At 71.5% G+C, this 48,298-nt stretch carries 34 protein-coding genes and 3 pseudogenes (1 of these 37 running past the window's edge); 13 read left to right on the top strand and 24 right to left on the bottom strand.

The window, feature by feature from the left end:
* The 19 genes and pseudogenes from ACFZDA_RS14505 to ACFZDA_RS14595 all read right to left on the bottom strand — a co-directional run.
* Window positions 1–412 carry the 5' end (the start) of an alkaline phosphatase family protein gene (locus tag ACFZDA_RS14505; RefSeq protein ID WP_391079995.1) on the bottom strand. Its footprint begins 1,007 nt before the window's first position, so the window shows 412 of its 1,419 coding nt (coding positions 1–412); it begins with the start codon at window positions 410–412; its stop codon lies beyond the left edge, outside the window.
* Entirely contained in the window at window positions 409–1,578 is a 1,170-nt protein-coding gene (eboE, locus tag ACFZDA_RS14510) for a metabolite traffic protein EboE (RefSeq protein WP_391079997.1), read from the bottom strand. The genes ACFZDA_RS14505 and eboE overlap by 4 nt, the downstream gene beginning before the upstream one ends.
* Window positions 1,579–1,581: 3 nt before the next feature.
* Window positions 1,582–2,502: a TatD family hydrolase gene (locus ACFZDA_RS14515; protein WP_391079999.1), complete on the bottom strand. Its 921-nt coding sequence runs from the start codon at window positions 2,500–2,502 to the stop codon at window positions 1,582–1,584.
* Window positions 2,502–3,275: an EboA domain-containing protein gene (locus tag ACFZDA_RS14520; RefSeq protein WP_391080002.1), complete on the bottom strand. Its 774-nt coding sequence runs from the start codon at window positions 3,273–3,275 to the stop codon at window positions 2,502–2,504. Before ACFZDA_RS14520 ends, ACFZDA_RS14515 begins: the two co-directional genes overlap by 1 nt.
* Entirely contained in the window at window positions 3,272–4,267 is a 996-nt protein-coding gene (locus ACFZDA_RS14525) for a TIM barrel protein (protein WP_391080005.1), read from the bottom strand. Before ACFZDA_RS14525 ends, ACFZDA_RS14520 begins: the two co-directional genes overlap by 4 nt.
* Window positions 4,264–5,184 (bottom strand): SCO3242 family prenyltransferase, encoded by a 921-nt coding sequence (locus ACFZDA_RS14530; protein ID WP_391080178.1) that lies wholly within the window; start codon window positions 5,182–5,184, stop codon window positions 4,264–4,266. Before ACFZDA_RS14530 ends, ACFZDA_RS14525 begins: the two co-directional genes overlap by 4 nt.
* Window positions 5,185–5,330: 146 nt before the next feature.
* Entirely contained in the window at window positions 5,331–6,581 is a 1,251-nt protein-coding gene (locus ACFZDA_RS14535) for an inositol-3-phosphate synthase (RefSeq protein WP_391080008.1), read from the bottom strand.
* An 85-nt stretch (window positions 6,582–6,666) separates the two neighbouring features.
* Complete coding sequence (locus tag ACFZDA_RS14540; RefSeq protein WP_391080011.1) at window positions 6,667–10,389, bottom strand: ThuA domain-containing protein; 3,723 nt, start codon at window positions 10,387–10,389, stop codon at window positions 6,667–6,669.
* A 263-nt stretch (window positions 10,390–10,652) separates the two neighbouring features.
* Window positions 10,653–11,651, bottom strand: a complete 999-nt coding sequence (locus ACFZDA_RS14545) for a TIM barrel protein (RefSeq protein ID WP_391080014.1) — start codon at window positions 11,649–11,651, stop codon at window positions 10,653–10,655.
* Window positions 11,652–11,665: 14 nt separating this feature from the next.
* A complete protein-coding gene (locus ACFZDA_RS14550; protein WP_391080016.1) occupies window positions 11,666–12,877 on the bottom strand; it encodes a Gfo/Idh/MocA family oxidoreductase in 1,212 nt (403 codons plus the stop codon).
* A 58-nt stretch (window positions 12,878–12,935) separates the two neighbouring features.
* Window positions 12,936–13,982 (bottom strand): substrate-binding domain-containing protein, encoded by a 1,047-nt coding sequence (locus ACFZDA_RS14555; RefSeq protein ID WP_391080019.1) that lies wholly within the window; start codon window positions 13,980–13,982, stop codon window positions 12,936–12,938.
* Between the two features lie 17 nt (window positions 13,983–13,999).
* Window positions 14,000–15,019: an ABC transporter permease gene (locus ACFZDA_RS14560; RefSeq protein WP_391080022.1), complete on the bottom strand. Its 1,020-nt coding sequence runs from the start codon at window positions 15,017–15,019 to the stop codon at window positions 14,000–14,002.
* Entirely contained in the window at window positions 15,016–16,533 is a 1,518-nt protein-coding gene (locus tag ACFZDA_RS14565) for an ATP-binding cassette domain-containing protein (RefSeq protein ID WP_391080025.1), read from the bottom strand. Before ACFZDA_RS14565 ends, ACFZDA_RS14560 begins: the two co-directional genes overlap by 4 nt.
* An 86-nt stretch (window positions 16,534–16,619) precedes the next feature.
* Window positions 16,620–17,801: an ROK family protein gene (locus ACFZDA_RS14570; protein WP_391080028.1), complete on the bottom strand. Its 1,182-nt coding sequence runs from the start codon at window positions 17,799–17,801 to the stop codon at window positions 16,620–16,622.
* 430 nt (window positions 17,802–18,231) lie between these two features.
* Window positions 18,232–18,411 (bottom strand): annotated as a pseudogene (locus ACFZDA_RS14575) (transposase); the annotation flags it as partial.
* A gap of 396 nt (window positions 18,412–18,807) precedes the next feature.
* On the bottom strand, window positions 18,808–19,485 hold the full coding sequence (locus ACFZDA_RS14580) for a GntR family transcriptional regulator (protein ID WP_086563329.1): 678 nt from the start codon (window positions 19,483–19,485) through the stop codon (window positions 18,808–18,810).
* Between the two features lie 148 nt (window positions 19,486–19,633).
* The gene (locus ACFZDA_RS14585) at window positions 19,634–20,572 is read right to left on the bottom strand and encodes a beta-ketoacyl-ACP synthase 3 (protein ID WP_391080031.1); all 939 of its coding nucleotides are present in this window, start codon (window positions 20,570–20,572) and stop codon (window positions 19,634–19,636) included.
* A 155-nt stretch (window positions 20,573–20,727) separates the two neighbouring features.
* Complete coding sequence (locus tag ACFZDA_RS14590) at window positions 20,728–20,868, bottom strand: hypothetical protein (protein WP_391080035.1); 141 nt, start codon at window positions 20,866–20,868, stop codon at window positions 20,728–20,730.
* Complete coding sequence (locus ACFZDA_RS14595) at window positions 20,837–22,168, bottom strand: MFS transporter (RefSeq protein WP_391080038.1); 1,332 nt, start codon at window positions 22,166–22,168, stop codon at window positions 20,837–20,839. The genes ACFZDA_RS14590 and ACFZDA_RS14595 overlap by 32 nt, the downstream gene beginning before the upstream one ends.
* 230 nt (window positions 22,169–22,398) lie before the next feature.
* Here ACFZDA_RS14595 and ACFZDA_RS14600 point away from each other — a divergent pair, with 230 nt between their 5' ends.
* The 5 genes from ACFZDA_RS14600 to fdhD are packed head-to-tail and all read left to right on the top strand — an operon-like array spanning window position 22,399 to window position 28,835.
* On the top strand, window positions 22,399–23,370 hold the full coding sequence (locus ACFZDA_RS14600; protein ID WP_391080041.1) for a 2-dehydropantoate 2-reductase: 972 nt from the start codon (window positions 22,399–22,401) through the stop codon (window positions 23,368–23,370).
* Complete coding sequence (locus ACFZDA_RS14605) at window positions 23,367–25,292, top strand: molybdopterin-dependent oxidoreductase (RefSeq protein ID WP_391080044.1); 1,926 nt, start codon at window positions 23,367–23,369, stop codon at window positions 25,290–25,292. Before ACFZDA_RS14600 ends, ACFZDA_RS14605 begins: the two co-directional genes overlap by 4 nt.
* Window positions 25,293–25,298: 6 nt before the next feature.
* Window positions 25,299–27,122 carry an NAD(P)H-dependent oxidoreductase subunit E gene (locus tag ACFZDA_RS14610; RefSeq protein WP_391080047.1) on the top strand — a complete coding sequence of 608 codons (1,824 nt, stop codon included), beginning with the start codon at window positions 25,299–25,301 and terminating at the stop codon, window positions 27,120–27,122.
* Window positions 27,119–27,979: a 2Fe-2S iron-sulfur cluster-binding protein gene (locus tag ACFZDA_RS14615; protein WP_391080050.1), complete on the top strand. Its 861-nt coding sequence runs from the start codon at window positions 27,119–27,121 to the stop codon at window positions 27,977–27,979. Before ACFZDA_RS14610 ends, ACFZDA_RS14615 begins: the two co-directional genes overlap by 4 nt.
* 7 nt (window positions 27,980–27,986) lie before the next feature.
* Window positions 27,987–28,835: a formate dehydrogenase accessory sulfurtransferase FdhD gene (gene fdhD, locus ACFZDA_RS14620; RefSeq protein ID WP_391080053.1), complete on the top strand. Its 849-nt coding sequence runs from the start codon at window positions 27,987–27,989 to the stop codon at window positions 28,833–28,835.
* A 100-nt stretch (window positions 28,836–28,935) separates the two neighbouring features.
* Here the strand turns inward: fdhD and ACFZDA_RS14625 are convergent, their stop codons facing one another.
* Complete coding sequence (locus ACFZDA_RS14625; protein WP_391080181.1) at window positions 28,936–29,352, bottom strand: MarR family transcriptional regulator; 417 nt, start codon at window positions 29,350–29,352, stop codon at window positions 28,936–28,938.
* Here ACFZDA_RS14625 and ACFZDA_RS14630 point away from each other — a divergent pair.
* From ACFZDA_RS14630 to ACFZDA_RS14640, 3 genes and pseudogenes are all read left to right on the top strand, one after another.
* Window positions 29,341–30,145: pseudogene (locus ACFZDA_RS14630) on the top strand (zinc-binding alcohol dehydrogenase family protein). The gene ACFZDA_RS14625 and the pseudogene ACFZDA_RS14630 overlap by 12 nt on opposite strands.
* Window positions 30,146–30,312: 167 nt before the next feature.
* Window positions 30,313–32,184, top strand: a complete 1,872-nt coding sequence (locus ACFZDA_RS14635; protein WP_391080056.1) for an exo-alpha-sialidase — start codon at window positions 30,313–30,315, stop codon at window positions 32,182–32,184.
* An 11-nt stretch (window positions 32,185–32,195) separates the two neighbouring features.
* The gene (locus tag ACFZDA_RS14640) at window positions 32,196–33,434 is read left to right on the top strand and encodes a DUF4185 domain-containing protein (protein ID WP_391080059.1); all 1,239 of its coding nucleotides are present in this window, start codon (window positions 32,196–32,198) and stop codon (window positions 33,432–33,434) included.
* On the opposite strand, the gene ACFZDA_RS14645 is transcribed toward ACFZDA_RS14640, so the two are convergent.
* The gene (locus tag ACFZDA_RS14645) at window positions 33,370–34,383 is read right to left on the bottom strand and encodes a bile acid:sodium symporter (RefSeq protein ID WP_391080184.1); all 1,014 of its coding nucleotides are present in this window, start codon (window positions 34,381–34,383) and stop codon (window positions 33,370–33,372) included. The genes ACFZDA_RS14640 and ACFZDA_RS14645 overlap by 65 nt on opposite strands.
* 173 nt (window positions 34,384–34,556) lie before the next feature.
* On the opposite strand from ACFZDA_RS14645, the gene ACFZDA_RS14650 reads away from it, so the two are divergent.
* From ACFZDA_RS14650 to ACFZDA_RS14660, 3 genes are all read left to right on the top strand, one after another.
* The gene (locus tag ACFZDA_RS14650; RefSeq protein WP_391080062.1) at window positions 34,557–35,489 is read left to right on the top strand and encodes a LysR substrate-binding domain-containing protein; all 933 of its coding nucleotides are present in this window, start codon (window positions 34,557–34,559) and stop codon (window positions 35,487–35,489) included.
* Between the two features lie 239 nt (window positions 35,490–35,728).
* Complete coding sequence (locus tag ACFZDA_RS14655) at window positions 35,729–37,555, top strand: AMP-binding protein (protein ID WP_391080064.1); 1,827 nt, start codon at window positions 35,729–35,731, stop codon at window positions 37,553–37,555.
* Window positions 37,556–37,629: 74 nt separating this feature from the next.
* Window positions 37,630–38,505: an aldo/keto reductase gene (locus ACFZDA_RS14660; RefSeq protein WP_391080067.1), complete on the top strand. Its 876-nt coding sequence runs from the start codon at window positions 37,630–37,632 to the stop codon at window positions 38,503–38,505.
* Between the two features lie 90 nt (window positions 38,506–38,595).
* On the opposite strand, the gene ACFZDA_RS14665 is transcribed toward ACFZDA_RS14660, so the two are convergent.
* Window positions 38,596–39,525, bottom strand: a complete 930-nt coding sequence (locus ACFZDA_RS14665; protein WP_391080069.1) for a methyltransferase — start codon at window positions 39,523–39,525, stop codon at window positions 38,596–38,598.
* Window positions 39,526–39,665: 140 nt separating this feature from the next.
* A complete protein-coding gene (locus ACFZDA_RS14670) occupies window positions 39,666–41,387 on the bottom strand; it encodes a glycoside hydrolase family 6 protein (RefSeq protein ID WP_391080074.1) in 1,722 nt (573 codons plus the stop codon).
* Between the two features lie 401 nt (window positions 41,388–41,788).
* Between ACFZDA_RS14670 and ACFZDA_RS14675 the strand changes: the two genes are divergently transcribed.
* Window positions 41,789–44,707 (top strand): glycoside hydrolase family 48 protein, encoded by a 2,919-nt coding sequence (locus tag ACFZDA_RS14675; protein ID WP_391080077.1) that lies wholly within the window; start codon window positions 41,789–41,791, stop codon window positions 44,705–44,707.
* A 205-nt stretch (window positions 44,708–44,912) separates the two neighbouring features.
* Window positions 44,913–47,561: a cellulose binding domain-containing protein gene (locus ACFZDA_RS14680; protein WP_391080080.1), complete on the top strand. Its 2,649-nt coding sequence runs from the start codon at window positions 44,913–44,915 to the stop codon at window positions 47,559–47,561.
* Window positions 47,562–47,611: 50 nt separating this feature from the next.
* Here the strand turns inward: ACFZDA_RS14680 and ACFZDA_RS14685 are convergent.
* Window positions 47,612–48,298: pseudogene (locus tag ACFZDA_RS14685) on the bottom strand (rhamnogalacturonan lyase); the annotation flags it as partial.

Here is a 48,298-nt window from a genome sequence, read left to right on the forward strand (position 1 = left end):
GGGGGGTGACGGTGATGTCGGTGTCGGCGCCCATGGCGTACCACCAGCAGATGTTCGCGACGGTGTAGCCGGGGTGGGCGCGGCGGGCGGCGTCCCAGAGTTTGTCACCGGCCACGAGGCCGTTGTGCTGGCGCCACAGGAGGACGTCGCCGAGTTCGCGGAAGTACCAGCCGTTGCCGACGATGCCGTGCTCCGAGGGCATGGTGCCGGTGAGGAACGTGGACTGGGCGGCGCAGGTGACGGCGGGCAGGACGGTGCCCAGCGGGGCGCGGGAGCCGGACCGGCCGAGCGCCTTGAGGTGGGGCATGTGGTCGAGGAGGCGGGGGGTGAGTCCGACGACGTCGAGGACCAGGAGGGGGGTGGGGCGGTCCGCAGCGGCCGGGTCGGGGCGCTCATGGGTGCCGTGGCTCATGGCAGCTCCTTCAGGCCGAGGTCTGTCAACAGGTCGCGGGCGAGGGCGAGTTCGGCGGCGATGCCCTCGGCGAGCTGGCTGCGGCCGCGGGGGCGCAGCTCGGGCGGGAGGGCCTGCCAGGTGTAGGTCTCGACCTCCAGGTGGCGGGTGAGCGGGGCCGGGCCGCCGACGAGCCGGGTGAGTGCGGTCTTCAGGACCGGGAGTGTGGAGGTGAGGGGTGCGGCGGGGGCCGCGTGCAGGGGGACGTGGAAGTGGGAGCGCCAGGGTGCGCCGTCGGGCAGGGCGTGGCCGGCGACGGCCTCGTCGAGGTCGTCGGTGGCGCGCAGGCCGGCGGCGGTGGCCGTGCGGGTCTGGTGCAGGAAGCGTGGTTCGGCGAAGGCGGCGAGGGCCTCGCGGACCTCGGGCAGATGGGGGTGTTCGGCGTGCAGGGCGGCGGAGAGCTGGGATTTGACGACGGGGACGCGGGCCTCGGTGAGGGCGTCCAGGGCGGTGTGCGGGTCTTCGAAGGAGGTGGCGAGGTGGCAGGTGTCGACACAGATGCCGATGCGGTCGTGGGCGATCGCGGTGAGCGGGGCGATGGCGTCGTGGGTGGTCTCGACGACGCAGCCGGGTTCCGGTTCCAGCCCGACGCGGATGGAGCGGCCGGTCAGCTCCTCGATGGCGTCGAGGCGTTCGGCGAGGGTGAGCAGGGCGCCGCGGGCGGTCTTCGCGCGTTCGTCGTCGTACGCGGTGCGCCAGGCGAGGGGGAGGGTGGAGATGGTGCCGTCGCGGACGTCGTCGGGCAGGAGCCCGGCGAGGAGGCGGGCCAGGGCGGTGGTGTGGTCGAGGCGTTCCGGATCGGCCCAGTCCGGCTTGTAGACGCGGTACTTGACCTCTTCGGCGCCGAAGCCCTCGTACGGGAAGCCGTTGAGGGTGACGACCTCCAGGCCGCGCCGGTCGAGTTCGGTGCGCAGGCCGCGCAGTGCGGACGGGTCGGTGTCGAGGGCGTGGGCGGCGCCCCTGGCGAGCCAGAGCCCGATGCCGAGCCGGTCGCGGCCCAGGCGGCGGCGGACGGGTTCGCAGTGGTCGCGGAGCTGCGCGAGGACACCGTCGAGGGTCTCGGCGGGGTGGACGTTGGTGCAGTAGGCGAGGTGGACGGTGGAGCCGTCGGGGTGGCGGAAGCGCATGGGTCACGCTCCCGCGGCGGGGACGCGGGCCGGCTCGTCGCCGTCTCCTGGGCCGGGGTCCGGGTCCCCCGGGTCCTTCGGGACGCCGCGGAGGATGGAGTTGCCCTCGTGGGTGGCCTCCGTGCCGGTGACGTCGAGGTTCAGGCGGCCGCTGAGCCCGTAGAAGGCGACGGGGTTGCGCCACAGCACCTGGTCGACGTCGTCCTCGCCGAAGCCCTCGGCCAGCATCAGGTCGCCGACCTTGCGGGTCTTCAGGGGGTCGCTCTTCCCCCAGTCCGCGGCGGAGTTGACCAGGACCTGCTCGGTGCCGTGGGCGCGCAGGATCGCGATCATCCGCTCCTCGTCCATCTTGGTGTCCGGATAGACGGAGAAGCCCAGCCAGCAGCCGCTGTCCTTGGCCTCCTTGACGGTGGTCTCGTTGAGGTGGTCGACCAGGACGCGTTCGGGGGGCAGCGCGGACTCCCGGACGACGTCGAGGGTGCGGCGCAGACCGGCGAGCTTGTCGCGGTGCGGGGTGTGCACGAGGGCGGGCAGCCCGTGGTCGGCGGCGAGCTGGAGCTGGGCGGCGAGGGCGGCGTCCTCGGCGGGAGTCATGGAGTCGTAGCCGATCTCGCCGACGGCCACGACGTTGTCCTTGACGAGATACCGGGGCAGTGCGTCGAGGACGGGCACACAGCGCGGGTCGTTCGCCTCCTTGGGGTTGAGCGCCAGCGTGCAGTGGTGGGCGATGCCGTACTGGGCGGCGCGGAACGGCTCCCAGCCGAGGAGGGAGTCGAAGTAGTCGAGGAAGGAGGCGGGCGAGGTGCGGGGCTGGCCGAGCCAGAAGGAGGGCTCGACGACGGCGCGGACACCGGCGGCGTACATGGCCTCGTAGTCGTCCGTGGTGCGGGACGTCATGTGGATGTGGGGGTCGAAGATGCGCATCAGGACTCCTTGCCGTGGGGGTGGTCCGTGCCGGGGGCCGGGGTCACGGACTCGGTCAGGTCCAGGACGCGGTACAGGTCCTCGGGGACGGTGCGGCCGGCGGCGGTGCGTTCGGCCGCGTAGTCGCCCAGCATGCGGGCGAGTTCACCGTCGCCCCGGGCACGCCGGGTCAGGTCGGCCACGTGGTCGAGGGGGACGCCGGTGAACAGGCACTTCAGCACGGCGTGCCGCCAGTCGTGCGGGGCCAGGTGCCGGGCGGCGTACGGGCCGACGGCGGCGGCGAGGAGCCGTGTGTCGTTGGTGCGCAGGGCGTCCTCGACGAGCGGGAGGGCGCCGGGGCCGTCGACGAGGTGGGGCAGGGCGTGCAGGACGGCGCGGCGTTCGTCGGCGGTGCCCTGGAAGTACACCCGGGTCAGGGCGTCGGTGTCGGCACGGGCCGCGTCGAGGACGAGGACGCGTGCGGCGTCGGCATACGCGGCACCGCAGCGCCGCCCGGCCTCGGCGAGGCGCAGTTCCCACGCGGAGATGGGCCCGTGGGTGCCGGGGTGGGCGGCGGCCTCGTCGAGGGCGTGCTCGAGCCAGGCGCGGGCGGCGGGGTCGAGGTGGGCGGTGAGGTGGCGGCGGAGGTCGTCCAGGGAGGGGGTGAGGGCCGTGTCGAGGGTGGGGCGGGGGGTGTGGGTGCTGTGGGTCTGGGTGTCCTGGGTGTTTCCGGTGTCCTGGGCGTCCTGGAAGCCGTCGGTTCTCGCCGCTGGTGGGGTGCGGGGGTGGGTCATGGGGTGCTGCTCCCTTCAGGGGCGGTGGAGGGAGCGCCGTGGGGTGGCGCGGCCTGCTGGTGGGCCGGGGCGGGGTGCGGCGGGGCTGTGGCCGCGGTCCGCTCGGCGTGGCGGAGGAACGGGAGGGAGTGTCCGGCGTAGTGCGGGCCGGCGTGGGAGTGGCGGGGCAGTTCGACGACGGTCAGGCCCTGGTAGCCGCTGGCGGCGAGGGCCGCCAGGACCGGCGGGAAGTCGATCTCCCCGTCCCCGAAGGGGAGGTGCTCGTGGACACCGCGCCGCATGTCCTCGATCTGGACGTGCCGCAGCCACGGGGCGGCGGCGCGCACGCAGTCGGCGGGAGAGAGGGGTTCGAGGCACTGGCAGTGGCCGATGTCGAGGGTGAGGCCGAGAGGTTGGGGGTCGCCGAGGATGCGGCGGAGGTGGTGGAAGTCGGACAGGGTGGCGAGGAGGTGCCCCGGTTCGGGCTCGACGGCGAGCGGGACGCCGGTGGACGCGGCGGCGTCCAGGACGGGCGTGAGGCTCTCGGCCAGGCGCTTCCACGCGGTGTCCGTGTCGGTGCCCTCCGGGACGATCCCGCTGAAGCAGTGGACCGCGTGGGCACCGAGGTCGGCCGCCACCCGCACGGCCCGCAGGAGGAGGCCGACGCGGCGGGCCCGGTCGCCGGGATCCGGGTCCAGCAGGGACGGGCCGTGTTTGCGGCGCGGGTCGAGCACATAGCGGGCGCCCGTCTCCACGGTGACACCCAGTCCGAGCGCGTCCAGCCGGTGCGCGACCCGGCGGGTGCGGGCGGCGAGGCCGGGGGCGAGCGGGTCGAGGTGCATGTGGTCGAGGGTCAGCCCGACGCCGTCGTATCCGAGGTCGGCGAGAAGGCGGAGTGCGTCGTCCAGCCGGAGATCGGCGAGGCCGTTGGTGCCGTAGCCGAAGCGGAGGGAAGGGAGGGCCGGCCCCGTGAGGGTGGCTTGGCTGCCTGAGGATCGGGCGTCGGAGCTCATGTGACGCTCACCTTCTTCGCGAATCTCGCTCCGAGCGGGGTGAGGGCCGCGATGAGGAGGGCGGTGGACGTGCCCCGGGAGCGGGCGGTCAGGGTGGCCTGGAGGGGGATCGTGGCGCGGATGCCGGCGCCGACTGCTCGCTGGGTGAGAGGAGGTGAGGGATTGAGGGCGGCGTGGAAGTAGGGGCGGGCGGCGGTCGCGGCGTAGGCGGCCGCGAGGGCGGTGGTGAGGTGTGCCGCGGGCTGCCGGCCCGGTTCAGGGCGTCGGGGACGGGAGGACGGCAGGCCCGACAGGCCCGGCGGGCCCGGCAGGACTGGGGCGGCTGCTTCCCGGCGGCCTTCCGGGAGACGTCCGGGGCGGTGTGTCACCAGGCGGGTCAGCAGGGCCGTCGTCGCGAGCGCCGCCAGGGGAGCCAGAGGTGAGCCGCCGCGGGCCTCCTGGCGGGAGACCGTCGTGACGGCCAGGGTGTGGGTGCCGAGGAGGGCGGCGGAGGGCAGGGCCTGGCGGGTATGGCCGGTGGTGGCCGCGGCTCCCAGGAGCAGGTCGAGTCCGCGGGCCGCGCCCATGGCCACGGGACCGGCGGGGGTGTGCTTCAGGGTCAGGTCGTACGCCCAGACGGTCGCCGCCAGGGGCGCGGCGACGGCCAGGGCCGGGCGGCCGGCGCGGGCGGCCAGGGCCAGTCCGGCTCCGGTGAGGGCGCAGGCCGCGGTGAGCGCGGCGGCGGGGCGGATGCGGCCGGAGGGCAGGGGGCGGTGGGGGCGTTCGACGGCGTCCACCTCGCGGTCCGCCCAGTCGTTGAGGGCCATGCCGGCCTCGTACAGACAGAGGGAGGAGCCGATGGCGAGCAGGGTGCGGGCGTTGGGCGGTGCGCCTGCGGCGGCCGTGCCGGCGAGTGCGTCGCCGGGCACGCTGAACAGGGCCGGGAGACGGAGGAGTTCAGCCCAGGCTCGTGCGCGGGCCGGGCGGCCGGTGCCGCCCGTGCATCCCGTGCCGCCGGCGTGCCCTCCGGAAGGCGTGTCCCCCGTACTGCCCGAGCCGCCACGCGGACGTCGGCGCCGCCGCGTCACCGGAGGCCCTCCGTCCCGTTGGTCCGCTCTGCCGGACCGGGTTCGCCAGCCTCTCCGGCGCCCTGAAGGAGCCTCGCGCCCTCCCCCGGCCCCGCCGGCCGCGGTGTCCCCGGTCCCGTCGCCCCCGCTCCCCGAAGCCTCCCGGCGAAGCCGATCAGTGCCTCGTACTGCTCGGCCAGGCCCGACGGCGCGTCCCCCACCGGGTCCTTGAAGTAGAAGGCGAGGGCGTCCAGCGGGCCGGACAGGCCCGCCTCGTGGGCCCGGGCGGCCAGGCGGGCGAGGTCGAGGACGAGGGGAGCCGCCAGGGCGGAGTCGCAGCCCTGCCAGGTGGTCTGGAGGACCATGCGTGTGCCGAGGAAGCCGTCGAAGGCGATGTGGTCCCAGGCGGTCTTCCAGTCGCCGAGGGCGGGGACGTCGTCGATGTGGGTCTCGCCCTGGGGGGTGGTGCCGAGGGTGTCGGCGAGGACGCGTTCCTTGCCGGCGTTCTTGGCCGCCGCGGCGGCCGGGTCGGCCAGTGCGGCGCCGTCACCGCCGCCGAGCAGGTTCGTACCGGACCAGGCGCGGACGGTCAGGGCCCGCTGGGCGAACATCGGGCCGAGAACGGAGCGCAGCAGGGTCTGGCCGGTCTTGCCGTCGCGACCGGCGTACGGCATGCCGCTCTCTTCGGCCTCGCGGGCGGCGACGGGGTGGTGCATGCCCTCGGAGGGGGTGAAGTTGACGTAGGGGCAGCCGGCGCGCAGGGCGGCCAGCGCGTACAGGGTGCTGGCCGGCAGCGGGGCGTCGGCCCCCTGGCAGGCGGGTTCGGTGGAGGCGACGTTCACCACCACGGCCCGCTCCAGTTCATGGCGGTGAAGGAAGTCGCGGATGTCGTCGGCGAAGGCCGTGATCAGTTGGGCCTCGCTCCTGGTGTCCCCCGCAGTAGGGCCTCCGGGCCTGATCTCCCGGTCGGCGGCGGCGAGTTCGGCGGCGACCGCGGTGGCGAGGCCCGGGGGGAGGACGCCGCCGGTGGTCAGGGTCTCGGCGCGTTTGGGCAGGGGGCAGTCGACGGTGTCGTGGCCGCCGAAGACGAGGTCGGACAGCGCGGGCAGACCGCTGTCGGTGAACGCCGGTGTTTCGGTCACCATGCCGGTGGGCGGGTGCAGCCCCGCGGCGACGGCGGTGCACCCCGTGACGACGGTGGTGGCGACGGAGCCACGGGCTCCGATCAGCCACACCCCCACACGCGGTCGGGAGAGGGACGCGGACATGGGCAGCCTCCTGATCGTGCGAACCCGAGGGGGGGAGGGAGGGAAGACGGCGGGCGGGGGTCCGGCGTCCCCCGCCCGCCGCCGTTCAGTCGCCCGTGACGGGCAGTTCCTTCAACTGGATGTTGCGGAAGGAGACCTGATCGTCGGCGCCATGGTTCTGCAGGCCGATGTAGCCGTCGGTCAGGCTCCGCTGGGGGTCCTTGTTGGTGAAGTCGTTGATCTTGACTCCGTTGAGGAACACCTGGAGGCGTTCGCCCTGGACCTTGATCTCGTAGGAGTTCCACTGGCCCGGCGGCCGCAGGACCTGGTCACGGGCCTTGATGTTCGCCGACTTGAAGGAGTACACGGAGCCCGTGGTGCGGTCGGGTGTGTCCGTGGCGTCGATCTGGATCTCGTAGCCCTTGTTCACCGCGGACCACGGGTCGTCGGAGGCGGGGAAGCCCACGAAGATCCCGGAGTTGTCGTCGCCCCGCATCTTCCAGTCGAGCTTGAGGGAGTACGACTTCAGCTCCTTGGCCTGGTACCAGAGCAGGCCCATGCCGCCCTCGGACTCCAGGGTGCCGTCCTTGACGTTGAACGTGCCGGGGCCGGCCTGCTTCCAGCCGTCCAGGGTCTGGCCGTTGAAGATCTTCCGGTAGTCCTTGCCCGGCTTGCAGTCCGCCTTCACCTGGCCGGTGGCGTACTGCAGGCCGCCGAGCAGATGGGCGCGGAAGGCCTCGTCGGCGTAGGACTCCTTGGTGTGGCCGCCGCCGGTGTAGAAGGACCGGCCTCCGCCGTAGCTCTGGCACCAGGCGATCGGGTGGTCGCCCTTCATGGTGCCGCCCTGGTACGTGGTCTCGTCGAGGGTGGCGAGGACCTTGGCCTTCCCACGCGGGTTGGTGCGGTAGTTGTACCACTCGTCGGTGCGCTCCCAGGCGTCGCCCAGGTGCGCGGTCGACGGATGGTCGTGGTCCTCGACGCGGACGGTGGCCTTCTGGATGGCCGGGTGCGAGTCGAAGTACGCGCCGACGAGGCCGCCGTAGAACTCCCAGTCGTACTCGGTGTCGGCGGCGGCGTGGATGCCCATGTAGCCGCCGCCGTTCTTGACGTAGTTCTCGAACGCCTGCTGCTGCTCGGCGTCGAGGATGTCGCCCGTGGTGGACAGGAAGGCCACCGCGTCGTACTTGGCGAGGTTGGTGGTGGTGAACTGCTTGGCCTCCTCGGTGGCGTCCACCGTGATGCCGGCCGGGCCGCCCAGCTCCTTGAGGGCGGCGATGCCGGCCGGGATGGAGTCGTGGCGGAAGCCGGCGGTCTTGGAGAACACCAGGACCTTCTTGCCGCCCTTGAACGGCTCCTTGGAGAACTCGAAGTCGTCCAGGTCGAACAGCGCGCCCTCGCCGCCCTTGAAGACCAGGTAGATGTCCGTGGTCTTCTTGGGCAGCGACCGCAGCGGCACGTCGACGTTCTGGAAGGTCTCCCAGCCACCGGTCGGCGGGATGTACGCCGAACCGTGCAGCGGACCGTCGGGCGAGCCGGTGCGCAGCTCGACGAAGCCGCCGGCGCCGCCGGAGGAGGCCCGCACGGTCAGCTTCTTCTGCCCGTCGAACCGGTAGGGGGTGAAGGAGATCCAGTCGCCGTCGTGGATGTCGCCGACGGTCTTGCCGCCGTTGGCCCCGGTCTTCTCGACCACCGACACGCCCGACTGGGTGGTGAAGTGCTCGCCCTGGCGGTGCGGCGGCTGGAGCACGGTGCGGGCGGTGCCGGTCAGGTCCTCCTGGCCGTTCGCCCCGCCGTCGGTGTAACTGGCGCCGACGACGCCGTAGATGTCGCCGTTGGGGTCGTGGCCGCCGTCACCGGCGGGCGGCTTCAGAGTGCCCTCGCAACCCATCTCGCTGGTCAGCTCGTGGGCATGGGAGTCGTGGCCGAGGCTGTAGACGACCTTGACCTTGGAGCAGTCGATCGTCTCCTCGGGGTCGGTGACGGTCACCTTGAACGGGACGGGCTTGCCGAATTCGGCCAGGGTGCCGTTGCCGGGGACGTCGATCCTCACCTTGGGCTCGGTGTTGCCGACCACGATCCGGACGCTGGCGTTGCCGGTGTTGCCCTCGGGGTCCTTGGCGGTGAAGGTGGCGCTGTAGGTGCCGGCCTTCTTGTACCTGTGGGTCGGGTTGAGGCCCTCGCCCTTGGTGCCGTCGCCGAAGTCCCAGCTGTAGGTGAGGTCCGGGGAGTCGGCGTCCTTGGCGGAGCCGGTGAACCTGACCTTCAGGCCGGCCGCGCCGGACGTCTTGTCGGCGGTCGCCTCGGCGATCGGCGAGAAGCCGTCCTCGGCGTTCTCGATCCGGTACAGCGCGGAGTTCTCGTCGCCCTGGAACCAGGAGACGCCGTAGTCGAGGACGTAGAGCGCGCCGTCGGGGCCGAACTCCATGTCCATGATCTGGGTGCCGGTCCAGGGGAAGTCGTTGATCTTCGCGACGGAGCCGTCGTCGTTCTGCTCGATCCGCTTGATCCAGCGGCGGCCGAACTCACCGGCGAAGAAGTCGCCGTCGTACGCCTCGGGGAACTTCACGCTGGAGTCGAGCTCGGGATCGTAGCGGTAGACCGGGCCGGCCATCGGGGACTCGGAGCCGGTGCCGAACTCGGGCAGGGAGCCGTCGTCGTAGGGGATCCAGGCGGCCTGCGCGGGCGGCAGGTCGACCAATCCCGTGTTGTGCGGCGAGGTGTTCTTCGGAGCGTCGCAGTCGAACTTCTCGCCGGACTCCTTGGTGGCGAAGTCGTAGTCGACGTAGGCGTCGTTGTCACCGGTGCAGAAGGGCCAGCCGAAGTTGGCCGCCTTGGTCACCTTGGCGAACTCGACCTGTCCTGCCGGGCCGCGCTTGGGGTCGGCGGCGCCCGCGTCGGGGCCGTAGTCGCCGACGTACACGATGCCGGTCTTGTCGTCGACGCTCATCCGGAACGGGTTGCGGAAGCCCATCGCGTAGATCTCGGGACGGGTCTTCTCCGTGCCCGGGGCGAAGAGGTTGCCCTCCGGGATCGTGTACGAGCCGTCCTCGGCGACCTTGATGCGGAGGAGCTTGCCGCGCAGGTCGTTGGTGTTGGCGGCGCTGCGGCGGGCGTCGAAGGCGGGGTTGCGGCCCTCACGGTCGTCGATGGGCGTGTAGCCGTCGGAGGAGAAGGGGTTGGTGTCGTCTCCGGTCGACAGGTAGAGGTTGCCGTCCGCGTCGAAGTCGATGTCGCCGCCGACGTGGCAGCAGATGCCCCGGGAGGTGGCGACGTCCAGGACCTTCTTCTCGCTGGCCATGTTGAGCGTGCCGTTGGCGTTGAGGACGAAGCGGGAGAGGCGGTTGACGCCGTCGAACTTCTTGAAGTCGTCGGCGGTGCCGTTCTCCGGGGCATCGCCCACGGGGGTGTCGAGCGGCGGGGCGTAGTAGAGGTAGATCGCCCGGTTGTTCTTGAAGTCCGGGTCGATGCCGACGCCCTGGAGGCCTTCCTCGTCGTGGCTGTAGACGGGGATCCTGCCGGCGATCTTGGTGACGCCGCCCTGGTCGGTGAGGCGCAGCGTGCCGTCGCGCGCGGTGTGCAGGACGCTGCGGTCCGGGAGCACGGCGAGCGACATCGGCTCGCCCGTCTCGTGTGCGCCCTTGGCGAGCGGCACCTGCTGGAACTGGCCTTCCGCCGCTACGGGTTCGTCCTGTTCCGCTTGGCCGGGCTGGGCGCCGGCGACGGTGGCGGGGGTGCCCACGGCCAGCAGCAGGCCGGTGAACAGGGCGGCGGCGGTGCGAAGCCTGGGACGCCTGGGGGTGCGGGCGCTTGTCTGTCTGGTTCTGTGCACGAAGTCCCTCCGGGAACGGGATGGGCCGTACGGAACGGGTGCGAAGACGTGCGGTGCGGGCGCCGGGGTGCGCCGTCACCCCGGACATACGTGTGTCTTGAACACTTCAAGGACGGTAACCGCGTCCGTCCGGGGCGAACACCCCTTGGATCAGGATGAGTTGACCTTTTTCCAAGCACCGGACAAAGCAGGATCCGGGCAGGTCGGAGGGGGGACCGGCGGTGGAACCGGCCCCCGTCGCCGACCAGCGCCCCGTGCGTGGTTCAGCTGTTGAACGCGGCGTCGAAGGACGCGCTGGGCGGCTCGAAGTCGAACGCCTTGAGGCGGTTCAGCGCCTCGGGCGCGCCCTGGAGCCGGTCCATGCCGGCGTCCTCCCACTCGACCGAGACCGGGCCCTGGTAGCCGATGGAGCGCAGCATCCGGAAGACGTCCTCCCACGGGACGTCGCCGTGCCCGGCGGAGACGAAGTCCCAGCCGCGCCTGGGGTCGCCCCAGGGCAGGTGCGAGCCGAGCCGGCCGTTGCGTCCATCGAGGCGCTTGCGGGCCTCCTTGCAGTCGACGTGGTAGATGCGGTCGCGGAAGTCCCAGAGGAAGCCGACCGGGTCGAGGTCCTGCCACACGAAGTGCGAGGGGTCGAAGTTCAGGCCGAACGCGGGGCGGTTCCCGACGGCCTCCAGGGCCCGCTGGGTGGTCCAGTAGTCATAGGCGATCTCGCTGGGGTGGACCTCGTGGGCGAACCGCACGCCCTCCGCGTCGAAGACGTCCAGGATCGGGTTCCATCGGTCGGCGAAGTCCTGGTAGCCGCGCTCGATCATCGCCTCGGGGGCGGGCGGGAACATGGCGACCAGGTGCCAGATGGCGGAGCCGGTGAAGCCGATGACGGTGTCGACGCCGAAGGCCGCAGCGGCACGCGCGGTGTCCTTCATACGGTCCGCGGCCCGCTGCCGGACCCCTTCCGGGTCCCCGTCGCCCCACACCTCACCCGGCAGGATCGCCTGGTGGCGTTCGTCGATGATGGCGTCGCAGACGGCCTGGCCGGCCAGGTGGTTGGAGATGGCCCAGCACTTGAGGCCGTACTTGTCGAGCAAGGCCCGGCGGCCGTCGAGGTACCCAGGGTCGGAGAGTGCCTTGTCGACCTCGAAGTGGTCGCCCCAGCAGGCGAGTTCGAGGCCGTCGTAGCCGAAGTCGCGGGCGAGGCGGCAGACCTCCTCCAGCGGCAGGTCGGCCCACTGACCGGTGAACAGCGTGAACGTACGCGGCATGCGCGTCAGCCTCCTCAGACCGCGATCGGCGTGTAGACGGAGTTCTTCTCTGCGCTCTCCTCCACGGCGGCGAGCACGCGCTGCACCTGGAGCCCGTCGGCGAAGGAGGGTTCGGGGCTGCGGCCCTCGGCGATGGCGTGGACGAGGTCGCGGGCCTGGTGGACGAAGGTGTGCTCGTAGCCGAGGCCGTGGCCCGGCGGCCACCAGGCGTCCAGGTAGGGGTGGTCGGGTTCGGTGACGAGGATGCGGCGGAAGCCGGCCTCCGCACCGGGTTCGGTGCCGTCGTGGAAGGACAGCTCGTTGAGCCGCTCCAGGTCGAAGGCGAGCGAGCCGCGCTCCCCGTTGAGTTCGATGCGCAGGGCGTTCTTGCGGCCGGTGGCGTAGCGGGTGGCCTCGAAGGAGGCGAGGGCGCCGGAGGGGAAACGAGCCGTGAACAGGGCGGCGTCGTCCACGGTGACCTCCCCGGTGCCGGCGGACGAGACGGCGGACAGGCCGCTCGTGGCGCCGGTGGGCAGGGGCCGCTGCCGTACGAAGGTCTCCGTCAGCGCGGAGACGCCCGCCAGCCGCTCCCCCACGAGGTACTGCGCGAGGTCGATGATGTGCGCGCCCAGGTCGCCGAGCGAGCCGGATCCGGCCTGCTCCCTGCGCAGCCGCCAGGTCAGCGGGAACTGCGGGTCGACCAGCCAGTCCTGGAGGTACGTCACGCGCACGTGCCGCAGTGCGCCCAGGCGGCCCTCGGCGACCATGCGGCGGGCCAGGGCGGTGGCCGGTACCCGGCGGTAGTTGAAGCCGACCATGGCCACCTGCCCGCGCCGGTGGGCCTCTTCGGCGGCCCGCACCATCGCGGTGGCTTCCTCGACGGTGTTGGCGAGGGGCTTCTCGCACAGGACGTGCTTGCCGGCCGCGAGGGCGGCCAGGGCGATCTCGGCGTGGCTGTCGCCGGGGGTGCAGATGTCGACGAGGTCGATGTCGTCGCGTTCGACGAGGGCACGCCAGTCGGTCTCGGTGGACGCCCAGCCGTGGCGGTCGGCCGCCGCCCGTACGGCGGTGGTGTCCCGGCCGCAGATCACGGCCTGGACGGGGTTCAGCGGCAGGTCGAAGACACGGCCGGCGGTGCGCCAGCCCTGGGAGTGGGCGGCGCCCATGAAGGCGTAGCCCACCATCCCCACGCGCAGGGGTGGCTTGCCTGCCTCGGTCCCATCTGACTGCGCTTGCGGCTGTCCCATACGGGTGTCCTCCTCGTCCTGGTCGGGTGGCGCACGTGGGGGGTGCGGGCGGAGCCTGTCACCGGAAGCCGGTGGGCATGTACTGGTCGACGTTGGTCTTGTCGACGACGGCCGAGTAGAGCGTGATCGACGACGGGATCTCGAACTCGGCCAGGCCGCCGATGCCCTTGCCCTGGCCGAGGGCGCGGGCGAGGTCGATCGCGGAGGCGGCCATGGTCGGCGGGTAGAGGACGGTCGCCTTCAGCACGCCGTCGTCCTGCTTGATGGCCTGGAAGGCGGACAGGGCGCCCGCGCCGCCGACCATCAGGAAGTCGTCGCGCCCGGCCTGCTCGATGGCGCGCAGCGCGCCCACGCCCTGGTCGTCGTCGTGGTTCCACAGGGCGTCGAACGTCGACTGGGCCTGGAGCAGCTGGGCCATCTTGGCCTGCCCGGACTCGACGGTGAACTCGGCGGCCTGGCGGGCGACCTTCTTGATGTTGGGGTAGTTCTTGAGGGCGTCGTCGAAGCCCTGGGTGCGCTGCTTGGTCAGCTCCAGGTTGTCCAGGCCGGCCAGCTCGATGACGCGGGCGCCCGACTTCCCCTTGAGCTTCTCGCCGATGTAGTGGCCGGCGTTGAGACCCATGCCGTAGTTGTCGCCGCCGATCCAGCAGCGGTAGGCCTGCGGGGTGTTGAAGATGCGGTCGAGGTTGACGACCGGGATGCCCGCGCGCATCGCCTTCAGCCCGACCTGGGTGAGGGCCTTGCCGTCGGCGGGCAGCACGACCAGCACGTCGACCTTCTTGTTGATGAGGGTCTCGATCTGGCCGATCTGCTGGGCGGTGTCGTTGGAGCCCTCGGTGATCTCCAGGGTGACGTCGGAGTACTTCTCGGCGCGGCTCTTGGCGTTGTCGTTGATGGCGTTGAGCCAGCCGTGGTCGGCCTGCGGTCCGGCGAAGCCGATGGTGACCTGCTTGCCGGGCTTGTCGTCGGCGGCCGGCTGGTCGTTCCCGGCCGGCTCCTCCTTGGAGTCGGAGGGCTCGTTGCTCGTGCAGCCCGTGAGGAGGGCACCGGCGGAGACGGCGGCGGCCCCGAAGAGCAGTCCTCTGCGGCTCGTGATCTCGGTCATGGCGGTGAACCCTTTCCTCAGGTCGTGCTCGCGGTACGGCGCTGGACCAGCACGGCGGCGACGATGATCGCGCCCTTGGCGATCTGCTGGACGTCGCTCTGCAGGTTGTTCAGGGCGAAGATGTTGGTGATCGTGGTGAAGATCAGGACGCCCAGCACGGAGCCGGTGATGGTGCCCCGGCCGCCGGTGAGCAGGGTGCCGCCGATGATGGCGGCGGCGATGGCATCGAGTTCGTAGAGGTTGCCGTTGGTGTTCTGGCCGGAGCCGGACAGGACGATCAGCAGGAAGGCGGCGATGCCGCAGCACAGCCCGGACAGCAGGTAGAGGTAGAGCCGCTGGCGGCGGACGTCGATGCCGGCGAGCCGGGCGGCCTCCGGGTTGCCGCCGACGGCGACCGTGCGACGGCCGAAGGTGGTGCGGTTGAGCACCAGCCAGCCGATGACCGTCACGACGGCGAAGACCAGCACCAGGGGCGGGACGCCGAGGACGTAGGCGTCGCGTTCGCCCAGGTCGAGGACGGAGGGCACGGTGACGATCTGCGTCTTGCCGTCGGTGATCTGCAGGGCGAGGCCGCGGGCGGAGGCCAGCATGGCGAGGGTGGCGATGAACGGCACCATCGCGCCGTAGGCGATGAGCACCCCGTTGACCAGGCCGCAGCCGACTCCGACGACGACCGCCGTGAAGAGGATGCCGGCGAAGCCGTACTCCTGGGTGGCCACCGTGGTCGCCCATACGGAGGCGAGGGCGACGATGGCGCCGACGGACAGGTCGATGCCGCCGGAGACGATGACGAAGGTCATGCCGACGGTGACGACGCCGATCACGGACGCCTGGGTGAGGACGAGTTGCAGGTTGCGGGTGTCGAGGAACTCGTCGGGCTTGGTGATGCCGCCGATGAGGACCAGCGCGGCGAGCACGCCGAGCAGGGAGAGGGTGCGGACGTCGGTGCGGGCCAGCAGGCCGCGCCAGGCCGTGGGCCGGGCCTGGGGCACCTTGTCGGTGGTGCTGTCCCGCGGCGGGGAGACGGGCTGCGTCATGACGCCGGACTTCCTTCCATGACCAGGTCGAGTACGCGGTGTTCGTCGAGTTCGCGCGCGGGCGCCGTGTGGACGACACGGCCCTCGCGCAGCACCAGGACGCGGTCGGCGAGGCCGAGCACCTCGGGCACCTCGCTGGAGACCAGCAGCACGGCCAGGCCTTCGTCGGCCAGCCGGCGGACGACCGCGTAGAGCTCGGCGCGGGCGCCGACGTCGACGCCGCGGGTGGGTTCGTCGAGCAGCAGCACCTTGCAGCCGCGCAGCAGCCAGCGGGCCAGGACGGCCTTCTGCTGGTTGCCGCCGGACAGGGTGCGCACCGGCACGGACGGGTTGTCGGGCCGCAGCGACAGCTCGCGGGTCGCGGCCCGGGCGGCACCGAGTTCGGCTCCCCGGTCGATCCAGCCGCCGCGCGAGAAGCGGGACATGGAGGAGACCGACACATTGCGGGTGACGGACTCCAGCATCAGCAGGGCCTGCGCCTTGCGTTCCTCGGGCGCGAGCCCGAGCCCGGCCCGGACGGCGGCCCGGACGCTGCCCGGCCTCAAGGGCCGCCCTCCCACCAGCACCTGACCGGACGTCGGCTTCCTGGCGCCGTAGACGGTCTCCAGGATCTCGGAGCGGCCCGAGCCGACGAGTCCGGCGAGGCCGACGATCTCGCCCGGCCGTACCTCCAGGTCGAGGGGCTCGAACTCGCCGGCCCGGGACAGGCCCCGGACGGTGAGCACCGGTTCGCCGGGCGGCGGGGAGGCGGGCCGGTCGGGAAAGACGTACTCGACGTTGCGGCCCGTCATCAGCGCGACGACCTCACGGGTCGGGGTCGTCTTCGCCGGCAGTCCGTTCGCCACGGCCCGCCCGTCCTTCAGCACCGTCACCCGGTCGCCGATGCGCCGGATCTCCTCCAGGCGGTGCGAGATGTAGACGACGGCGACACCGGCGGCGGTGAGGGCACCGACGATACGGAACAGGTTGTCGACCTCGTCCGGGTCGAGGGCGGCGGACGGTTCGTCCATCACGATGAGCCGCACGTCGTGGGAGAGCGCCCGCGCCATGGACACGATCTGCTGTTGTGCCGCCGACAACTCCCCGACAAGCCGGGCCGGGTCGATCTCGGCGTGTCCAAGTCGCTTGAGCAGGGCGGATGTCGACTCTTTCGCGGCCTTCCCCCGGACGACGAACCCGGCGGTGGTCGGCTCGTGGCCCAGATGGACGTTCTCGGCGACCGACAGGTGCTCCACCAGGTCGAGTTCCTGGTAGATGGTGGCGATGCCGAGGCGCATGGCGGCGATCGGCGAGCGGAGTGTGACCGCCTCGCCGCGCCAGCGGATCTCGCCGGTGTCGGGCTGGTGGGCGCCGGCCAGGACCTTGATGAGGGTGGACTTCCCGGCGCCGTTCTGGCCGAGCAGGCAGTGCACCTCACCGGCCTGGACGTCGAGGTCGACGCCGTCGAGGGCCCGGACTCCGGGGAACGACTTGGTGATGCCGGACATACTGAGCAGCGGTGGTTCTGGTGCCATGAGGTCCCCTTGGCGGGCGTGCGGGCCGGTTTCAGGGCAGGGCGAAGCAGGGCGCTGTGCTGGTACGCCGTACGGAACTGAGTTGCTTACGCGGGTGAGAACAGGTGGTCGCTGATGAGCCGGGCCGCGCCGGTGACTCCGGCGGCGGGGCCCAACTCGCCCAGGACGATGGGCAGGTTGCCGGTCGCGAGGGGCAGGGACTGGCGGTAGACCTGGGTGCGGATCGCGGCGAGCAGGGTGTGGCCGAGGCCGGTCACCCCGCCGCCGATCACCACCAGGCCGGGGTTGAAGAAGCTGACCAGGCCGGCGATGACCTGGCCGGTGCGGTTGCCGCCCTCGCGGATCAGGTCGAGTGCGGTGGCGTCGCCGGCGGCGGCCGCGGCGGCGACGTCGACGGCGGTGAGGCCGCCGTTGGTCTCCAGCCGGGAGGCCAGTTCGGCGGAGAGCCCCTGCTGGGCGGCCTCCGTGGCGTCGCGGGCGAGGGCCGCCCCGCTGAAGTGGGCTTCCAGGCAGCCCCGGTTGCCGCAGGCGCAGGGGTGGCCGTCGGGCACGGCCTGGATGTGCCCGATGTCGCCGGCGCTGCCCGTCGTGCCGCGGTAGACCTCACCGCCGACGACGATGCCGCAGCCGATGCCCGTGCCGATCTTGACGCAGAGGAAGTCGGCGACGGTGCGGGCGACGCCCGCGTGCTGCTCCCCCATCGCCATGAGGTTCACGTCGTTGTCGACCATGACCGGGCAGCCGAGTTCCTGGCTGAGCGCCTCCCGCACGGGGAAGCCGTCCCAGCCCGGCATGATCGGCGGGGCCACCGGGACGCCCTCGGGGAAGCGGACCGGGCCCGGGACGCCGATGCCGGCGCCGTCGAACCCCTCCGCGAGCCCCGACGCCTTCAGCTTGGCGGCCATGGCCAGGACCTGCTCGAAGACCGCGACCGGGCCCTCGCGCACGTCCATGGGGTGGTTGATGTGCCCGAGCGTCTCCAGTTCGGCGTTGGTGACGGCGACGTCGACCGAGGTCGCGCCGATGTCGACGCCGAGGAAGCGCAGCCCGGGGTTGAGCCGGATGTTGTGGGAGCGGCGGCCGCCGCGCGAGGCGGCGAGTCCGTCGGCCACGACCAGCCCCGTCTCCAGCAGCCGGTCCACCTCCACGGCGAGCTTGGACCGCGAGAGGTCGACCTGGTCGCCCAGCTGGGCCCGGGAGTTGGGGCCGCCGTCGCGCAACAGCTTGAGCAGTCGGGCCTGGTGGGCGTTTCCGGGTCGTGCGGTCATACGTCTCACGAGCCCCTCCCCGCCTCAGTCGGCCTGTGCGCGCCGGGTTTCCCGCCACCTCGTGGCTTGCTTTCGGAGGGAACGTAGCAGCGGCTGCCGAAGGTGGGAAGAAGTAGCGCAGGAATTGCGCTCGACTTTTTCCACTCACAGGACAAAGACGAGGGGCGCGGGCCTTGCCTCGCGAGTGATCGACCGCCGACGCGGCCCGGTCGGCGCCGCGCTCGCCTGGGCCCCGGAGCTGTGCACGGCAGGCGGCGCCCTGCACGGCCGTGCCCTGATGACGCTCCCCGACACCTCCGGCGTGGTCTGCGCGTCCACCGGCGGTCGGCCAAGAGCGTCGCAGGCGAGGGGGTGGAGTCCACCGACACCAGCCAATCGATATGCCGGGAGCATCCGCCTGCGCCTGGGCGGCCCGGAGCATTCGCTCGAAGGTGCCGTCCAAGGCCCACCGCCGGAAGCGGGTGTGCAGCGCGGCCCACGGGCCGTACCGCTCGGGCACATCCCGCCAAGCGGTTCCGGTGCGGAACTTCCACACCGGAACCTGCCGCGCGTCCCAGACTCGGACCGGGGCGTGCTCCAGCGGCTGCGGGGCCGGGTCGGCGGCGGGCAGGGCGTGGGCAGCACCGTCACCCGGGCGGGGGCGGGCTCGGTAGCGGCGGCCGGGTCAGCAGCCGTCGGGGCCGCGGTCCCGGCGCGGGCAGGGACGGCGGCCTCGCGCTGGGCCGTCAGCCACGCCCACCGGCGTGGCCGCGGTCCCGGCGCGGGCAGGGACGGCGGCCTCGCGCTGGGCCGTCAGCCACGCCCACCGGCGGGCCCTCGCCTCTGCCTTGGTGCGACGACCTGGCGCAGCCGCCGCTCCACCTCCGTGCGCCGTCGCGTGTCGGAGGCGGAGGGCAGCTCCGAACCGACTGCGGCCGCGACCTGGTGTCGCCGGTACCGGTGGCCACCAGAGGTCCTGGTGGGCCGGACGACGCAGACCCGGGCGGTGTTGACGGCCGGCTGAGGCCTACGAACCCGTACGCGCGTGGTACGACCGCCTCGTGTGCTCAGTGTGTTCGCGCATCAGGTGGGTGGCCCGCTGTTCGTCGCGGTCGGTGATGGCGGCGATGAGCGCGCGGTGTTCGATCCAGGACTGGTGGCCCCGCTGGCGGGCGACCGGCGTGTAGTACCAGCGGACGCGGCGGTCGACCTGGGCGGCCAGTTCGGCGAGGACGGCGTTGCCGGCGAGCTCCATGATCTTGGCGTGGAAGCGGGCGTTCATCGCGACGGCCCCGTCCACGTCGTCGGCCTCGACGGCCTTCTCGCCCTCGGCGCACAGCGCTTCCAGGGCGGCGATGCCGGCCTTGTCCGCGCCCGCCGCGGCGAGCCGGGCGGCCTCGGCCTCCAGGAGCGTACGGACCGTGAGGAGCTGGTCGGCCTCCTCCTCCGTCGGCTCGTGGACGAACGCGCCCTGGGCGGGGCGCAGATCGACCCAGCCCTCGGTGTTGAGCCGCTGCAACGCCTCGCGCACCGGCTGCCGGGAGACTCCCAGATGCCCGGCGAGTTCGCTCTCCACGAGGTGCTGGCCGGGCTGGAGGGCACGGGTGGTGATGAGTTCGAGCAGCGCCTCGTAGACACGGTCGCGCAGCGGACCCGGGCGTTCCAGCTTGGGTACCGCCCCTTGGGGCAGGCCTGTCGACAGCATCGCGGTCCCCCTCCTCGGCAGGGCCGTGCACAGCGCGGCGGACGCCGGTGTCGCCGTAGCGTCAGTATCGATTGTCTTTCGTCTACAGTCTACGGCGCACAGGAGCCAGGACTTCGGCGAGTTGACCGCGTCACATCGCGGCGCGGCCTCACGGGCAGCGGACGACCTGCCCCGCGTACGACAGGTTCCCGCCGAAGCCGAACAGCAGGACCGGGTCGCCGGTGCCGATCGCACCCTGTTCGACCAGCTTGGACAGGGCGAGCGGGATGCTCGCGGCCGATGTGTTGCCGGACTCCGTGACATCGCGCGCGACGACCGCGTTCACGGCGCCGATCTTCTCCGCGAGGGGTTCGATGATGCGCAGATTGGCCTGATGCAGTACGACCGCCGCGAGGTCCGCCGGCTGCAGCCCGGCCCGTTCGCACGCCCGCCGCGCGATGGGGGGCAGCTGTGTCGTGGCCCAGCGGTAGACGCTCTGCCCCTCCTGCGCGAAACGCGGCGGCGTGCCCTCGATCCGCACGGCGTTGCCCATCTCGGGCACCGAACCCCACAGCACCGGCCCGATGGCGTGCTCGTCGGCGGCCTCGACGACCGCGGCGCCCGCTCCGTCACCGACGAGCACGCAGGTCGTGCGGTCGCTCCAGTCGGTCACGTCGGACATCTTGTCGGCCCCGATGACCAGGGCCCGGCTCGCGCCCCCCGCCCGGACGGCGTGGTCGGCGGTGGCCAGGGCGTGGGTGAAACCGGCACACACCACGTTGAGGTCCATGGTGGCGGCCTGCGGGACGGCGAGCCGGGCCGCGACCCTGGCGGCCATGTTGGGCGAGCGGTCGACGGCGGTGGAGGTGGCGACCAGCACCAGGTCGATGTCGGCCGGGGCCAGCCCGGCCGAGGCGAGGGCCTTGGCGGCGGCGTGGGCGGCCAGCTCGTCGACGGGTTCGTCGGGACCGGCGATGTGACGGGTGCGGATGCCCACCCGGCTCCTGATCCACTCGTCACTGGTGTCCACCAGGTCCGCCAGGTCCTCGTTGGTGAGCACCTTGGCGGGCTGGTAGTGGCCGACGGCGGCGATGCGCGAGCCGTTCATGTGGGCGGTCCCCCTCGTTGGAACGCGGGCAGCGGGATCCACCAGTCTGATCAATGACTCACGGGTACGACGGCAGGCAAGGCGACAGGAAACAGGTGCCCGCGTTGTCAGCTTCGGTCAGGACCTCGGACGACCGAGCACCTGTCGCCTGGCGCCTAACCGGTGAACAGCTGGGTCGCCTTGCGGACCAGCTCGTACAGCCCGTAGGCGAGCGGCAGGCCCACCCACACCCAGGCGAAGGCGATCAGCCACCGCCGGTTGGGGCTAGGCGGACTCTGACTGCTGTCGCTGGACATGCGCGGCCTCCTTCGGTGCCGGGACGTGATGACGCGGGTCGACGGGCCGGACGAGTTCGTTGGCGACGAAGCCGACGACGAGCAGGCCGATCATGATGACGAACGACAGACCGTACAGGGACGCGCCGTGCCGGCCCGCCTCCTCCTGCCGGTCGGCGATCCAGTTGACGATGAGCGGCCCGAGCACGCCCGCCGTGGACCAGGCGGTGAGCAGCCGCCCGTGGATGGCACCGACCTGGTAGGTGCCGAACAGGTCCTTCAGATACGCCGGTACGGTCGCGAAGCCGCCGCCGTAGAAGGACAGGATCACCAGCGCGCACAGGACGAACAGCGGCTTGGAGGAGTCGCCGAACAGGGCGATGAGCGCGTACATCAGCGCGCCGACGCCCAGGTAGACGCGGTAGATGTTCTTGCGGCCGATCAGGTCGGAGGTCGACGACCAGCCGATGCGGCCGGCCATGTTCGCCGCCGACAGCAGCGCGACGAAGCCGGCGGCGGCCGTGACCGACACGGGTGTGGAGGACTCCGCGAAGAAGTCCGTGATCATCGGGGCGGCCTTCTCCAGGATGCCGATGCCGGCGGTGACGTTCATGCAGAGCACGATCCACAGGAACCAGAACTGCGGGGTGCGGATGGCCTGGTTCGCGGAGACCTGCGGGCCGGTGAGGACACTCGGCCCGCTCTCCACAGGCTTCTCGGTGCGAGGCACCCGAACCAGCAGCACACCCAGCAGCATGAACACGGCGTACGACAGCCCGTGCACCAGGAAGGCCAGAGCGATCCCGGAGCTGTCGCCGCCGAAGGACTCCAGCATCTGCGCGGACCACGGCGAGGCGATCAGCGCCCCGCCGCCGAAGCCCATGATGGCGATGCCGGTGGCCATGCCGGGCCGGTCCGGGAACCACTTGATCAGGGTGGAGACGGGTGAGATGTAGCCGATGCCGAGGCCGATGCCGCCGACGAAGCCGTAGCCGAGGACGATCAGCCAGTACTGCTCGGTGGCCGCGCCCAGCGCGGAGAGCAGGAAGCCGGACGAGAAGCAGACCAGGGCGACGGTCATCGCCCAGCGCGGGCCGTTGCGCTCGACGAGCGTGCCGCCGAACGCGGCGGACAGGCCCAGCATGACGATGCCCAGCTGGAAGGGCAGCGCGCTCTGCGTGCCGCTGAGGCCGAGCGCGGACTCCAGGGGCGGCTTGAACACGCTCCAGGCGTAGGCCTGGCCGATCGAGAGATGTACGGAGAGAGCGGCGGGCGGAACGAGCCAGCGGCTCCAGCCCGGGGGCGCGACTGGGGGACTCATGAACCCGGAACCGTAGGCATTCCCACAGCAGTTGAGAAGGCGGCGCGTCGACCGTATGCGGTGAGCGGTATCCAGCATGCGCCGAACGGTCATCGCACGGACCCTTGCTGACCCTCCGTCCATACTGTAGACAATATTCCGTCGACACAAGCCGGACGGCAGTCACCGGACGGTAGTCACCCGACGGCAGTCACCTCCGCGGTATCCCTCAAACCGAACGGAGTGTTCCCGTGAAAGTCGCAGTTCTCGGCGCCGGTGCCATCGGCGCCTACGTCGGCGCCGCGCTCCACCGCGCGGGCGCCGATGTGCATCTCATCGCCCGTGGACCGCATCTGGCGGCCATGAGGCAGCACGGAGTCCGGGTGCGCAGCCCGCGCGGCGACTTCACCGCGCACCCCCACGCGACCGACGACCCGGCCGAGGTCGGCCCGGCCGACTACGTCTTCCTGGGCCTGAAGGCCAACGCGTACGCGGCGTGCGGGCCGCTGATCGCGCCGTTGCTGGGCGACACGACGGCGGTCGTGGCCGCCCAGAACGGCATCCCCTGGTGGTACTTCCACCGGCACGGCGGCCCCTACGACGGCCACCGCGTCGAGAGCGTGGACCCGGACGGCGCGGTCAGTGCGGTGCTCGCGCCCGAACGGGCCATGGGATGCGTCGTCTACGCGGCGACCGAGCTCGAAGGGCCGGGTGCCGTCCGGCACTTGGAGGGCACGCGGTTCTCGATCGGCGAGCCCGACCGCAGCGTGTCCCGGCGGTGCGTGGCGTTCAGCGAGGCGATGCAGGCGGGCGGGCTGAAGTGCCCGGTCGAACCGGAGTTGCGGGCCGACATCTGGCTCAAGCTGCTCGGCAACATCTCCTTCAACCCGATCAGCGCGCTGGCCCGCGCGACCATGCGGCAGATGTGCCTGCACGGCGGCACCCGCAGGGTCATCGAGATCATGATGACCGAGACGCTCGCGGTCGCGAACGCCCTCGGCTGCCAGGTCGGCGTCTCCATCGAGCGCCGGCTCGCGGGCGCCGAGCGGGTCGGCGACCACCGGACCTCCACGCTCCAGGACCTGGAGCGCGGCAAACCGCTCGAACTCGACGTGCTCCTCGCGGCGGTCGTCGAGCTGGCGGACATCACCGGCGTCCAGGTGCCCACGCTGCGCACCGTGCACGCCATCTCGGACCTGCTCGCGCTGAGGAGCGCCGCATGAGCAAACGCGATCGAACCCCGAAGACCTACACCCGGCTCACCCACCCGCTGGTGCGGGACGCGCGCGACGAGCCCTTCCGCCGGGCGAGCTGGGAGGAGGCCCTGGACCGGGCGGCCCGGGGCCTGGCACGCAACCGCGGCGCGTTCGGCATGTTCTCCTGCGCCCGGGCCACGAACGAGATGAACTACGTCGCCCAGAAGTTCGCCCGGGTCGTCATGGGCACCAACAACGTCGACTCCTGCAACCGCACCTGCCACGCCCCGAGCGTGGCGGGCCTGTCTGCGGCGTTCGGCTCGGGCGGCGGGACGTCGTCGTACGAGGAGATCGAGCACACCGACGTCATCGTGATGTGGGGCTCCAACGCCCGCTTCGCCCACCCGATCTTCTTCCAGCACGTGCTGAAGGGCATCAGGAACGGCGCCCGGATGTACGCGGTCGATCCGCGCCGGACGTCGACCGCCGAGTGGGCGGAGAGCTGGCTCGGCCTCGACGTCGGCACGGACATCCCGATGGCGCACGCGATCGGCCGCGAGATCATCCACGCGGGTCTCGCGAACGAGGCGTTCATCGAGCGGGCGACCACCGGCTTCGAGGAGTACAAGGCGCTGGTCGAGCCGTGGACGCTGTCGCTCGCCGAGAAGGTGACGGGCGTTCCGGCCGTCGCCATCCGCGAGCTGGCGCACGCCTACGCCCGCGCCGAACGCGCCCAGTTGTGCTGGACGCTCGGCATCACCGAGCACCACAACGGCACGGACAACGTCCGCGCCCTGATCAACCTGTCCCTGCTCACCGGGCACGTCGGCCGCTACGGCTCCGGCCTGCAACCCCTGCGCGGGCAGAACAACGTGCAGGGCGGCGGCGACATGGGCGCGATCCCCAACCGCCTGCCCGGCTTCCAGGACGTCCTCGACCCGGACGTCCGGCTGAAGTTCGAGTCGGCCTGGGACACCGTCATCCAGCCCCACTACGGGCTGAACCTCACCGAGATGTTCGAGGCGATGGAGGACGGCACGCTCAAGGCCGTCTACTGCGTCGGCGAGAACCCGGCACAGTCCGAGGCCGACAGCGAGCAGGCGGTACGGCGGCTGAAGGCACTCGACTTCCTCGTCGTGCAGGACATCTTCCTCACCAGGACGGCCGAGCTCGCGGACGTCGTCCTGCCGGCCACCGCCGGCTGGGCGGAGACCGACGGCACCACCACCAACAGCGAGCGGCGTGTGCAGCGCGTCCGCAAGGCCGTCACCCCGCCCGGCGAGGCCCGCGAGGACATCGACATCATCTGCGCCCTCGCGGCCCGCCTCGGACACGACTGGAAGTACGCCGACGCCGAGACCGTGTGGAACGAACTCCGGTCGGTCTCCCCCGACCACTACGGCATGACGTACGCGCGTCTGGAGGAGCACCAGGGCATCCAGTGGCCGTGCCCCAGCACCGACGGGCTCGAACCGACGTACCTGCACGGCCGGTTGTGGGAGCCCGACCCCGCCGAGCGCGGCCCGCTCGCGCCCTTCGGGATCGTGCGGCACGACCCGCCCGTGGACCTCACCGACGAGGAGTACCCGATCCGGCTCACCACCGGGCGGCGTCTCGACTCCTACAACACCGGTGTGCAGAGCGGCGGTTACGCCTCGCCGCTCAGGCGCGGCGAGTACATCGAGCTGAGCCCGGAGGACGCCGAGCGCTACGGGGTGGTGGTCGGCGAGCAGGTGCAGGTCACCTCGCGACGCGGGTCGGTGACCGCGCCCGTGTGGGTGGACCCCGCGCTGCGGTCCGGGCTCGCCTTCATGACCATGCACTTCCCCGACGAGGTGGACACCAACGCGCTGACGATCGAGGCGAACTGCCCGATCGCGGGGACGGCGGAGTTCAAGGCGTCGGCGATCCGGATCGAGAAGCTGCCCATCGCGACCATCGTGGGGTGACGCACTGTGGACCTGCACTTCGGTGACAGCAAACCGACGGACGAGGAACGGGCGGCCGTCGACGCCCTGCTCGGGCCCCCGGAGTCCTCCTGGGAGGGCGCCGACCGCTCCGACGCGGATCTGAGGTGGGCCCGTGGCGGGCGCGCGGCCCGGGACCGCCGCGACCTGCTGTTGCCGGGGCTGCACGCGATCAACGACCGGGTCGGCTGGATCAGCGACGGTGCCCTCGACTACCTGTGCCGGCGGCTGACGGTGCCGCCTGCGGAGGCCTACGGGGTCGCCACCTTCTACGCCATGTTCTCCGTCAAGCCGCGGCCGGCGACCGTGCTCCACGTGTGCACGGACCTGGCGTGCGCGGCGGCCGGGGCACCTCGGCTGTGCGCGGGGATCGAGGAGCGGCTGGGCCTCGGCAGCGGGGTGAGCGTCCAGCGGAGCCCGTGCCTCGGCCTGTGCGAACGCGCCCCGGCCGCGCTCGCGATCAGGGCCGGGGACCCGGTCCGTACGGCGGTCTCGGCGCCGGCGACCGTGCACGACGCCGTCCTCGCCGCGAGCGCCCCCGACTCGGCGCCGGAGGAGCCGCCGGCCGCACTGGCGGTGCCCCAGGCCGGGCAGGACGGCCTGATGCTGCTGCACCGGGTCGGCGTGGTCGACCCGGCGTCCCTCGACGACTACCGCGCCCACGGCGGCTACACGGCCCTGCGCCGTGCCTTCGAGCTGGGCCCGGCCGGGGTCATCCGCGAGGTCACCGACTCGGGCCTGGTAGGGCGGGGCGGCGCCGCCTTCCCGACCGGCCGCAAGTGGCAGGCCACGGCGTCCCAGCCGGACCGTCCGCACTACCTCGTCTGCAACGCCGACGAGTCCGAGCCGGGCACCTTCAAGGACCGCGTGCTCATGGAGGGCGACCCGTACGCGCTGGTCGAGGCGATGACGATCGCCGGGTACGCGACCGGTGCCCACCAGGGCTACCTCTACCTGCGCGGCGAGTACCCCCGCGCCCTGCACCGGCTCGAGCACGCGATCGCCCAGGCACGGGCGCGCGGTCTGCTCGGCGACGACGTCCTCGGCCAGGGCTACGCCTTCGACATCGAGATCCGGCGCGGCGCGGGCGCCTACATCTGCGGTGAGGAGACCGCCCTGTTCAACTCCATCGAGGGCTACCGGGGCGAGCCGCGATCCAAGCCGCCGTTCCCCGTGGAGAAGGGCCTGTTCGGCAAGCCGACGGTCGAGAACAACGTGGAGACGCTGGTCAACGTCCTGCCGATCCTGACCCTGGGCGCCCCGGCGTACGCGGCGATCGGCACGGAGAGGTCCACCGGACCCAAGCTGTTCTGCGTGTCCGGGGCCGTGGAGCGGCCGGGCGTCTACGAGCTGCCGTTCGGCGCGACGCTGGGCGAGCTGCTCACGCTCGCCGGGGTGCGGGGCGGGCTGCGGGCGGTGCTGCTCGGCGGGGCGGCGGGCGGTTTCGTCCGGGCCGACGAGCTGGACATCCCGCTCACCTTCGAAGGGACACGGGAGGCGGGCACGACGCTCGGCTCGGGGGTCGTGATGGCCTTCGACGACAGCGTGCCCCTGCCCCGGCTGCTGCTGCGCATCGCGGAGTTCTTCCGCGACGAGTCGTGCGGCCAGTGCGTGCCGTGCCGGGTCGGGACCGTGCGGCAGGAGGAGGCGCTGCACCGGATCGCGGAGCGCACCGGCGCCGCCGCCGCGGACGACATCGCCCTGCTCAGGGAGGTCGGCCGTGCGATGCGGGACGCCTCGATCTGCGGTCTCGGGCAGACCGCCTGGAACGCCGTGGAATCCGCCATCGACCGTCTGGGGGCGTACGCATGACCGTCACACCGCTGGGGATCCCGCGCCGCATGCTGGAGTTCACGATCGACGGCGAAGAGGCCCGGGTTCCCGAGGGCTCGACGATCCTCGACGCCTGCCGGGCGGCGGGCAAGGACATCCCGACCCTGTGCGAGGGCGACACCCTGCGCCCGAAGAACGCCTGCCGGGTCTGCGTCGTCGAGGTCGAGGGGGCCCGCACCCTCGTCCCGGCCTGCTCCCGCAAGGCCGAGCCGGGCATGGAGGTGCGCACCGGCACCGAGCGGGCCCGGCACAGCCGCAAGGTCGTCCTCGAACTGCTCGCGTCGTCCGTCGACCTGTCGACCACGCCCCGGGTCGCCGAGTGGCTCAAGGAGTACGAGGCCAAGCCCGACCGCTTCGGTCCGGACGCGGCCCGCCTCAACGAGGAACCGAAGGTCGACAACGAACTGTACGTACGCGACTACGACAAGTGCATCCTCTGCTACAAGTGCGTGGACGCCTGCGGCGACCAGTGGCAGAACACCTTCGCGATCTCGGTCGCCGGGCGCGGTTTCGACGCCCGGATCGCCGTGGAGCACGACGCCCCGCTGACCGACTCGGCGTGCGTGTACTGCGGGAACTGCATCGAGGTGTGCCCGACGGGCGCGCTGTCCTTCAAGTCCGAGTTCGACATGCGCGCGGCGGGTACGTGGGACGAGTCGCGGCAGACGGAGACGACCACGGTGTGCGCGTACTGCGGAGTGGGCTGCAACCTGACGCTGCACGTGCAGGACAATGAGATCGTGAAGGTCACGTCACCGCACGACAACCCGGTGACCCACGGCAACCTCTGCATCAAGGGCCGCTTCGGCTACCAGCACGTACAGAACCGGGGCTGATCAGGACATGGGACGAGTCACGGAACGACGCAAGGTGCTCCGCATCCGGGACGGGGCGGTCTCCAGCCGTCCCGACACACTCGTCGCCGAGGAACCACTGGAGATCCGGCTGAACGGCAAGCCTCTGGCGATCACCATGCGCACCCCGGGCGACGACTTCGCCCTGGCGGCGGGCTTCCTGGTGAGCGAGGGAGTGCTGGGCGGGCAGCGGGACCTCAGGAACATCGTCTACTGCGCCGGGGCCACGGCCGACGGCTCGAACACGTACAACGTGGTCGACGTGCAGACGGCCCCGGGGGTGGTGATACCCGACATCACCCTGGAGCGGAACGTCTACACGACCTCCTCCTGCGGGCTGTGCGGCAAGGCGTCGCTGGACGCCGTACGGACGACGGCCCGCTGGCCCATCGCCGACACTCCCCCGGTCCGGGTCACTCCCGAGCTGCTGGCGAACCTGCCCGACCGGTTGCGTGCCGCCCAGCGGGTCTTCGACCGGACCGGCGGCCTGCACGCGGCGGCTCTCTTCTCGGAGGCCGGCGAGCTGCTGGACGTCCGGGAGGACGTGGGCCGGCACAACGCGGTCGACAAGCTGGTCGGCCGCGCCCTGCAGAACGAGGAGCTGCCGCTGTCGCGGACGATCCTGCTCGTCTCGGGCCGGGCCTCCTTCGAGCTGGCGCAGAAGGCCGTGATGGCCGGCATCCCGGTCCTGGCGGCGGTGTCGGCGCCGTCCTCGCTGGCGGTGGATCTGGCCGCCGAGACGGGCCTGACGCTGGTGGGCTTCCTGCGGGGCGCCTCCATGAACGTGTACGCGGGTGAGGACCGGATCGCCCTGCGGGCCGCGGCCGCCCAGGGCTGAGCAGGTTCTCCCGCGACACGGCGGCGGGGCCCCGACCGGCGGGGAGCGCCCCCTGCGCCGCAGGGGCCCCGTCTCGGCCTGCGCGACCCGAGGGGAGTCCTCAGTCGGCCGTGCCGGATATCCGTCGCAGCATCCCCGTGAACTGCTCGCGTTCGGCCGCCGACAGCGGGGCGAGCAGTTCGTCGTCGGCCGCGCGGGCCGCCTTCTCGCAGCGCGTCAGCAGCCGGGCTCCCCGGGCGGTGAGGGACACCGCGTTCTTCCGCCGGTCCTTCGGGTCGGGCTCGCGCACCACCAGGCCCGCCGCCTGGAGGTCGTTCAGGATGCCGACCAGGTCCTTGGGGTCCAGCCGGACGCCGCGGCCGAGGTCGGCCTGGGCGACGGGGCCGAGGTCGCGGACGGCGGACAGCACGACGTGGTGCCACATCCGCATGTCCTGCTCGGCCAGCGCCGCGGCCACCAGGGCCCGGCCACGGGCGGCGGCACGGCCGAGCAGCCGGCCGGCCCCCTGTTCCTTCAGGAGGCACCGGTGCCCGAGCCGGGCCTGCTCGTGCGCGCGGAGGCCATCGGCGTCACGCTCCCGGTGGTCCGCAAGGTCGGCGAGGCGGCGGAGCCGGTCCCGCTCGGCGGTGAGATCGCCGGGGAGGTCACAGCCGCCGGCGAGGGCGTCACCCGCTTCGGCACCGGCGACCGCGTGACGGGGCTCTGCTTCGGCCACGGCTACGCCGGCTTCGCGCTCCTGCACGAGACCATGGCCTCCCCGGCCCCGGCGGACGCCGACGCCGTCACGGCCGTCGCCCTGGTCCGCAGCGGCCTGGTCGCCCTCGGCGCCCTGGAGGCGGCACGGCCCGAGCCGGGCGAGGCGGCCCTGGTCACGGCGGCGGCCGGCGGTGTCGGCCACCTGGCCGTGCAGCTGGCCAGGACGCGGGGTGCCGGGCGGGTCGTGGGGGCCGTCTCCGGCCCGGCCAAGGCCGGCTTCGTCCGTGGCCTCGGCGCCGACCACGTCGTCACCTACGGCGATGACACCTGGGGCGCCCCGGTCGACCACGCCCTGGACGCGGTCGGCGGCGAGCTGCTCACCCCGGCCCTCGCCGCACTCGCCCCGGGGGACGGCTGGTGGCGTACAGCTCGGGCGGCGGCACCGTCGAGGCGTACGACCTGCTCGTGGGCGCCGAGTCGGTGATCGGCTCCCAGTTGCCGCCGGGGAGCTGAGGCCCGTCGTCCACGGGGAGTTCGCGCTTGCGGACGCGGCGAAGGCGCACGGGGAGATCGAGGCCAGGGCCAACCTCGGCAAGGTCGTCCTGATCCCCTGACGCACGCTGCTTGTGAGGGGTCTGTGAGCCAAGTACCGTCTGTGGCCCACACATGGGACGTGGGATGTCTGGTTGATTCGTATGTAAGCCCGTGCACCGGCTCCCCGGATGTCCGTTCCCATGGGTCGGTGGTCCAGCCGACAGACGCATGAAGGGCAGGTCGCACCATGCCGTCAAGTCTTCGCACCCGTCTGAGATCCTCCCTGGCAGCCGTCCTCACCGCCGCGGCGCTGCTCGCGCCCGTCGGCCCGGCCCGTGCCCAACCCGCCGCGGACTTACCGGAGTTCGAGCAGCAGGTCCTCTTCAAGGCCACCCAGGACCCCGGTTACGCGTGCTTCCGGATCCCCGCGATCGTGCGGACCACGGCCGGCACACTGCTCGCCTTCGCCGAGGGCCGCGTCCTCAACTGCGGTGACGCGGCCGACATCGACATCGTCCTCAAGCGCTCCACCGACGGCGGCCGCACCTGGGGCCCGCTCCAGGTCGTCACGGAGGGCGCCGGCGACACGCACGGCAACCCGGCGCCTCTCGTGGACCGCAGGACCGGCCGGATCCTGCTGGCCGAGACGTACAACACCGGCCGTACGGACGCCGGCAACTGCACCGTCCCCTGCGACCGCACCCCGCACCTGCAGTACAGCGACGACGACGGCCGGACCTGGTCCGAGCCGCGCGACCTGAGCGACCGGATCCTGCCCCGGCACTGGAACTCCTGGTACGCCACCGGGCCCGTGCACGGCATCCAGCTCACGCGCGGGAAGCACGCCGGGCGGCTGGTGTTCGGTGTCAACACCGAGACGTGGGACGGCGGCCGGGTCACCGCCAACCACGCCGCGCTCATCGTCAGCGACGACGGCGGCGACGAGTGGCGGATCGGCGCCACGGACTCCTGGCCGATAGCGCTGGACGGCATGTTCCGGCAGAAGCCCTCGGAGGTGACGCTCGCCGAACGCGCCGACGGGGCCGTCCTCGTCAGCGGCCGGGAACAGGACGGCACCGATCCCGGCCACCGCTCCCAGACCGTCAGCCGGGACGGCGGCGACAGCTTCGCCGCGCCCTTCCGCGCCCTCCCCGACCTCTACACCCCGCAGGTCCAGGGCGCGATCCTGCGCCTGGGCGACCGGATGCTGCTGTCCGCCCCGGCCGACCCGGACCGCCGCCGCACGATGATGGTCCGCTCCTCCTACGACGGCGGGCGCACCTGGGACAGCGTGGACCGGGGGACGGTCGTCACCACGGACTGGTCCGGCTACTCCGACATGGCGGCGGTCGGCGCCTCGGCGGTGGGCCTGCTGTACGAGGGCGGCGCGGTCGACGCCCGGGACGAGATCCGCTTCGCCCGTTTCACGGAGGACTGGCTGACACCGCGCCGTGGCGCCGACCCGACGACCCGCGACGCGGCACCGGGCGCGCGGCCCGCGGCCGTGCTCGGCGGTGCCGGGCGGACGGCGGGTGTCCGCGGCGGTGCGCTGTCCTTCGACGGCACCGACGACGCCGTGCGCCTGCCGTACCGGTCCCGGCTGGCGCTCGGCGAGGGCGATTTCACGGCCTCGCTGTTCTTCCGCTACACGGCCACGACCGGCGAGCAGCCCTTCTTGTGGATGGGCGGCATCGGCACCGGCCAGCCGCAGATCTGGCTGCGTGGTGAGCCCGCGAGCGACCGGGTCCGGGCGCTCATCACCACCCGGTCGGGCGCGACGACCGTCAGGACGGCGTCGGTGTCGGCCGACGGCGCCCACAACGACGGCCGCTGGCACCACCTGGTGCTGCGCCGGGGCGGCGGGAACCTGACCCTCTTCCTCGACGGCACGCCGCTCAGCACCCCGGACGTGCCGGGCTCGGTCAGCCGCAACTCCCCGTTCGGGGTGCACATCGGCCAGCGTATGGACAGCCGGGCGTTCCTGACGGGGGCCGTCGACGACGTCCGCGTCTGGAACCGGGCCCTCGCCGACGGGGAGTTGGCCGCCGGCGCCGGGGGCGCCGCCGCCACGGGCACGGTGCTGTGGCTCCCCATGGACCGGGTGAGCGGCAGCAACTAACGTCACGGGACGTGCCCGACGACGCAAGTGCAGCACGAGCACGACAGCGCACGGGAACCGGGATCGGCCTGCTGCTGGTCCTGGTTCTCGGGGCCGCGCTGCTCATCGCCCTCCCCGAGGACGAGAGCCCGGACGACGACACCGCCTGCCGGGCGCGCACGGTCCGCTCCTGGCAGCCGGACCACGGCCTCACGGCCGAGTTCGCCCGCTACGGCGACGACGCGGCCCGCACCGACGACTGGACCGGCGGCGACGGCACCCACTCGGTGCGGCTGCCGGACGGCCGGGTGCTGTGGCTGTTCTCGGACACCTACCTGGGCCGGGTGTACGGCCCGCCCAACCCGGCCGGCGAGTCCCACACCTGGCGGGACGCCACCGCGCCGCTGGTGCGCAACTCGGCCGTGCTGATGCGCGACGGCCGGCTGGAGACCACCCTCCCCGCGCCGCTCTTCGCCGACCCGGCGCCGAACCAGTGGCGCTGGCCGGTCGCCGCCCGCGTCGAACCCCGGTCCCCCGGCTCCTCCGAGCAGGTCGTCCGGGTGCTGCTGTGGGTGCGCACGGCCGGCCAGGCGCCGTGGATCTACGGCGTGCCCACCGCGACCGAGGTCGCCACGCTCTCGCTGCCCGATCTGCGCCTGGAGTCGGTCGTCAAGGTGCTCGACCAGCAGCTGGTCCCCGACCCGTCCCGGCGAGTGCTGTTCGGCACGACGCTGGTCGAGGAGGACGGCTGGACGTACGTCTTCGGCGGGGACGACGGCCGGGCCGCCTCCCGCCCGGCCTCGCACGCGTACCTGGCGCGGGTGCCCAAGGGCGGGCTCGGGGATCCGGCGGCCTGGCGTTACTGGACCGGCTCGGCGTGGGCCGCGGGCGCCCGCCCCCGGCCGGTGCTCGGAGACGGGCAGCGCAGGGGCGTGGGCAGCGCGTTCTCGGTCGTCCGGGACGGCGGGACGTACGTGCTGTTCACGATGGCCGCCGGCCCGAAGGGCCTGACCACCGTCGCCTCGTACTGGGCGTGCTCCCCGGCCGGGCCGTGGCACGGGCCCGCGAAGGAGTTCAGCCCGTCGCTGCCGCAGGGCCAGGTCGCCGCCTACAACCCGCAGGCACATCCGGTCCTGAGCGGCGACGGGCGTCTCGTGCTGAGCTACGACGTCAACTGGCTGGAGACGACGGGCGCCGCCGCCCAGCTCAGCCGGAACGTGTCCCTGTACCGACCGCGGTTCGTGGCGCTGCGGCTGGCTCCGGCCCGGTGACCTCCGGGACGGGGTCGTGCGAGCGGCGTTTGGCGATCACCGCGCAGACCATCAGCTGCATCTGGTGGAAGAGCATCAGCGGCAGCACGGCCAGCGAGGCCTGCGCGCCGAACAGGACGCTCGCCATGGGCAGTCCGGCGGCCAGGGACTTCTTCGAACCGGCGAACTGGAGGGTGATCCGGTCCTCCCGGGGGAAGCCCAGCGCCTTGCCGCCGTACCAGGTCAGCAGCAGCATCACGGCGAGGATCACGGCCTCGACGACGAGCAGCCCGGCCAGCCGGAGCGGGCTGGCCTGGTGCCAGATGCCCTGGACCATGCCCTGGCTGAAGGCGGTGTAGACGACGAGCAGGATCGAGCCGCGGTCCACCAGGCCGAGGACCTTCTTGTGCCGGGCGATGAAGCCTCCGATCCAGCGCCGCAGCAGCTGCCCGGCGAGGAACGGCACGAGCAGTTGCAGCACGATCTTCAGCAGCGAGTCGGCGGAGAACCCGCCGCCGCTGCCGCCGAGCAGCGAGGCCGCGAGCAGCGGCGTGGCGACGATACCGACGAGGGAGGAGAAGGAGCCCGCGCAGATCGCGGCGGGCACGTTGCCTCGGGCCATCGAGGTGAAGGCGATCGAGGACTGCACGGTCGACGGGACGAGCGTGAGGAAGAGCAGGCCCTGGTACAGCGGGTGGGTCAGGATCACCGGCACCAGCCCGCGGGCCGCCAGGCCGAGCAACGGGAAGGCGACGAAGGTGCAGGCCAGGACGGTGATGTGGAGCCGCCAGTGGCGCAGGCCGTCCAGGGCCTCGCGGGTGGACAGCCGGGCGCCGTAGAGGAAGAACAGCAGGGCGATCGCCGCCGTGGAGGCACCGGACGCGACATCGGCGGCCGTCCCGCGGGCCGGGAACAGGGCGGCGACTCCCACCGTCGCGAGGAGGAGAAGGATGTACGGGTCGATCGGCATCCGGCGCGGCCGGCGCAGGCGTTTCACGGTGCTCCACTTGCTCGTACTGACAGGCGGTACTGATGTGCGGTACAGGGCCGATACGGCCCCTTCCATCGTGCTCCTCGGCCCGGCGATCGGGAATCCCGCATACCGCTCTCACTGTCATCACGTTCCGCGATAGCCTGGCGGACATGTACGACCCCGCCCATCTGCGCACCTTCCTGTCGGTGGCGCAGACGCTGAGCTTCACGCAGGCCGCGCGCCGGCTCGGACTGCGGCAGTCCACCGTCAGCCAGCATGTGCGGCGGCTGGAGGACGCCACCGGGCGGACGCTGTTCACCCGGGACACGCACTCGGTGGAGCTCACGGAGGACGGCGAGGCCATGCTCGGGTTCGCGCGCCGGATCCTGGAGGTGCACGAGCAGGCGACGGCGTTCTTCACGGGCACCCGGCTGCGCGGCCGGCTGCGCTTCGGCGCGTCGGAGGACTTCGTACTGACCCGGCTGCCGGAGATCCTGGAGGGCTTCCGGCACGACCACCCGGAGGTCGATCTGGAGCTGACGGTCGAGCTGTCGGGCACGCTGCACGAGCAGCTCGCCGCCGGGAAGCTGGACCTCGTCCTGGCCAAGCGGCGGCCCCAGGACCCGCGCGGCGAGCTGGTCCGGCACGACCGGCTGGTGTGGATCGGCGCGGAGCGCCTCCGGCTCGACCCGGACCGTCCCGTGCCGCTCATCGTCTATCCGCCGCCGGGCATCACCCGCGCGCTCGCCCTGGAGGCGCTGGAGCGGCAGGGCCGCGAGTGGCGTGTGGTGTGCACGAGCGGCTCTCTCAACGGCCTCGTCGCGGCGGCCCGGGCGGGGCTCGGCGTGATGGCCCACTCCCGCGGTCTCATCCCGCCGGGCCTGGTCCGGGTCCCGGACCGGGCGGGGCTGCCGGAACTGGGGCAGGTCGACTTCGTCGTGGTCCACGGCCGGCGGCGCCCCTCCGCCCTGGGAGCGGCGGACGCCCTGGCCGCGGCGATCCTGGCCGGCGGCGACCGACTGAACCGGAGTGACGAAATCCGCCCTCGGGGCGCTGACGGAAGAGGCAGCCGGGCGCCGCGCACCAGGAGCGCCGAGCCGTAGCCGGGTCGTGGAGATTCAGTCGTACAGATTCAGTGGAGATTACGGCTCCGAAACTTACTCAACCGTCAGGATTCTGTCCGACCCTTCCCCATGTGAGCGTATTTTCCCTCCCTGACCAGCGCGGACAAGGGCGCTGCCCGCCTTCGCCGCCCCTCCCGTCCCCTGCCCGGTTGGGGTAGCTTTCACGGCGCTGTGCGGAGCGTCACTCAACCGAAGCGCTGAGGAGCGGGGAGCGGGGTTTGCGGGAGTTCACCAACCCTCCGTTGGCGTTGGCACCTCCGGTGGGCGGTCTGGCCGACGTGGTCTTCGAGTATGCCCAGGAAGACCCGCTGCGCATCGCGCTGGGCCGCAAGGACGAGTCCGGGCAGTGGCGCGACGTCACCAGCGCCGAGTTCCGCGACGAGGTGCTCGCCCTGGCCAAGGGGCTGCTGGCGAGCGGCATCCGGTTCGGCGACCGGGTCGCGATCATGTCCCGGACGCGCTACGAGTGGACGCTGTTCGACTACGCGCTGTGGACGATCGGCGCCCAGGTCGTGCCGGTCTATCCGACGTCCTCGGCCGAGCAGTGCTTCTGGATGCTGTACGACGCCGAGGTGACGGCCGCGGTCGTGGAGCACGAGGACCACGCGATGACGATCGCCACCGTCATCGACCGGCTGCCTCAGCTGCGCCGCCTGTGGCAGCTCGACTCCGGCGCCGTGCAGGAGCTGTACGACGCAGGCGCGCACCTCGACGACGAGGTGGTGCACCGCCACCGGCAGGCCGTCACCCCCGACTCGGTCGCCACGATCATCTACACCTCGGGCACCACCGGGCGCCCCAAGGGCTGTGTCATCTCGCACGGCAACTTCATGCACGAGGCGGACACCGTCATCGAGCGCTGGGAGCCGGTGTTCCACTCCAAGCGGGGCGACGAGGCCGCCACCCTGCTGTTCCTGCCGCTGGCCCACGTCTTCGGGCGCATGGTCCAGGTCGCCGGGATCCGCGGCAAGGTGAAGTTCGGCCATCAGCCGCAGCTCAACGCGGCGGCCCTGCTGCCCGACCTGGCCGCGTTCAAGCCGACGTTCTTCCTGGCCGTGCCGTACATCTTCGAGAAGGTGTTCAACGCGGCTCGCCGCAAGGCCGAGAAGGAGGGGCGCTCCGGCCCGTTCGAGAAGGCCGTCGACATCGCCATCAAGTACGCGGACGCGTTGGAGGCGAAGGCCTGGGGCACCGGCCCCGGCCCCTCCGCCGGCCTGCGCATGCAGCACCAGTTGTTCGACAAGCTCGTCTACGCCAAGATCCGCGCCGCGATGGGCGGCCGGATCAAGCACGCCATGTCGGGCGGCTCGGCCATGGACCGGCGGCTCGGCCTCTTCTTCGCCGGGGCGGGCGTGCACATCTACGAGGGCTACGGCCTGACCGAGTCCACGGCCGCCGCGACCGCCAACCCGCCCGGCCGCACCCGGTTCGGCACGGTCGGGCAGCCCATCCCCGGCATGACCGTGCACATCGCGGACGACGGCGAGATCTGGCTGCACGGGCAGAACGTCTTCCAGGGGTACCTCAACAACCCCAAGGCGACCGACCAGACGCTGCACGACGGCTGGCTGGCCACCGGCGACCTCGGCGCGCTCGACGAGGACGGCTACCTCACCATCACCGGCCGCAAGAAGGAGATCCTGGTCACATCGGGCGGCAAGAGCGTTTCGCCCGGTGTGCTGGAGGAACGCGTCCGTGACCACCCACTGGTCAACCAGTGCATCGTCGTCGGCAACGACCGCCCGTACATCGCCGCCCTCGTGACCCTCGACCAGGAGGCCGTGGAGCACTGGCTGACGATGCGGGGCAAGCCGCGGATGTCCGCGGCGGAGCTGGTGCGCGACGCGGATCTGGAGGCGGAGGTGCGGCGCGCGGTGGTCGCGGCCAACACCCTTGTCTCGCAGGCCGAGTCGATCCGCACCTTCCGCATCCTGGCCCAGCCGTTCACCGAGGAGCACGGGCTGCTGACGCCGTCCCTGAAGCTGAAGCGGAAGGCGATCGAAAAGACGTACGAGAACGAGGTCGAGGCGCTGTACCGGGCGTGAATGTCCAGGTAACAGGTGAGTCCCACGCAGGAATTCTCCCGTCAGGAATGCATCACGGCTCGTGATCGTTGACGATGGGAGGTACACCTGACCACAAACCGAAGGATCGAGAGCTCGTGAGCAAGGTCCCCCCGATCATCCTGAACAACGGCGTCGAGATGCCCCAGCTGGGCTTCGGCGTCTGGCAGGTGCCGGACGACGAGGCCGAGTCGGCCGTCGCGACGGCGCTGGAGGCCGGGTACCGCAGCATCGACACAGCGGCGATCTACGGCAACGAGGAGGGCACCGGCAAGGCCATCGCCGCGTCCGGCCTCCCCCGCGAGGAGCTGTTCGTCACCACGAAGCTCTGGAACGCCGACCAGGGGTACGACTCCACGCTGCGCGCCTTCGACACCTCGCTGGAGAAGCTCGGCCTGGACTTCGTCGACCTGTACCTGATCCACTGGCCGCTGCCGGCCCGGGGTACCTACGTCGACACGTACAAGGCGTTCGAGAAGCTGCACGCCGACGGCCGGATCCGGGCCATCGGCGTCTCCAACTTCCTTCCCGAGCACCTGGAGCGGCTGATCGGCGAGACGTCGGTCATCCCGGCCGTGAACCAGATCGAGCTGCACCCGCACCTCCAGCAGAGCGCCGCCCGCGAGTACCACGCGGAGCAGGGCATCGCCACGGAGGCCTGGTCGCCGCTCGGCCAGGGCAAGGGCCTGCTGGAGGTCCCGGCGATCGTGGCCATCGCCCGCAAGCACAACCGCACTCCGGCCCAGGTCGTCCTGCGCTGGCACATCCAGCTGGGCAACGTGGTCATCCCCAAGTCCGTGACGCCGGCGCGGATCAAGGAGAACATCGAGGTCTTCGATTTCAGCCTGGACACGGAGGACCTGGCGGCCATCAGCGCCCTCAACGAGGACCGCCGCCTGGGCCCGAACCCGGCGACGTTCGACGGGGCCTGACGAAGCCGACTGCCCGCAGCTGCCCCGCTGCGGGCAGTCGTGCCCTCCCCCAGTGCCTCACCCGCCCTCAGCATCGACGCCGAGCAGGCCCTACCCCGCCCGAACCGCCGTGTGCACCGTGTGCGCCTCCAGGACGAACACGTCCGACCGCCGGTGCAGACTCGCCTCGTCGTCAGGATCGAGCAGCCGGTCAAGCGTCGCGAGATCCTCCGCGTCAAGCCCGTCCGTCAGCCGCTCCCTCATGTGCGAGAGGGACGCCAGGACATAGTCCCGGCCCCGCTCCGAGACAGGCGCCGGCAGATCGAGCAGGAACGTGTGCGTCCTGGTGTGCTTCAGCCCCGCGGCGGCCAGCAGCCCCGGCCAGTCCTCCGTCTCCGCGACATGCCCCGGCAACTCCGCCCGCATCCGCGCGAACCACTCCGCCTGCACCGCGTCGATCCGCTCCTGGAGCCCGGGGCGGCCGATGCCGATGTCGCGCGGCAGGTACCGCGGCGGCAGACCACCCTCCATCAGGGCGAGCGTGCCGCCGGGCGCCAGGCGCGCGGCGAAGGCGGTGAGGGCGGCCCGCTGGTCGCCCAGGTGGTGCAGGCTACGGCTCGCCCAGAGCAGGTCGGCGGGGTATTCCAACTGGTCGAGCACATCCGGGAGTTCACCGGCGATCGTGCCGAAGCGGTCGGCGACCCCCAGCCGCTCGGCCCGGGCCCGCGCCCGCTCCAGCAGCGGCTCGGAGCCGTCCACCGCGACGATCCGCGCGCCCGGGAACGTCTCGGCGAACAGACAGGACACGACACCCGGCCCGCTGCCCGCGTCGACGATCAGGCCCGGCTCGGTCACCTCCTGCGCCAGCCAGGCCATGGCCCGCTCGTACAGGGACGCGAACAGTTCCGCCTCCGACTCCAGCTTCGGGCCCATCTCGGCCCAGTCGATGTCCGTGGGACCGTGGTGGTGGCCATGGCCCTGCCCGTGCCCGTGGTTCTCGTCGTGGTCGTCGTCGTGGTCGTGGTCGTGGTCGTGCGCCATGGTGGTCAGCCTCTCCCTCGGATGCCGTCCAGCCTGCGCCGACGCACCGGGGGAAGGCCACCGCTCTTGCCGCCCCCGCAAAAAAATGATCCGCCGGGGCCAAGGGGCCCCGGCGGATCCGTGGGGACGGGGTCAGCGTGTCAGGACAGCGGCGGGTACGCGTTCTGCATCAGCTGCCGGAACTGGGCGGAGAACCACTGCCCGGACAGCGGGGCGTCCGGCAGGGCACCGGACGGGTTGTTGCCGTTGCGCGGGTTGCCCTTGTACGCGGGGTCGCACATCTGGTCGAAGCCCTTGCCCTCGTCGTTCGGGATCTGCTTGCTCGCCCCGTCGGACTCGCCCGGGGGCTTCATCCACACGTAGGCGTCGATCCCGGCCGCCGGGCTGGCCTTCGGGCGCTCGCCGAGGCCGGCTCCGGACTGGTTGCACCAGTTGCCGGGGTTGATGCGGCGGTCGTAGCGGCCGCCGTCGACGTAGGTGTCGACGGAGGTCTGGGCGCCGGGGCCGGTGGGCCGGGCGGTGCCGCCCCAGCCGTTGCGGGAGGTGTCGATCAGCATGCCGATGCCGGAGTTGAAGCCGACCGAGATCAGCTGGTTGCGGAATGCCTGGGCGAAGGACAGCTCGTCGACGTAGCGGTTCCAGTCGACCCACTTCGACTCGCGGACGGACTTGCCGGCCACGTTGTCGGTGATGGAGAAGTGGTCCTCCTTCAGGGCGCTGTAGTTCGCCGTGTTGGTGATGAAGCCGTGGACGTCGTTGACGGTCGCGCCCTCGGCGGTCGCCGCCTCCTTGAACAGGGTCGCGGAGGGAGCGAAGTTGTCGTCCCAGCCGATCCAGCCGTGGTGGCCGGCGTCGACGTAGTTGTAGACGTTCGGCACGTCGCCGAGCTTGTTCAGCGCGTACCCGACGCCCTTGATGTAGTTGCCGTTGGCCTTCATCACGTCACACTGCGGGGTGGCCGTCGGGCGGCCGCCGGTGTTGGTGACGAGGTTCGGCAGCGAGTCGATCTCGACGGTGGTGACGATCCGCAGCGAGGAGTACTTCGAGTCGGCGAGGATCGCCTTGATCGGGTCGATGTACTCCGTCTTGTACCGGTCGATCTCCGTCGGGCCGAGCTCGCCGTTGGAGGCGAGGGCGGCGCAGTCACGGCCGGGCAGGTTGTAGATGACCAGTTGGACGACGAGCTCGCCGGAGCCCTTCTGGCGCAGCGCCTCGTCGAGGTGGGCGCGCAGGCCCATCTTGCCGCCCGCACCGTTGATCGCGGCGATCCGGTCCAGCCAGACACCGGTCGGCTGGTTGGAGACCCGGCTGCCGCCCGGCTCGGCCGCGGCATTCGCGGACCACTCCGGGTTCACGTACACCTTGGCGCCCTCATAGGGGTTGTCCACCCGGTTGGCGGGGCCGCCCGGGTCCGGCGGGTCCGTGGGACCGCCGGGGCCGCCGCCGTCGACGTTGCAGGTCACGCCGTCGAGGGTGAAGGTGGCCGGGATCGCGTTGCTGCCGCTGTACGAACCCTGGAAGCCGAAGCTGACCGAACCGCCCGTCGCGAGCTGGGCGTTGTAGCTCTCGTTGGCCACGGTGACGTCGGCACCGCTCTGGCTGATCTTGGCGTTCCAGCCGCTGGTGACCTTCTGGTTGCCGGCGTAGGACCACTTCAGCGACCACGACGACTTCGCGGCGCTGTTGTTGGTGACGGTCACGGCGGCGGTGAAGCCGGTGCTCCACTGGTTCTGCACCTTGTAGTCGACGGTGCAGGGCACGGCTGCGGTGCCGATGCCGCCCGGATCCACGGCGAACGCCGTACCGGTGGCTCCGGCCACCAGGGCCATGGCGGCCAGTAACGCTGTTCTCGTACGGCTCATGAGTGCGGTTTTCCCTTTCGGTGGTGGGGGTGTCAGCCGTTCAGGGCGCGCTCCGACAAGGACATGAGGAACCCGGCACCGGCACTCGCGCAGCCGGGGACGACCGCTGAGGCGGCGGCTCAAAGTACTGAACGCGAGGGGTGTCGCATGAGCGACTCCTTGCAGGCCGGGCCCGTCGAGACGGACGCGTCGACTGATGGAATCGCTCCCACTGGTGTCAAGGAAGGTAGCGCCAAGTGTCAGCAAAGAACAGGGGAGTCACTGAACTTCGCTCAACACGCGGCGTCGAATCTTTTCGACTCTTCAAGGACCTTGACCGATACCACCCCCGTCCTCACTATGGGAGCGCTCCCACTGGTTCAAGCCTTGACTTCTCCGAGCCGCAAGGAGGAACCAGCACCATGCATCCCCCACCCCGGAGGCGGAGAGCCGTGCGGCGTCTGTGGACCGCCGCGCTCGCGGCTCTCGCGCTTCCGTTGACGATGCTCTCCTCAGGGTCGACTTCCGCGCAGGCGGCGGCACTTCAGTGCAGTGTCGATTACAAGACGAACGACTGGGGCTCCGGCTTCACCGCGGACCTGACCCTCACCAACCGCGGCACGGACGCCATCGACGGCTGGACGCTGACCTACGCCTACTCCGGCAACCAGAAGCTGGGGAACGGCTGGAACGGCACCTGGTCGCAGTCCGGCCAGACCATCACCGTCAAGAACGCCTCTCACAACGCACGGGTCGCCGCGGGCGCCGCCGTCTCCACGGGCGCCCAGTTCACCTACAGCGGCAGCAACACCGCGCCCACGTCGTTCACGGTCAACGGCACCCCCTGTACCGGCGCGCACCAGCCGCCGATCGCCGTGCTGACCAGCCCGGCCTCCGGCGCCGTCTACACCCAGGGCCAGCCGGTCCCGCTGGCCGCCACCGCGGCCGCGGCCGACAACGCCACGATCAGCAAGGTGGAGTTCTACGACGACACCAAGCTGCTGGGCACGGACACCAGCGCGCCCTACGCGCTGTCCGTCCCGGATTTGGCCGTGGGCAGTCATTCCCTGGTGGCGAAGGCCTACGACAGCATGGGCGCCTCCGCCGACTCCACCCCGGTCGGCATCACGGTCGCCTCCGGTCCCACCGTCGTCGCCTCGCCACTCCAACTGGGCGTGCAGTCCGGCAAGTCGGGCACCTACGAGGTGAAGCTGTCCAAGCAGCCGGCGTCCAGCGTGACGGTGACGTCGGCCCGCGCGAGCGGCAACTCGGGCCTGTCGGTCACGGGCGGCGCCTCGCTCACCTTCACCCCGCAGAACTGGAACACCGCGCAGAAGGTGACGGTCACGGCAGCCGGCTCCGGTACCGGTTCCGCGGTGTTCGAGTCGACGGCCGCGGGCCACGCCAAGGCCTCGGTCACCGTCACCCAGCTGGCGGCCACCAAGGCGTACGACGCCCGCTTCCTGGAGCTCTACGGGAAGATCACCAACCCGGCGAACGGCTACTTCTCCCCCGAGGGCATTCCCTACCACTCGGTCGAGACGCTGATCGTCGAGGCGCCGGACCACGGTCACGAGACCACCTCGGAGGCGTACAGCTACCTCCTGTGGCTCCAGGCCATGTACGGCAAGGTGACCGGTGACTGGTCCAAGTTCAACGGGGCGTGGGAGCTCATGGAGAAGTACATGATCCCCACCCACGCCGACCAGCCGACCAACTCCTTCTACAACGCCTCGAAGCCGGCGACCTACGCGCCCGAACTGGACACCCCGGGTGAGTACCCGGCCCAGCTCGACACCGGCGTCCAGGTCGGCCGGGACCCGATCGCGGCCGAGCTGAAGAGCGCGTACGGCACGGACGACATCTACGGCATGCACTGGCTGCAGGACGTCGACAACGTCTACGGCTACGGCAACTCGCCCGGCAAGTGCGAGGCGGGACCGTCGGACACCGGCCCGTCGTACATCAACACCTTCCAGCGCGGCGCGCAGGAGTCGGTGTGGGAGACGGTGCCGCAGCCGACCTGTGACGCCTTCAAGTACGGCGGCAGGAACGGCTATCTGGACCTGTTCACCGGTGACGCCTCCTACGCCAAGCAGTGGAAGTTCACCAACGCGCCGGACGCCGACGCGCGTGCCGTGCAGGCCGCCTACTGGGCGGACGTCTGGGCGAAGGAGCAGGGCAAGGGCAGTGCCGTGTCCGCGACCGTCGGCAAGGCGGCCAAGATGGGCGACTACCTGCGCTACTCCATGTTCGACAAGTACTTCAAGAAGATCGGCAACTGTGTCGGGCCGTCGACCTGTGCCGCCGGCACCGGCAAAGACGCCTCGATGTACCTGATGTCCTGGTACTACGCCTGGGGCGGTGCCACCGACACCAGTGCCGGCTGGGCCTGGCGCATCGGCTCCAGCCACGCCCACGGCGGCTACCAGAACCCGCTCGCCGCTTACGCGCTGAGCACCTACGCCCCGCTGAAGCCCAAGTCGGCGACGGGCGCGGCGGACTGGGCGAAGTCCCTCGACCGGCAGCTGGAGTTCTACCGCTGGCTGCAGTCGGACGAGGGCGCCATCGCCGGCGGCGCGACCAACAGCTGGGCGGGCCGGTACGCGACCCCGCCCGCCGGGAAGTCGACGTTCTACGGCATGTACTACGACGAGAAGCCGGTGTACCACGACCCGCCGTCCAACCAGTGGTTCGGCTTCCAGGCGTGGTCCATGGAGCGGGTCGCCGAGCTGTACCAGCAGACGGGGAACGCGCAGGCCAAGACGGTCCTCGACAAGTGGGTCGACTGGGCGCTGTCCAAGACCACGTTCAACCCGGACGGCACGTTCCGTATCCCGTCGACGCTCCAGTGGTCGGGCCAGCCCGACACCTGGAACGCCTCCAGCCCCGGCTCCAACAGCGGGCTGCACGTCACGGTCGCCGACTACACCAACGACGTCGGTGTGGCGGCCTCGTTCGCCAAGACCCTGACGTACTACGCCGACCGCTCCGGTGACACGGAGGCCGCGGCGGCGGCGAAGAAGCTGCTGGACGGTATGTGGGCGAACAACCAGGACGACCTCGGGATCGCCGTCCCGGAGAACCGCGCGGACTACAACCGGTTCGACGACTCGGTGTCCATTCCGAGTGGCTGGACGGGCACGATGCCGAACGGTGACGCGATCAACTCGTCGTCGACGTTCGACTCGATCCGGTCCTTCTACGAGGACGACCCGGCCTGGTCGAAGATCGAGAGTTATCTCGCGGGCGGTGCGGTGCCGTCGTTCACGTATCACCGGTTCTGGGCTCAGGCGGATATCGCGTTGGCCATGGGCTCGTACGCGGAGCTTCTCGAATAGTCCCCGCCGGGCGCTTGGCGGGTCGGGCGGTACTTCGGCTGCCGGTCCGTTGTGGCCGGCCCCGCAGTTCCCCGCGCCCCCGAGACAGCGTCCGAAGCTCTGCGTACGTGGCCCTGCACCTGACGCGGGGCCACGGCCGGGCGGCTCCACCCGCACTGGGGCCGCCCGGCTCTCGCACGTTCCCCCTCACGGAAGGAACCCCACCGTGCGAAGAACCCGTATTCTCACGGCCGTGCTCGCGCTGGCGGCCGGGTTGTTGTCCGGCGCTCCCACCGCCCTGGCCGCTGATCCGCCGTCGGTGAAGATCGCTGCCGATACCTACTCCTGGAAGAACGCGCGGATCGACGGCGGTGGATTTGTTCCGGGCATCGTCTTCAACCGGACCGAGAAGAACCTCGCCTACGCCCGGACCGACATCGGCGGTGCCTATCGGTGGCAGGAGGCCTCGAAGACCTGGACGCCGCTGCTGGACTCCGTCGGCTGGGACGACTGGGGGCACACGGGGGTCGTCAGCATCGCCTCCGACTCCGTCGACCCCGACAAGGTGTACGCGGCGGTCGGTACGTACACCAACAGCTGGGATCCGAAGAACGGTGCGGTCATGCGCTCCTCCAACCGGGGGGCGAGCTGGCAGAAGGCCGATCTGCCGTTCAAGCTGGGCGGCAACATGCCGGGGCGGGGCATGGGCGAGCGGCTGGCCGTCGACCCGAACCGGAACAGCGTGCTGTACCTGGGCGCGCCCAGCGGCAAGGGGCTGTGGCGGTCGACGGACTCGGGCGTGACCTGGTCGCAGGTGGCGAACTTCCCCAACGCCGGCAACTACGCGCAGGACCCGACCGACACCAGCGGCTACGCCTCCGACAACCAGGGCATCGTCTGGGTCACCTTCGACGAGTCCACGGGCACCTCGGGCAACGCCACGAAGACGATCTACGTGGGGGTCGCCGACAAGGACAACGCGGTGTACCGCTCGACGGACGCGGGCGCGACCTGGCAGCGGCTGGCCGGGCAGCCCACCGGCCATCTCGCCCACAAGGGCGTCCTGGACGCGAAGAACGGCTATCTGTACCTCGCCTACAGCGACAAGGGCGGCCCGTACGACGGCGGCAAGGGGCAGCTGTGGCGCTACGCGACCGGGACCGGGACCTGGAAGGACATCAGCCCGGTGGCGGAGGCCGACACCTTCTACGGCTTCAGCGGGCTGACGGTGGACCGGCAGAAGCCGGGGACGGTGATGGCGACCGCGTACAGCGCCTGGTGGCCGGACACGCAGATCTTCCGCTCCACGGACAGCGGCGCCACCTGGACCAAGGCGTGGGACTACACGTCGTACCCGAACCGCGAGAACCGCTACACGATGGACGTGTCGTCCTCGCCGTGGCTGACCTGGGGCGCGAACCCGCAGCCGCCGGAGCAGACCCCGAAGCTCGGGTGGATGACGGAGGCCCTGGAGATCGACCCGTTCAACTCCAACCGCATGATGTACGGGACGGGCGCGACGATCTACGGCACCGAGAACCTCACGAACTGGGACAGCGGAAGCAAGTTCGCCGTCAAGCCGATGGTGCGGGGGCTGGAGGAGACCGCGGTCAACGACCTGGCATCACCGCCGTCGGGCGCCCCGCTGCTCAGCGCGCTGGGTGACGTCGGCGGCTTCCGCCACACGGATCTGGCGAAGGTCCCGTCGATGATGTTCACCCAGCCGAACTTCACGACGACCACGAGCCTGGACTTCGCCGAGTCGAACCCGAACACGGTCGTCCGGGTCGGCAACCTCGACTCGGGTCCGCACATCTCGTTCTCGACGGACAACGGCGCCAACTGGTTCGCGGGGACCGACCCTTCGGGCGTGAGCGGCGGCGGTACGGTCGCGGCGGCGGCCGACGGCAGCCGGTTCGTGTGGAGCCCGCAGGGCGCCGGCGTGCACCACACGACGGGCTTCGGCACCTCGTGGCAGGCGTCCGGCGGGATCCCCGCCGGGGCGATCGTCGAGTCGGACCGGGTCGACCCGAAGACCTTCTACGGCTTCAAGTCGGGGAAGTTCTACGTCAGTACGGACGGCGGGGCCACGTTCAAGGAGTCACCGGCGACGGGGCTGCCCAGTGGGGACAGCGTCCGCTTCAAGGCGCTGCCCGGCGGGAAGGGCGACGTCTGGCTGGCGGGCGGCGCGAGCGACGGGGTGTACGGCCTGTGGCACTCGACGGACGGCGGCACGAGCTTCACGAAGCTGTCGAACGTCGAGCAGGCCGACACCATCGGCTTCGGCAAGGCGGCCCCCGGCGCCTCTTACCAGACGCTCTACACCAGCGCGAAGATCGGCGGCGTGCGCGGCATCTTCCGCTCCACGGACAAGGGCGCGAGCTGGACCCGCATCAACGACGACGCCCACCAGTGGGGCTGGACGGGTGGAGCCATCACCGGTGACCCCAGGGTGTACGGCCGGGTGTACGTGTCGACGAACGGCCGTGGCGTCGTCTACGGCGACAGCTCCGACGGCGGCACCACGGACCCCGGGCCGGGCCCCGAGCCGACCGGTGCCTGCAAGGTGACGTACAAGGTCACGAGCCAGTGGCCGGGCGGCTTCCAGGCGGACGTGCAGCTCGCCAACACCGGAACCGCCGCCTGGAACGGCTGGTCGCTCGGCTGGTCCTTCGCCGACGGCCAGAAGCTGAACCAGGCGTGGAACGCCGAGGCCTCGCAGTCGGGTCCGGCGGTGACGGTGAAGAACGTCGGCTGGAACGCGGGCGTGGCGGCGGGCTCGTCCGTCAGCTTCGGCTTCACGGCCGACGCGTCGGGGACGAACACGAAACCGACGGCGTTCAAGCTGGGTGACCAGAGCTGCACGGTGGCCTGAGGCGTGCTGGTGAGGGCGTATGCCGGTAGCGGCATACGCCCTCGGCTTTCTCAGGGGGTGTAGACGGTTGGACGGGGAGCGGTCGGCATGGCGTTGCCGATGAAGAAGCTCGGGTGCGGGGGCTGGTTGTAGGCGGTGTTCTGCCAGGCCAGGGCCGTGCGGTACTGCGTGTCGTGGAGCAGGGTCGTGATCTTCGTGCTGGTCTCGTGCGGGGTGGAGTAGATCCGCAGGGCCCTGTTGTCCGAGGTCGGCCAGATGACCTCTTCGCGCCAGTCGCCCAGGATGTCGCCGGACAGCGACGGGGTCGCCTTGGTCCCGTTGTTGGAGTGGACCCCGGATCCGGTCAGCAGGCGGGTGTCACCGGAGGTGCCGTACTTGTCGATGCGGGTGCCGTCGAGGAGTTCACGGACCGGATCGCCGTCCCACCAGGACAGGAAGTTCATGCTGGACGGCTCCCGGCCGAGCGAGGCGCCGGTGGCCGAGCGCAGGGTGGTGTCCGAGGCCGACCACGCCTCGGCGCCCGGGCTGCCGGCGTAGACGTCCGCGGCCACGCCCCGGCCGTTGTCGGCGCCCGACGCCGTCTGCCACAGGACCTGGCCGGTACGCGCGTCGGCCAGCCAGGAACCGGGCTTGCTCTTGTCTTCGGAGACCTTGAAGTACTCCAGACCCGCGCGGGAGGGGTTCAGGTCCCCCAGATGGGCCGCGTCCCCATGACCCAGCCTGGTCGTCCACAGTCC

It is taken from the genome of Streptomyces sp. NPDC007991 (assembly GCF_042958445.1).
Lineage (GTDB): Bacteria > Actinomycetota > Actinomycetes > Streptomycetales > Streptomycetaceae > Streptomyces.

Coding starts and splice junctions, on each gene's coding strand:
- ACFZDA_RS14665 (WP_391080069.1), bottom strand. CDS start 39,525: ATGGCGCACGACCACGACCACGACCACGACGACGACCACGACGAGAAC.
- eboE (WP_391079997.1), bottom strand. CDS start 1,578: ATGCGCTTCCGCCACCCCGACGGCTCCACCGTCCACCTCGCCTACTGC.
- ACFZDA_RS14595 (WP_391080038.1), bottom strand. CDS start 22,168: ATGAGTCCCCCAGTCGCGCCCCCGGGCTGGAGCCGCTGGCTCGTTCCG.
- ACFZDA_RS14550 (WP_391080016.1), bottom strand. CDS start 12,877: ATGGGACAGCCGCAAGCGCAGTCAGATGGGACCGAGGCAGGCAAGCCA.
- ACFZDA_RS14555 (WP_391080019.1), bottom strand. CDS start 13,982: ATGACCGAGATCACGAGCCGCAGAGGACTGCTCTTCGGGGCCGCCGCC.
- ACFZDA_RS14560 (WP_391080022.1), bottom strand. CDS start 15,019: ATGACGCAGCCCGTCTCCCCGCCGCGGGACAGCACCACCGACAAGGTG.
- ACFZDA_RS14590 (WP_391080035.1), bottom strand. CDS start 20,868: ATGTCCAGCGACAGCAGTCAGAGTCCGCCTAGCCCCAACCGGCGGTGG.
- ACFZDA_RS14580 (WP_086563329.1), bottom strand. CDS start 19,485: ATGCTGTCGACAGGCCTGCCCCAAGGGGCGGTACCCAAGCTGGAACGC.
- ACFZDA_RS14635 (WP_391080056.1), top strand. CDS start 30,313: ATGCCGTCAAGTCTTCGCACCCGTCTGAGATCCTCCCTGGCAGCCGTC.
- ACFZDA_RS14615 (WP_391080050.1), top strand. CDS start 27,119: ATGACCGTCACACCGCTGGGGATCCCGCGCCGCATGCTGGAGTTCACG.
- ACFZDA_RS14570 (WP_391080028.1), bottom strand. CDS start 17,801: ATGACCGCACGACCCGGAAACGCCCACCAGGCCCGACTGCTCAAGCTG.
- ACFZDA_RS14565 (WP_391080025.1), bottom strand. CDS start 16,533: ATGGCACCAGAACCACCGCTGCTCAGTATGTCCGGCATCACCAAGTCG.
- ACFZDA_RS14525 (WP_391080005.1), bottom strand. CDS start 4,267: ATGAGCTCCGACGCCCGATCCTCAGGCAGCCAAGCCACCCTCACGGGG.
- ACFZDA_RS14670 (WP_391080074.1), bottom strand. CDS start 41,387: ATGAGCCGTACGAGAACAGCGTTACTGGCCGCCATGGCCCTGGTGGCC.
- ACFZDA_RS14675 (WP_391080077.1), top strand. CDS start 41,789: ATGCATCCCCCACCCCGGAGGCGGAGAGCCGTGCGGCGTCTGTGGACC.
- ACFZDA_RS14535 (WP_391080008.1), bottom strand. CDS start 6,581: ATGTCCGCGTCCCTCTCCCGACCGCGTGTGGGGGTGTGGCTGATCGGA.
- ACFZDA_RS14545 (WP_391080014.1), bottom strand. CDS start 11,651: ATGCCGCGTACGTTCACGCTGTTCACCGGTCAGTGGGCCGACCTGCCG.
- ACFZDA_RS14645 (WP_391080184.1), bottom strand. CDS start 34,383: ATGCCGATCGACCCGTACATCCTTCTCCTCCTCGCGACGGTGGGAGTC.
- ACFZDA_RS14660 (WP_391080067.1), top strand. CDS start 37,630: ATGGGAGGTACACCTGACCACAAACCGAAGGATCGAGAGCTCGTGAGC.
- fdhD (WP_391080053.1), top strand. CDS start 27,987: ATGGGACGAGTCACGGAACGACGCAAGGTGCTCCGCATCCGGGACGGG.
- ACFZDA_RS14520 (WP_391080002.1), bottom strand. CDS start 3,275: ATGACCCACCCCCGCACCCCACCAGCGGCGAGAACCGACGGCTTCCAG.
- ACFZDA_RS14515 (WP_391079999.1), bottom strand. CDS start 2,502: ATGCGCATCTTCGACCCCCACATCCACATGACGTCCCGCACCACGGAC.
- ACFZDA_RS14650 (WP_391080062.1), top strand. CDS start 34,557: ATGTACGACCCCGCCCATCTGCGCACCTTCCTGTCGGTGGCGCAGACG.
- ACFZDA_RS14605 (WP_391080044.1), top strand. CDS start 23,367: ATGAGCAAACGCGATCGAACCCCGAAGACCTACACCCGGCTCACCCAC.
- ACFZDA_RS14585 (WP_391080031.1), bottom strand. CDS start 20,572: ATGAACGGCTCGCGCATCGCCGCCGTCGGCCACTACCAGCCCGCCAAG.